The organism is Limosilactobacillus gorillae (assembly GCF_001293735.1).
GTDB classification, from domain to species: Bacteria; Bacillota; Bacilli; order Lactobacillales; family Lactobacillaceae; genus Limosilactobacillus; species Limosilactobacillus gorillae.
This window is the reverse complement of sequence record NZ_BCAH01000035.1, coordinates 1-43,637: the sequence shown is the minus strand read 5'-3', so window position 1 is coordinate 43,637 and position 43,637 is coordinate 1. Positions and strand designations below refer to the sequence as shown.

Annotated in this window: 42 protein-coding genes and 1 tRNA gene; 25 read left to right on the top strand and 18 right to left on the bottom strand. The window is 47.6% G+C overall.

Annotation, left to right across the window (positions count from 1 at the left end; translation table 11 throughout):
• Positions 1-225 precede the first annotated feature (225 nt).
• From rpsN to AOQ57_RS06675, 8 genes are all read left to right on the top strand, one after another.
• Positions 226-495, top strand: a complete 270-nt coding sequence (gene rpsN, locus AOQ57_RS06710) for a 30S ribosomal protein S14 (RefSeq protein WP_093626439.1) — start codon at positions 226-228, stop codon at positions 493-495.
• Positions 496-589: 94 nt separating this feature from the next.
• On the top strand, positions 590-1,900 hold the full coding sequence (locus tag AOQ57_RS06705; protein WP_093626437.1) for a PTS transporter subunit EIIC: 1,311 nt from the start codon (positions 590-592) through the stop codon (positions 1,898-1,900).
• Positions 1,893-2,786 carry an alpha/beta hydrolase gene (locus tag AOQ57_RS06700; protein ID WP_093626435.1) on the top strand — a complete coding sequence of 298 codons (894 nt, stop codon included), beginning with the start codon at positions 1,893-1,895 and terminating at the stop codon, positions 2,784-2,786. Before AOQ57_RS06705 ends, AOQ57_RS06700 begins: the two co-directional genes overlap by 8 nt.
• Before the next feature lie 21 nt (positions 2,787-2,807).
• Entirely contained in the window at positions 2,808-4,220 is a 1,413-nt protein-coding gene (locus tag AOQ57_RS06695; protein ID WP_093626433.1) for a C69 family dipeptidase, read from the top strand.
• A gap of 126 nt (positions 4,221-4,346) precedes the next feature.
• A complete protein-coding gene (locus AOQ57_RS06690; RefSeq protein ID WP_093626431.1) occupies positions 4,347-6,209 on the top strand; it encodes a monovalent cation:proton antiporter family protein in 1,863 nt (620 codons plus the stop codon).
• Positions 6,210-6,274: 65 nt separating this feature from the next.
• The gene (gene thmT / locus AOQ57_RS06685; protein ID WP_093626429.1) at positions 6,275-6,460 is read left to right on the top strand and encodes a 2-hydroxymuconate tautomerase; all 186 of its coding nucleotides are present in this window, start codon (positions 6,275-6,277) and stop codon (positions 6,458-6,460) included.
• 63 nt (positions 6,461-6,523) lie between these two features.
• Complete coding sequence (gene glpK, locus AOQ57_RS06680) at positions 6,524-8,038, top strand: glycerol kinase GlpK (RefSeq protein WP_093626427.1); 1,515 nt, start codon at positions 6,524-6,526, stop codon at positions 8,036-8,038.
• A gap of 8 nt (positions 8,039-8,046) precedes the next feature.
• Positions 8,047-8,484: a hypothetical protein gene (locus AOQ57_RS06675; protein WP_235789025.1), complete on the top strand. Its 438-nt coding sequence runs from the start codon at positions 8,047-8,049 to the stop codon at positions 8,482-8,484.
• Positions 8,485-8,581: 97 nt separating this feature from the next.
• Here the strand turns inward: AOQ57_RS06675 and AOQ57_RS06670 are convergent, their stop codons facing one another.
• Positions 8,582-10,612 carry a KUP/HAK/KT family potassium transporter gene (locus tag AOQ57_RS06670; protein ID WP_093626423.1) on the bottom strand — a complete coding sequence of 677 codons (2,031 nt, stop codon included), beginning with the start codon at positions 10,610-10,612 and terminating at the stop codon, positions 8,582-8,584.
• 235 nt (positions 10,613-10,847) lie between these two features.
• Between AOQ57_RS06670 and AOQ57_RS06665 the strand changes: the two genes are divergently transcribed.
• Positions 10,848-13,745: a YfhO family protein gene (locus AOQ57_RS06665; protein ID WP_093626421.1), complete on the top strand. Its 2,898-nt coding sequence runs from the start codon at positions 10,848-10,850 to the stop codon at positions 13,743-13,745.
• Positions 13,746-13,924: 179 nt separating this feature from the next.
• On the opposite strand, the gene AOQ57_RS06660 is transcribed toward AOQ57_RS06665, so the two are convergent.
• Complete coding sequence (locus tag AOQ57_RS06660) at positions 13,925-15,304, bottom strand: DHA2 family efflux MFS transporter permease subunit (RefSeq protein ID WP_093626443.1); 1,380 nt, start codon at positions 15,302-15,304, stop codon at positions 13,925-13,927.
• Between the two features lie 301 nt (positions 15,305-15,605).
• Here AOQ57_RS06660 and AOQ57_RS06655 point away from each other — a divergent pair, with 301 nt between their 5' ends.
• Positions 15,606-16,463, top strand: coding sequence for an alpha/beta hydrolase (locus AOQ57_RS06655; protein ID WP_093626419.1), 858 nt, complete (start codon positions 15,606-15,608; stop codon positions 16,461-16,463).
• 66 nt (positions 16,464-16,529) lie between these two features.
• Here AOQ57_RS06655 and AOQ57_RS06650 read toward each other — a convergent pair whose 3' ends face one another.
• The 3 genes from AOQ57_RS06650 to AOQ57_RS06640 all read right to left on the bottom strand — a co-directional run bounded on the left by AOQ57_RS06650 (position 16,530) and on the right by AOQ57_RS06640 (position 18,386).
• On the bottom strand, positions 16,530-17,390 hold the full coding sequence (locus AOQ57_RS06650) for an NmrA family NAD(P)-binding protein (protein ID WP_093626417.1): 861 nt from the start codon (positions 17,388-17,390) through the stop codon (positions 16,530-16,532).
• A 53-nt stretch (positions 17,391-17,443) separates the two neighbouring features.
• On the bottom strand, positions 17,444-18,256 hold the full coding sequence (locus tag AOQ57_RS06645; protein ID WP_093626415.1) for a Cof-type HAD-IIB family hydrolase: 813 nt from the start codon (positions 18,254-18,256) through the stop codon (positions 17,444-17,446).
• Between the two features lie 58 nt (positions 18,257-18,314).
• Positions 18,315-18,386 (bottom strand) — tRNA-Gln (locus AOQ57_RS06640).
• Positions 18,387-18,567: 181 nt separating this feature from the next.
• Between AOQ57_RS06640 and AOQ57_RS06635 the strand changes: the two genes are divergently transcribed.
• Complete coding sequence (locus AOQ57_RS06635; RefSeq protein WP_093626414.1) at positions 18,568-20,058, top strand: peptide MFS transporter; 1,491 nt, start codon at positions 18,568-18,570, stop codon at positions 20,056-20,058.
• A 179-nt stretch (positions 20,059-20,237) separates the two neighbouring features.
• Here AOQ57_RS06635 and AOQ57_RS06630 read toward each other — a convergent pair whose 3' ends face one another.
• Entirely contained in the window at positions 20,238-21,221 is a 984-nt protein-coding gene (locus tag AOQ57_RS06630; RefSeq protein ID WP_093626412.1) for a polyprenyl synthetase family protein, read from the bottom strand.
• A gap of 84 nt (positions 21,222-21,305) precedes the next feature.
• Here AOQ57_RS06630 and AOQ57_RS06625 point away from each other — a divergent pair, with 84 nt between their 5' ends.
• The gene (locus tag AOQ57_RS06625; RefSeq protein ID WP_093626410.1) at positions 21,306-22,205 is read left to right on the top strand and encodes a prenyltransferase; all 900 of its coding nucleotides are present in this window, start codon (positions 21,306-21,308) and stop codon (positions 22,203-22,205) included.
• 66 nt (positions 22,206-22,271) lie between these two features.
• On the opposite strand, the gene AOQ57_RS06620 is transcribed toward AOQ57_RS06625, so the two are convergent.
• The 3 genes from AOQ57_RS06620 to AOQ57_RS06610 are packed head-to-tail and all read right to left on the bottom strand — an operon-like array spanning position 22,272 to position 24,650.
• Positions 22,272-22,436 carry a FeoB-associated Cys-rich membrane protein gene (locus AOQ57_RS06620; protein ID WP_093626408.1) on the bottom strand — a complete coding sequence of 55 codons (165 nt, stop codon included), beginning with the start codon at positions 22,434-22,436 and terminating at the stop codon, positions 22,272-22,274.
• 13 nt (positions 22,437-22,449) lie between these two features.
• A complete protein-coding gene (gene feoB, locus AOQ57_RS06615) occupies positions 22,450-24,444 on the bottom strand; it encodes a ferrous iron transport protein B (RefSeq protein WP_093626406.1) in 1,995 nt (664 codons plus the stop codon).
• Positions 24,441-24,650, bottom strand: coding sequence for a FeoA family protein (locus AOQ57_RS06610; protein WP_093626404.1), 210 nt, complete (start codon positions 24,648-24,650; stop codon positions 24,441-24,443). The genes feoB and AOQ57_RS06610 overlap by 4 nt, the downstream gene beginning before the upstream one ends.
• A 234-nt stretch (positions 24,651-24,884) precedes the next feature.
• Here AOQ57_RS06610 and sufC point away from each other — a divergent pair, with 234 nt between their 5' ends.
• The 6 genes from sufC to AOQ57_RS06580 all read left to right on the top strand — a co-directional run bounded on the left by sufC (position 24,885) and on the right by AOQ57_RS06580 (position 31,281).
• Positions 24,885-25,682 (top strand): Fe-S cluster assembly ATPase SufC, encoded by a 798-nt coding sequence (gene sufC, locus AOQ57_RS06605; RefSeq protein WP_093626402.1) that lies wholly within the window; start codon positions 24,885-24,887, stop codon positions 25,680-25,682.
• An 11-nt stretch (positions 25,683-25,693) separates the two neighbouring features.
• Positions 25,694-26,989: a Fe-S cluster assembly protein SufD gene (sufD, locus tag AOQ57_RS06600; protein ID WP_093626400.1), complete on the top strand. Its 1,296-nt coding sequence runs from the start codon at positions 25,694-25,696 to the stop codon at positions 26,987-26,989.
• Complete coding sequence (locus AOQ57_RS06595) at positions 26,973-28,211, top strand: cysteine desulfurase (protein ID WP_093626398.1); 1,239 nt, start codon at positions 26,973-26,975, stop codon at positions 28,209-28,211. Before sufD ends, AOQ57_RS06595 begins: the two co-directional genes overlap by 17 nt.
• On the top strand, positions 28,198-28,668 hold the full coding sequence (sufU, locus tag AOQ57_RS06590) for a Fe-S cluster assembly sulfur transfer protein SufU (protein ID WP_093626396.1): 471 nt from the start codon (positions 28,198-28,200) through the stop codon (positions 28,666-28,668). The genes AOQ57_RS06595 and sufU overlap by 14 nt, the downstream gene beginning before the upstream one ends.
• Entirely contained in the window at positions 28,655-30,061 is a 1,407-nt protein-coding gene (gene sufB / locus AOQ57_RS06585; protein WP_093626394.1) for a Fe-S cluster assembly protein SufB, read from the top strand. The genes sufU and sufB overlap by 14 nt, the downstream gene beginning before the upstream one ends.
• 155 nt (positions 30,062-30,216) lie before the next feature.
• Entirely contained in the window at positions 30,217-31,281 is a 1,065-nt protein-coding gene (locus AOQ57_RS06580) for an ABC transporter substrate-binding protein (RefSeq protein WP_093626392.1), read from the top strand.
• A 151-nt stretch (positions 31,282-31,432) separates the two neighbouring features.
• Here AOQ57_RS06580 and AOQ57_RS06575 read toward each other — a convergent pair whose 3' ends face one another.
• The 8 genes from AOQ57_RS06575 to AOQ57_RS06540 form a co-directional block, all read right to left on the bottom strand.
• Positions 31,433-32,314 (bottom strand): DMT family transporter, encoded by an 882-nt coding sequence (locus AOQ57_RS06575; RefSeq protein WP_093626390.1) that lies wholly within the window; start codon positions 32,312-32,314, stop codon positions 31,433-31,435.
• Between the two features lie 30 nt (positions 32,315-32,344).
• Entirely contained in the window at positions 32,345-33,682 is a 1,338-nt protein-coding gene (locus tag AOQ57_RS06570; RefSeq protein ID WP_093626388.1) for a DUF438 domain-containing protein, read from the bottom strand.
• Positions 33,672-33,911, bottom strand: coding sequence for a DUF1858 domain-containing protein (locus tag AOQ57_RS06565; RefSeq protein WP_093626386.1), 240 nt, complete (start codon positions 33,909-33,911; stop codon positions 33,672-33,674). Before AOQ57_RS06565 ends, AOQ57_RS06570 begins: the two co-directional genes overlap by 11 nt.
• The gene (locus AOQ57_RS06560; RefSeq protein WP_093626384.1) at positions 33,912-34,229 is read right to left on the bottom strand and encodes a metal-sulfur cluster assembly factor; all 318 of its coding nucleotides are present in this window, start codon (positions 34,227-34,229) and stop codon (positions 33,912-33,914) included.
• A 155-nt stretch (positions 34,230-34,384) separates the two neighbouring features.
• A complete protein-coding gene (locus AOQ57_RS06555) occupies positions 34,385-35,608 on the bottom strand; it encodes an NAD(P)/FAD-dependent oxidoreductase (protein ID WP_093626382.1) in 1,224 nt (407 codons plus the stop codon).
• A gap of 227 nt (positions 35,609-35,835) precedes the next feature.
• Positions 35,836-36,609 (bottom strand): ABC transporter ATP-binding protein, encoded by a 774-nt coding sequence (locus tag AOQ57_RS06550; protein WP_093626380.1) that lies wholly within the window; start codon positions 36,607-36,609, stop codon positions 35,836-35,838.
• Complete coding sequence (locus AOQ57_RS06545) at positions 36,606-37,604, bottom strand: FecCD family ABC transporter permease (RefSeq protein WP_093626378.1); 999 nt, start codon at positions 37,602-37,604, stop codon at positions 36,606-36,608. Before AOQ57_RS06545 ends, AOQ57_RS06550 begins: the two co-directional genes overlap by 4 nt.
• On the bottom strand, positions 37,591-38,025 hold the full coding sequence (locus tag AOQ57_RS06540) for a flavodoxin domain-containing protein (RefSeq protein ID WP_235789023.1): 435 nt from the start codon (positions 38,023-38,025) through the stop codon (positions 37,591-37,593). Before AOQ57_RS06540 ends, AOQ57_RS06545 begins: the two co-directional genes overlap by 14 nt.
• A gap of 300 nt (positions 38,026-38,325) precedes the next feature.
• Between AOQ57_RS06540 and AOQ57_RS06535 the strand changes: the two genes are divergently transcribed.
• The 7 genes from AOQ57_RS06535 to ubiE all read left to right on the top strand — a co-directional run bounded on the left by AOQ57_RS06535 (position 38,326) and on the right by ubiE (position 43,305).
• The gene (locus AOQ57_RS06535) at positions 38,326-38,727 is read left to right on the top strand and encodes a molybdenum cofactor biosynthesis protein MoaE (protein WP_093626376.1); all 402 of its coding nucleotides are present in this window, start codon (positions 38,326-38,328) and stop codon (positions 38,725-38,727) included.
• Entirely contained in the window at positions 38,727-38,972 is a 246-nt protein-coding gene (locus AOQ57_RS06530) for a MoaD/ThiS family protein (RefSeq protein ID WP_093626374.1), read from the top strand. The genes AOQ57_RS06535 and AOQ57_RS06530 overlap by 1 nt, the downstream gene beginning before the upstream one ends.
• A 10-nt stretch (positions 38,973-38,982) precedes the next feature.
• The gene (moaA, locus tag AOQ57_RS06525) at positions 38,983-39,981 is read left to right on the top strand and encodes a GTP 3',8-cyclase MoaA (RefSeq protein ID WP_093626372.1); all 999 of its coding nucleotides are present in this window, start codon (positions 38,983-38,985) and stop codon (positions 39,979-39,981) included.
• A gap of 5 nt (positions 39,982-39,986) precedes the next feature.
• On the top strand, positions 39,987-41,183 hold the full coding sequence (locus AOQ57_RS06520) for a nitrate/nitrite transporter (protein ID WP_093626370.1): 1,197 nt from the start codon (positions 39,987-39,989) through the stop codon (positions 41,181-41,183).
• Between the two features lie 14 nt (positions 41,184-41,197).
• On the top strand, positions 41,198-41,536 hold the full coding sequence (locus AOQ57_RS06515; RefSeq protein WP_093626368.1) for a metal-sulfur cluster assembly factor: 339 nt from the start codon (positions 41,198-41,200) through the stop codon (positions 41,534-41,536).
• Positions 41,537-41,550: 14 nt separating this feature from the next.
• Positions 41,551-42,438, top strand: a complete 888-nt coding sequence (locus tag AOQ57_RS06510; protein ID WP_093626366.1) for a helix-turn-helix domain-containing protein — start codon at positions 41,551-41,553, stop codon at positions 42,436-42,438.
• Between the two features lie 153 nt (positions 42,439-42,591).
• Positions 42,592-43,305, top strand: coding sequence for a bifunctional demethylmenaquinone methyltransferase/2-methoxy-6-polyprenyl-1,4-benzoquinol methylase UbiE (ubiE, locus tag AOQ57_RS06505; RefSeq protein WP_093626364.1), 714 nt, complete (start codon positions 42,592-42,594; stop codon positions 43,303-43,305).
• A gap of 60 nt (positions 43,306-43,365) precedes the next feature.
• Here the strand turns inward: ubiE and AOQ57_RS06500 are convergent.
• Positions 43,366-43,637 (bottom strand): hypothetical protein (locus tag AOQ57_RS06500; protein ID WP_235789022.1); only part of this gene is annotated, 272 nt, incomplete at its 5' end.

The window sequence follows — 43,637 nt, the reverse complement described above, 5'->3', positions numbered from 1 at the left end:
TTCGGTGCGTAGTTGACCATAAAAGCAATGTTTGACAGTATCAGACTAATTGCCAATATCCCAAGTAAAAGCGGCTTAGCTAGGGTGAGGGTAGTTCAATAAGAAAAGATTAATGCGAGGGGAAAAACTTGCATTTTCCCAGGTAAACAGTAATAATTACTATTTGAATAGACTCGTAAATGGAAAAGTAAGTGTACAAAAGAACTCTAGCTAAGGAGGAAATGAATGGCTAAAAAATCAAAAATTGCAAAGTTACAACACCAACAAGCAATGGTCGCTAAGTATGCGGCTAAGCGGCAAGCATTAAAGGAAGCAGGGGATTACATTGGTTTGTCTAAGCTCCCGCCAAATTCTAGCCCGGTTCGCCTGCATAATCGGGACCAGTACGATGGGCGTCCGCATGCATACATGCGTAAGTTCGGCATGTCGCGATTGACCTTCCGCGAGTTAGCTCACAAAGGGCAGTTGCCGGGCGTTAAGAAGGCTAGCTGGTAAGTAAGAGGGGGCGTGGCAGTTTTGTCACGCCCCCTCTTATTGCGTTCTGGCAGTGGTATAATTGGATGAATGAGTCTGCTATGGAGGATCAAATATGATTGATACCGTTGTTTCAAAAACGGTTCGTTATCGCCAATTTTCCTTTATTCGAGTTGTGCGACGAACGCTAGCCCTTATTTTCCCGCTTGCTTTGGTGGGAGTGATTGCCCAAGTATTATCTACCGTTCTCTTTTCCGATAATGGTTATCTGTATAATGTTTTTTCTGTTGGTGATTGGATGCCCAAAGTGGTGATGGTAGTGGCACAAAATGCTCTCCTAGCCTTATCACAGGTCACAATTGGGATGCTGACCGTATACGCATCCTACGGGGCTGCCCGTTATACGGCTCAGCTATATCAAATAGACGATCAAATCCCAGGGATCACCGGGTTGGTCACCAGCCTCTTATTATCGGTTCGCTACTCTCAGCGAGGGGTGAGTTTTGATCAAAATATGATGAACTATGGGTCGCTGTTGGGAGGCCTAATTGTGGGGTACCTAATTGGTCAAACCTTTCGTTGGTTAGTAAAAAAAGAGGCACTAAAACCCGGACGGTCCCGTCATACGGTTGACGTGGAAAATCGAGTGGCAGTCTGTGTACGTCCAATTCTAGTGATCTTAATGACGGCGCTCACTTTAAATATCATCTTAAACCTTATTTCATACTATTCATCCTACACTCAAGCAGCGGCTATCTTACAAAGCCTTAGCTCTGGGGAGACACCTTTTTGGCTCAAGATGGTGGTGGTTTGCTTTACGACCCTATTAGAATGGTTAGGGATTGTTGGTTCGTATAATTTTCAGCCAGGAATGGACAGTACGGCGGCAACTGCTAACCTTAACTACGCTTTTGCTCATCACACGGCCTATGGGGTTCCGTATCCCTACCTAGGCTCATCACTGTATAATTCATTCGCTAATTTTGGTGGAACCGGGATCGCCCTTGCTCTTTTGTTGGCATTAGCGATTGTGGCGAGGAGCAATAATAAGCAACGGATGGTACGGGTAAACTTCTTGCCAGTCCTATTTAACGGGAACACGGGCTTGATGATTGGATTGCCAGTCATCTTAAATCCGCTCTATCTCTTGCCAGCGGTTTTTTTACCCCTAATTAATCTGTTGATTGCGGCCTTTGCGATCTTTATCCACTTAATTCCAACTCCGGTTTATTGGATTCCAGATGGGACGCCGGGCCCGCTAGTTGCTTTTGTAGGGACTAACGGGAGCGTGGTGACCCTTTTGTTTACATTGGCCCTTTTAGCTTTTGATGTCTGGGCCTTTTTGCCCTTTGTCCGACTCTCTCTAGCTGTCGAGGAGCGAATTCACAGTTTAGATGCAAAGGGGGAACAGACCGATAATGTTTAAATTGACTAATCGCCAGCAACGGCGGAGCCTATGGGTGCTCTTGGTGGGATTGTTCATCTTGGTGGTCCTGTTGATTCCCACGTCAAATTGGGTTAAAAGTAGTACTAAAGAACAGGCTGCTCAGTACAATTCCCGGTTATCACCAGTCATTATGATCCCGGGATCTTCAGCGACGAAGAACCGTTTTGACACCTTAGTTAAGCTCTTAAATCAAGAAAGTGCTAAAAAACACTCCTTGCTTAAGGTTGAGGTTTATAACTCCGGTAAGGTCAGCTACACGGGGAAAATTCGCCGGGGAGATATGGAACCAATTATCGTAGTTGCCTTTGAAAATAACCATGACGGCTACTCAAACATCAAAAAACAGGCTAAAATGTTTAATGTAGCCTTTGAACAACTGGTTGAGACTTATAAGTTTAATAATTTTAAGGCCTTTGGGCATTCTAACGGGGGACTTATTTGGACACTATGGCTGGAAAAGTATTTCAACCAAGATAACGGGGTGAGAATTAAAACCTTAATGACGTTGGGGACCCCTTATAACTTCTCGGAAAAGTCAGCCACTAATAAGACTCAAATGCTCAGTGACCTAATTGCAGGACGGGATAAAATTCCTAATTATTTGACGGTCCTATCCGTGATGGGGACAAAAACCTATAATTCTGACGGGCTGGTTCCAGAGGGGAGCGTGGAGGCTGGTAAGTACATCTACCAAAAAGTGGTCAAACACTTCACGATGATGACTGTAACGGGAACCGACGCCCAGCACTCTGACCTACCCCAAAATCAGCAGATTGTCAGTCTGATTAGGGCATACCTCCTAAATCAGGACAACAATCAAAGGGGAAACCAGAATAATCGTAAGGTCCAATCAAGTAACAATTAATCATAAAAGAAGGATGATGTGATGATGAAGAAACTTTCCGCTTGTACCAGTATTTTAGTCGGGAAGGGGGCCACAATTGATGGATCGATCATCATAGGGCGGAACGAAGATGCCAAGGCGGCTTGGCCAAAGCGAATTGAAATTCACCCCCGTGACAGTATGGATCACCTATTTATCTCTAAGGAAACTAAGCTAACCCTTCAACTACCCACTCATAGTGCCCAGTACATGGCTACTCCAGAGTGGAACGACAAGGATGGCCTATTTGAAGAAAATGGGATTAACGAATTTGATGTTGCAATGTCGGCGACAGAAAGTGCCTATACTAACGAATTGGTCTTAGGTTACGATCCCCTGGTGAAGAATGGTTTAAATGAAGAAGCCATGGTAACGGTGGTACTCCCTTACGTCAAAACCGCACGGGAAGGTGTGACGCGCCTTGGTCAATTGATCGCCGAACACGGAACCGGCGAAACCAATGGGGTCCTGTTTGCTGATAACGATGAGGCCTGGTACTTTGAAACGGGTGGCGGACACTATTGGGTGGCACAACGGATTCCTGACGATGCCTACGCCGTTGTCGGTAACCAGTTGGCAATTCAAGAGGTTGACTTTGATGATCCGGATAACTTCATGTTTCACCCGGGAATTCAGGATTTTGTAGCAACCAATCACTTAAACCCACACGATTCAGGTTTCAACTTCCGTGAGATTTTTGGGACTCGTGATCGCTCCGATGCGATTTACTCCACGCCCCGGGTTTGGTATGGACACCAGATGTTTTCAAAAACTCAGGCCCAAGATGAACATCCCGAAGATCAGAATCTGCCTTTTATCATCAGACCGGATCGTAAGTTAAGCATCTTGGATGCCCAACGCTACTTGGGGTCACACTACCAGGGAACGCCGTTCGATCCAGTTGGGCGGGGTAGTGATGAGGAAAAACACCGATACCGGCCAGTATCCCTGGCCAAGACCCAGGAGTCGCATCTTTTACAGATGAATCGTGCGGGGGCCAACATTCAATGGATTGCGATGGGGGTTACGGCCCAAAGTGTCTACGTACCATTCTTTGCCGGAATTGATGATGTACCAACCGCCTATAGACGTGGAAAATTACCTGCTCAGCGGAATGCTGCTTATTGGATTTTCAAGGAGGCAGGGGTTCTGGTCGATAGTCATTATCACGATTTCTTGCCCGACTTAGAAGAGGTTCAAAAGGAGCTAAACGTGAACGCCTTAAAGATGGTCGCCCAAGCGGATGCCCATTTAAAGGATTTAAAGACGCAAACGGAGCGGGTTGCTTATTTGACCCTCCAGAGCATGAATTTTGCAACGGACGCCTTAAATGCTTACCGGGATCTATCATTGAGGTTGCTGACAAAGATGACGGATTACAGCCCGTTAAACTTCAAGACCGACGAAAACTTGTAGTAAGTAAAGTAATAACCGGGAAAATATTTAAAGGGGATGGCTGGAGTGCCTGGTCATCTCCTCCTTTTGAGCGCCCGGTTTGATTTATAATGAATTTGGTAAATAGAGAAGGAGAAAAAGAAAGTTATGATATTGGCAACCGGAATGGCGGCGAGTCAGTCACTGTCAATGTTTATTGTGATCCTGGCGGCACTTGTTATTCCAATTATAATGGCCCGTTTTAAAATCACTGGTGTTCCAACAGCAGTCGCCGAAATTATAGTAGGAATAATCTTAGGCCAAAGCGGGCTCCGGTTAGTTAGTCCTACGACAAATTTAAACCTCCTCTCCTCTGTTGGGGTGATTATCCTGATGTTCTTGTCCGGGATGGAGATTGATTTTTCGCTCTTTCGCCCTCAGAGTGGCAAGCAAGCAGAGAAAACGATGTCACCAGTTAAGCTTGCAGTGGAGGCCTTTGTACTCAGTCTCGTGGTATCACTAGTCCTAGCGTGGGGATTAGCAAAGCTGGGACTTTTTAACGATATCTTCTTGGCAACCATCATCTTCACCACGACCGCCCTGGGAGTGGTAATCGCTACGCTCAAGGAAAAGGAGATTTTAAGCAAGCCGATTGGTCAAACGATTCTTTTAACGGCGGTGCTTGGTGAGATCATTCCCATGGTTCTTTTATCCGTCTATGCCTCAGTTATGGGTGGTGATGTAGCCCGAATTTGGTTGATCGTAATTCCGCTGGTTGTGGCAGTAATACTGTTACATCGGTTTCACCGTTACTTTGGTTGGTTCAAACGGATCACTAAGGACACGACCCAGCTGGATATCCGCTTAGCGGTCTTTTTGATCTTTACACTGGTCTTAGTTGCCGAGTCGGTAGGGGCCGAAAATATTTTAGGGGCCTTTTTAGCTGGGATGGTCATGAAATTGCTAGAACCGCATGAATCGACCCAGGATAAGCTAACTTCGATCGGTTATGGTTTCTTTATTCCGGTCTTCTTTATTATGACTGGAGCTAAGTTGAGTCTGCGTGAATTACTGGTTAATCCGCACGCTTTGATGTTGATCCCAATTCTTGTATTAGGCCTAGTGGTAGCCAAATTAGGGACTTTTATGGTTTACCGGCAAAGTTTTGATGGCCGGAATTCGTTTGCGGGAACCTTCTTGACCGTTACCACCATTACATTGGTTCTGCCTTCCCTAGAAGTGGCTAGAAACTTAAAAGCGATTAGCCAAACCCAGTCGGATGCCTTTGTTTTGGCAGCAGTGATCGTTTGTATCATTGCTCCGGTGGTCTTTAACAGTACCTTCCGACTGGCAAAGGAAGATCAGATTAAGCAACGGGTGGTTATCATTGGGGCTAACGTAATGACAGTGCCAATTGCCCAACAGCTAACGAAGGATTGGAACGATGTTCGGGTGGTTACCGATAGCCAAGAAAACTACCACACATACAACTCCGAATTAAAAGATATTTACTTCCTGGAAAAGATTGACCTAGATACCCTTCGTCAAGGAGGCTTTTTAAAAACTGACATCTTGGTGATTGGCCAGCGGCATGACGAACGAAATCGCCACCTCGCAATTGGGGCGAAAGAAGCAGGGGTTGAACGTGTGATCGTCAACCAAAGCTCCTTGCAAGTTGCTAACGAAGCTAAACAGGAACTTGAGCAGCAGGGGATTGAGGTTTTCAACACCTATAATGTTGAATCATCAGTCCTACGAGCCTTAATTGAGTCACCATCAATAATGCATATGCTAACAAGCACGGAAGCGGGGCTATTTGAAGTTAAACTTCAAAACCACCGTTACAGTGGAATTCAATTAATGGACATACCGATGATTGATCAAATTACGATCAGCCGGATCCGACGCAATGGGGCATGGTTAACTCCGCACGGGACAACGGTGATCGAGTACGGAGATCGGATTATCTTTACGGCCAAGGAATCGGCCGTGGTTAATCGGTTACGGGAAGAATTTTCACGAGCTAATTAAGGTCAATTGCCCGGCTAGGTTCGGGTGTGTTAAAATCAAAATAATTAATGAAGGAGGAATCGAGTATGCCATTAGTACACATCGATTTGATTGAGGGCCGGAACGAAGAACAGCTCAAAGGGTTGGTTAAGGACGTGACGGCGGCGATTGCAAAGAACGCCAACGTACCGGAAGAACGGGTGCACATCGTTTTAAACGAAATGCGTCCAGACCGTTACAGCGTTGCCGGCAGGATGGCTAGCGATAAGTAATCAACCGGGGGAGCCGTTTTAACGGCCCCCCTTTTACTTTCAATTAAGAAAGGATGAGCGAGCGTGAACGAACAGCAATACGTGATGGCAGTCGATGAGGGGACGACTTCAGCACGGGCAATCATTTTTGATCACGAGGGAAATGAGGTGGCAATTGCCCAAAAGGAATTCACCCAGTACTTTCCCCAGCCCGGGTGGGTAGAGCACGACGCTGAGGAAATATGGGATAGTGTTCAGTCAGTCATTTCAGAAGTGGTCATTAAGGCTCAGGTGAAACCCTACCGGATTGCGGCGATTGGAATTACTAACCAGCGGGAAACGACGGTCATTTGGGATCGCCATACTGGTAAGCCAATTGCCCACGCAGTTGTATGGCAATCAAAACAAACCGCCCCAATCGCGGAACAGCTGATTGAAGATGGTTACACCGATATGATCCATCAAAAAACAGGGTTGGTGATTGACTCCTACTTCTCGGCCACCAAGATTAAGTGGCTCCTAGATAACGTGCCGGGGGCAAGAAAGCGGGCTCAAAATGGCGACCTCCTTTTTGGGACACTTGATACCTGGCTGTTGTGGAACCTAACCAGTGGGCGGGTTCATGCCACTGACGTTACTAATGCCAGCCGAACCATGCTCTTTAACATTAATACCTTGGATTGGGATCAAGATATCTTGGACCTGTTAGAAATTCCCCGCCAGATGCTCCCGGAGGTTAAGCCCTCCTCGTACGTTTATGGATATACGGCTGATTATCACTTCTTTGGGGTGCAAGTACCTGTGGCTGGAATAGCCGGTGACCAGCAGGCAGCCCTAGTTGGTCAGGGAGCTTTTGAAAAGGGGAACGTCAAGAATACCTATGGGACGGGGGCCTTTACAGTAATGAATACTGGGGCCACCCCAATTCTTTCCCAGAATGGCCTCCTGACGACAATTGCCTACGGGATCGGTGATCAAGTCAATTACGCCTTGGAAGGATCAATTTTTGTGGCTGGGTCAGTCGTTCAGTGGCTAAGGGACGGCTTACAGCTCTTTAAATCGGCAAACGAGTCGGAACAGATGGCCATCGATGCCAAGACAACGGGTGGGGTCTACGTAGTTCCGTCTTTCACGGGCCTTGGGGCACCTTACTGGGACCAAGAGGTTCGTGGAGCAATGTTTGGCCTGACCCGGGGAAGCAAGCGAGAAAATATTGTACGGGCGGCTTTAGAAGCAATTGCTTACCAGACTAAGGATGTTGTCGATACGATGGTTAAAGATACTGGTCTGGCCTTAACGACCCTCGCTGTGGACGGGGGAGCTTCGAAAAATAACTTTATGATGCAGTTTCAAGCAGACCTTCTTCAAACCCCGATTGTTCGGGCGCAGATCAAAGAGACCACGGCGCTGGGAGCCGCCTTTTTAGCGGGTCTAGCGGTAAATTTCTGGGAGGACCAGGATGAGCTTTGTCAGCTAGCTAAAATGGGTGACCGTTTTGATCCGGTAATGAAACCAGCAGTGGCAGCTGCACACTATGCCGGTTGGCAACGGGCTGTTGAGGCCGTACGCTTCTTTAGCCACGGGGCTGGGGAAGATTAATGACTCCCATGACTTTAAAACGAGTTTTGGGCTTAGGTGACCGACTTCAAGCAGTGATCAAACAAAATCACCTTGATGGCCTGTTTGTAAATGAAAACTTCCTTTTGACGGTAGCGGCGAATTGGGAACCACTTTTGGTTAAGATGAAAAATGATAAGCGGGTACCTAAGTCGCAGCTTACTTACTGGCGGGGAGTGAGTTGGTGGATAGAACAGGTAGAAAGTCATCCGGAGTGGATACTGGAAATGGATCCATTCAAGTCCGTTAGGGCCCAGGAAAGGGCTTGTCAACAGATTTATAATCATCAAGCCAAGTTGAAAAATCATTGGCAAGGTGATGATCAAATTCGGTTACTTCAGCAAACTCTTAGTCAATTTAATCTTCAAACACAGTCAGTTGGCGAACTAGCGATGATTCACCAGTACTGGCACGCAACAGCTAACTGAAAAGGCCCTTAACAGCCGGTTTCTGACCGAATCTGCTAAGGGTCTTTTTGTAGATAGTAAGGGCAAGGTTCCTTATAGGGCGGTTGGTGTTTAAATGTTAGAATTCTTTTTGATCTTTGGGAGTAGTAGGGGTGCGGTGGTAGACAGCCCGCTGATTGACCATCGGGGCAGAACGCCGGTTTAAGAGGATTGGTACCTTCTCGACGGTTACTTGGGAAAATTCAAGTCCGAACCACTGAACTGGAGTGGTAGAGTGATTTTGGATGAAAATTCGTGCCCCAATTAGGAGATGTTGCCAGCCACGCAGTTGAATGTTGGCGGAGAGTTGATCCTGGATGATTACGAAGCGAAAATCACCGACTTGTCGGCCAGGGGTGGTAGTGTACTTTTGGGGCTGGGGATCAATGATTCCTTCACGTATCAAGTCATTGACCACTTGCCGCAGGTATAAAGAGACCTGATGGCTCATCTTAAAGCCAAGGTATAACTGGAGATTGACGATGTTACGGGTCCCCATCATATCCACGGTGTAGTAGTTTGTGTAAGGTTCGCCGGTGGTGTTAACCGTAACAAACCAGTACACTTTGGCCCGTTTAGGGGTCTTATCTAGAATTGAATATAAGACCTCGCGCTTGATGGCGCTGTGTTTCTTCACTTTGGTGAGCATGACAAGGTTAGAGATGTAAAGCGGAATGGATTCATCGTTGGTTAATTCTTGAAGGATGTCCTTGTAATCTTGTAAAGAGGTCCAAGCGGTTTCGCCATCCAGGAAGTCACGAAGTTTGTTACCAAAGTACCAGGCAACCATCAGGGCAACAATCACTAAGGTGATGAATAGGGTGACATACCCACCGTGGTCGAACTTGGTCAACGAAGAGATCAAGAAGATAACTTCAATGATCGCATACAGGCTGGCGAAAGAGAGAGCTAGCCAGTGAGAACGGTGGCTAACCAAATACTGGTATAACAGGAGGGTGGTCATTAGCATTGTGATGGTGATGGCCAAGCCATAGGCAGCCTCCATGTGTTCAGAGGTCCGAAAGTAAAATAGGACCAGGGTGGTGCAGGCGCATAAAAGCCAGTTGATGGTCCGAATGTAAATCTGGCCACGGGAAAGGGTCGGGTGGTTAATCGCCATCTTTGGTAATAGTTTTAACCCAATTGCCTCTTCAACCAGGGTAAAGGAGCCGGTGATCAAAGCCTGAGAGGCAATGATGGCTGCGATGGTGGCAATTACGACCCCGAACAAGTAGGCCCAGGATGGAAGCATTTCATAAAAGGGGTTGAAGGTTGTTCCAGTTCCCGTCAGGTGACCTAAGTTGTGGATTAAGTAAGCGCCCTGACCGAAGTAGTTGAGCGTTAGGGTTGAGAAGACAAAGGGCCAGGTTAAATAGATTGCTTGGCGCCCAACGTGGCCCATGTCAGAGTACAAGGCCTCAGCCCCTGTTGTTGCCAAAAAGACTGATCCAAGGATGAAGATACCAACTTTGTTTTCTGGAGAGAACAGGAGCATTAAGCCATAGTGGGGTGAAAGCGCCCGGAGGACCAGTGGTTCTTTAACTAGGTTAATAAGCCCAAAGACACCTAGAAAACTAAACCAGATTAGCATCAGGGGACCAAAGCCCTTTCCAATTAGGGCGGTTCCGAAGCGTTGAATCAAGAAGAGGGCCAATAAAATGGCGAAAGTAACCCAGATAACGGTTGTCTGGGTCTGGATCGGCGTGGTTGGACCAATGGCAACTCCTTTGAGGCCTTCGATAGCAGTAGTCACTGTCACGGCCGGAGTCAGCGTCCCGTCGGCTAGCAAGGCTGCCCCACCCAAGAGAGCGGGGTAGATTAGCCACCGACGTCGCTTGCGGACCAGGGCGTAGAGGGCGAAAATTCCCCCTTCACCATGATTATCAGCGTGCAGGGCGACGAGGACATACTTAATCGTGGTCATTAACATTAGGGTCCAAAAGACTAATGATAGGCAACCAATGACGTAATCCTCGCTGAGCTTATCGAGGCCGCCAGCATCATTGATCAAGGCAGTCATAACGTAGAGAGGTGATGTTCCAATGTCACCGTAAACGATTCCCAGCGTGATTAGACCCATTAGGGCGAGATTTTTCTTTCCTTGTTGCATGGCAGTTCCTTCCATTTCCCGGGAAATACCGGGGCATTTAGATGTTTATATTTTAATCCTTTTTATGATCACTGGTAAATTGAATAATCGTTGACGCGGTATAATAAACCTAAATTGATGCATGACGTTTTGGCACCCTCACTTTACTTATCTAATTTTTATAGAAGATTTACCAGCTGGCGGCGCGGATGCGGTAAAATGAAGGGGTTATAAATTTTTTAAAGTAGGTATTATCATGGATTTCAATTTTTACCGCCGGCCGCTGCGAGCCCTGTATTTTAAATATACCTTGCTCTTTTTAGTGCTTGCTCTGGCGATGTTTGGGGGGGATGCCGTTACCGGCCACACCCTAATTTGGAACACAGACGCTTTAAATCAGCACCTCCCGTTGATGGCTAAGTATCGGGAGCTGGTTATTCAATGGCTGCACCATCCATTTTCAAGTCACCAGTTCTGGTCCTGGCAAATGGGGGTGGGGACAGATACCTTCCAAGTTTATTCTTACTACACGATCGGGGATGTTTTTGCCTACTTGGCCCTACTATTTCCGGCAGCTAAGGTTTCCCTGGCCTACCAGATCATCATCGTTATTCGGATGTATTGTGTTGGATTAGCCTTTGTCTATTTTGCCCAACACTTTTCCTTCTCGGACCGAGTTATCCTGGGTGGGACCGCCGTTTACATGGTGAACTCCTACCTTTTGTACGCCGCCGTTGCCCAACCAATGTTCACAACCACCTTTATGCTATTTCCAATTCTAATCGTTCAGTTGGAACGGGTCTTAAAAGGGGGGAGCGCTTGGCCCTTAACAGGGGCCTTTGTCTGGATGTTAATTGCCAATTACTACCTAGCCTTTGTGGTTGGGGTGGGGACAATTATCTACCTCATCTTACGGGTCGTAACGCGTTACCGAACTAGCCTGGCGTATGGTAAGACCTTGCTAAAATTAGGTTTTGCCACTGTGTCCTCCTTGCTTGTCTCGGCAATTCTATTAATTCCGGAACTACTAGCGGTTCAAAACTCAACCCGGGCTGGAGCTGAATTTGCAAACGGTTTAAAGACCTACCCACTATATTATTACCTTTTTTTACCCAAGCAATTAATCAATGGGGACGATACGACCTTCATGTTCTGGTCGGCGCTAGGGTTGGCAGCGATTACCTTCTTGGCGATTGTCTACCTGTACACGCGCCCTCGAAAATACCCGCTCTTAGCAATTAGCCTTGGTTTGGCCTTGATCATGCTTTTGATCCCGGCCTGTGGGGCCTTTTTCAACGGGATGATGTCAGCCTCCAACCGATGGACGCTTTTGATCTACCTCCCGCTAGCAATGACGGTCTGCCTTTTACTCCAAAATGTTCCAACCCTGAGTCCCCACACCTTTCGCACACTGATGATCGCCACTGGGATCTACCTGATCGTCTTAGTGGCAACCTACTTTTTTAAAAACGATGATAACCTCTTTGTTCCGGTTATTTTCCTGCTGATTTCTCTGATGACTATTTCGTGGGCAATTGGGAAACCTCAGGAAGTAGCTGAGCGGTGGCTCTTTGGCGTTATCTTATTAAATGTCTGCTTCAATGCCCTTTACGCGGCACTTCCTTATAACGGCGGGTTTGCAAACGATATGCTGACTCGTGGCCAATACCAGGCGATTACCAGCCAGCGCTACGGGAACTTAGATCAAAACCTTACTAAGAAGTCCTTTTATCGGGTTAACACGATTTCTAATAACGACATTATTGACTCACTGAAGATGTATAATGATTTAACTAGTGGCCTAAACGCTGTTAAGTCCTATTACTCGCTTCAAAACAAGTATCTTGGGGCGTTTTCGCGTTCTTTAGGCAACGTTCAGTATCAATCTAATATTCCGCTCAACCAACTTGATGACCGGACGGTCTTAAATAACTTCTTCGGTGTTAAGTACCTCTTTGTACAGTCGAATGGTGATAATGCCGAAAAGATTCCTGCCGGCTATACGTTAGATAAGACGTCTGATCCAATTATCAATTACGATCAGGGTCAACCAAGCAACGCCCAGACGACGGATGATTTAACAACCATTCAAACCAGCCGCTACAAAACTAAAAACGCCTTCCCCCTCTTGTACTGGCAGGACACCGCTATTAAGCAGTCGACTTATCAAAACTTAACGGCGACCCAAAAAGAACGTGCCCTGGCGTCCGGGGTAGTGGTTGCTGGTAACCAATCAGCCATTCGCGGATTAAAAACGGCCGATCTAAGCGGCCAGGTAAAGAAGATTACTGCCGTTCTGATGTCTAACCGGTTAACGCCAACGGACAGTAAGAAACTGGTACAAACTGACCCGGCTGAAACCTACCGATTGACCTTTCCGAATCTAACGCAAAAGGCTGTCAAGAAGGCGACTCAGGGAAGTGAATTGCACGTTGATTTTACCTCCATCAAGTTCAGTCCCTTCAGCATGAAGAAAGAATTGGATCTTGAGGCGGCTCACGACCAGTACATGCTAACTAACCCAGGGGCAACGTACAACGCTAAGTTCGCCCGCTACCAGAATTGGCGTAAACTAGTCTTAACAGGGGCGCCAGATAAGTCCTTTACGATTACGTTAACCTCGCCAAAGGGGCAAGAAGAACTTACCCAACCTAAGCAATCAATCTTATCCTTCTTCAAGTTGGTTAATAATGGAACGCTTAACCTAGGCTACTTTAGCGGGAACTTGCCAAAAAGTGTGGGTTTAACCTTAAGTAAGTTGGGAGTCTACCGGTTAAAGTACACGGTTGAGGCCGAACAACTTGGCCGTGATTACGACCAACAGGTCAAAACCATTCAAAAACACGCCTTGAATAATTTGCACTTTAGTACTAACCAAGTTTCCGGAACGATCACAACGACGCGGACCGGGATCTTAACTTCATCAATTCCATACTCCAGCGGCTGGCGCGCCATGGTTGATGGGCACCCAGTTAAACTCTTACGGACCAATCAGGCCTTCTTAGGGCTACGTTTACCCGCTGGTCATCACCGGGTTGTCCTACGTTACCATGTCCCGGGTCTGGCCTTGGGGGCTAAGGTTAGTCTAGTGGGAATCTTATTGACCTTAGTAGCAGCCGTGGGGACGCTGGTTACTAACCGCCGGCGGCGATAAAATAAAGGGAGTTCCCAATTCTGAACGTTTCTGAAAACCCCCATAGTTGGGCAAAAGCTCAACTATGGGGGTTTTATTATGATTATAGGCTATTGGATATGTTATTAACTAGCGTACTAAGTGCTTTTAGCGTAAAAATCAGGTAAGAATACCTAATCCGATTAGCTGTTACTAGTTACCTATTTACCCATTTTATCAAGTTTAATTGCATGGCCTTCTTGGTGTCCCTTAAGCTGAGAAGAGATAATCAGGGCGATGATAATTAAGGCAATCGTGAAGTAAAAGCCGGTGTGAGCCCCTGCCGTAAAGCGGGCAGCCGCCGAACCGGTCGCCGTTGTCCGGCCTAGCTCTAAGAAGGAGGTGGCTAAGGCCGTTGTAAGTGCACCGATAACTTGTTGTATGGTATTTAAGATTGTCGACCCATCACCAGCTTCCCGACCAGCCAAGGAGTTTAAGGCTGCGGTTTGGGAAGGAGACATGGCAAGCGGAGCCCCAATCATCAAGATTACATGAGCAGCAATGATGTAAGCAACACTGGCAGTATCAGAGGCCGTGGCCAGCATGATTGCCCCAATCAGGGCGATGATAAAGCCGATGATTGCCGGGCGCTTTGCACCAATATTATCATAAAGCCGGCCGGCAATTGCAGAGGTTGCGGCGTTGATAATTCCCCCTGGTAGCATAATGATCCCAGTTAGGGCAACGGCGATACCGACCCCATTTTGGATGTATTGCGGCATCAGGTACATGGCTGAAAGGATAATGGCAAAGTCAAGCATTACCAACAGGGTGGCAACAGTGAAATCCTTATTCTTTAAGACACGGAGGTTTAAGATTGGAACTTCCAGAGTAAGCTGACGCCGGATGTATAACCCTAAGACAACAATCCCAACTAGTAGGCTAACGATCACTTGCCAGCTAGCCCAGCCAAAGCGACTTGATAGGCTGGCGCCGGCAACAATTCCAGAAAAACCGATGATTGATTCGATAATTGATAGGACGTCGACCTTGGGCTTGCTGATGCGGCCAACGTTTTCTAGTTCCATAATAGCAAAGATCAGGGCGATTACGAGGACGGGGATGAAGGACCAGAAGATCCACCGCCAAGATGAAAATCCGAGGATCAACCCGGTCAAAGTTGGTCCAATTGCTGGGGCGAACATGATCACAAGGGCCATCACTCCGTTAACGGCCCCTAACTTTTCTGGTGGGAAAATTTGCATGGCAACGGCAAACATTAGCGGTAGGATCAAGCCGGTCCCAATTCCTTGAATAACCCGGCCAGTTAAAAGGAGGGCGAAGTTTGGCGCCATAGCAGACAGGGCGCTACCGACGATAAAGTCAACCAGGGCAAAGATGATGATCTGCCGGGTTGTAAACCACTTGGAGATAATTGAAGACAGTGGCATGATGATCCCGATAATTAGCATGTAACCCGTCACTAACCACTGGAGAGTGGCCGTCGACATATTAAAGGCAACGCCCAGTTTGGGGAGGGCGATATTTAAGGATGTTTCTGAAAACATCCCCACGAAGGCTCCCAATAACATGGAGACCATCGCTAACTTCGGGTGGCGGACCCGGGCGAGTGAGGCATGACGTTCATGACTGGTTCTCGCTTGTGTGTTTTCCATAAGTATTTCAACTCCCTTTCTTAATTCAACAATTGATTACATTACCATAATTTTTTTAGCCTCGTAAGTTAGAATTGTCTCATTTTTGGATAAAAAGTTATGCATTAGTTGAATTAAAGCAAGGTCAAAGAAGGTATTTTACGAAAAAAGAACCAGTATCTATAATGTAAAAAACCATTGGAGATAGTTAAAAGGGAACGCCCTAACCAAAATGGAGGAAAGTGGAATGAAGAAAAAGCAAACGCAAACGCTAAGTTGGGGAGTTGTACTGGGAATCATCATCGTATTTAGTGTTATCTTGGGGGTGGGCAGCTGGGGACATGCCCGGCAGAATCAGGATAAGTATGTTCAGTCGACAACACCGACCTTGTTTTTCCACGGGTATGGATCTAGTGCCAATGCTGAAGACCATATGGCCCAGGCTGCTAAGCAGGCTGGGGTAACCAAAACGATCATTCGGGCCAACGTTACGAAGAATGGGACGGTTAATCTGGTTGGAACGATTAAGAACGGAGCCATTAATCCGATTGTAGAGGTCAATTTTGCCGACAACCGAAACCATGATTATCAAGTGGCCGCCCGCTACGCTAGAAACGTGGTTGTTGCCCTACAAAAGAAGTATGGATTCAAGAAGATGAACCTGGTTGGGCACTCGATGGGAAACATGGCAATTACCTTTTACCTTGTGAACAACGCCGAAGACAAACAGCTGCCTCAGCTCCAAAAACAGGTCGCGATTGCTGGGCATTTTGATGGCATCATCGGCTATGATCAGCCGGCGGGACTTTCGGTGGCCGCTCAAACCGGTCAACCTAACAGGATGACCACTAGCTACAGGGAATTATTAAAGCTACGTAATGTCTACCCTAAACAAGCAGCCGTGTTAAATCTTTATGGCGATACTGGCAAGGGTAGTGATGGTCGGGTCACCAATAAGTCTAGCCAGACCCTAAAATACTTGGTTAAAGACCGGGCCAAGTCTTACCAAGAACATCGCTTCACCGGTAAGCAGGCTCAACACTCCAAGCTACATAGCAACACCCAGGTTGATCGAATATTGATCAACTTCCTGTGGGCTAAATAGTTGAATCAGCAAAGAGCCCCCCTTGAAAGCACTTTAAAGTGTCTCCAAGAGGGGGCGTCTCAATTGTTAAGGGTGGTAGTTATTCATTAGAAAGTCCGCCATGGAAGTTGGGGCGTGGCCGGTGATCTTGACGAAGTCATTGCTAACGCCACTGAGCAGGCCCATTGCCCCAGCCTGGTACATGGAGGCAAGTTCGTTACCATCGCCTTCATCATGGTAAATATGGGCAAATTCAGCTAGGCTGACGGGCTGGTAGCCGATGGTTTTTCGGGTGATCGTCGTCATAATCTTAGCTAATTCAGACATGGATAAAGCTTGGTTCTGGGTTAATAAATAGGTTTGACCGTGATCACGCAAGGCGGGGGTCATTGCCACCTTGGCGATTGCTTCGGCCGAGTTTTCCTGGGAAATAAAAGCTAGTTTCTGATTGCCGACGGGGTAAATAATGTTTTGGCGCTCAATCAGCTCAGGTAGATATGATACTAATGGGTCGGCGTACAGAGCATTCTTAACGATGGCGTAGTTGAGGCCACTACCAGCCAGGCGGGCGGGTAAGTAGGCGTAAAAGGGCGCCATCCGAAAGGGATTATTAGCTTGATCGGCGAAAAAGGAGACTGCTACTAAGTTGGACACGTGAGCCTTTTGCATGGCAGTTAGCAGGTTTTCCAGTTCGGTGACTCGGTCAATTAGATTGTAAGTTAAAGATGGTACGTAGATAACCAGGTCGCTATCACCAAGGGCGGGTACTAAGGTCGGGGGAATCTGGTAATCAAGGTGGGCCACTTGATAGCCTGCTTCCTTGAGACCCCGGGCTTTGGTGACGGTGTGTGCTCCAATTCGGATTTGATTGGGCATCAAAAAACGATTTAACTGATTGATAATCCGCCGGCCAAGGTGGCCAGTGGCACCAGTAACGGTTGCAAGCATAGAAATCCCTCCTTCATGTTACTTTAATTCTAACATAACGGCGGGCGTAGTGTTTAGTTGTTATCTAAGTAACTTTCCAGGACGTCGAGTACCCCGTCGTGATTATTGTCGAGTGGGGTGCGGTGGTTGGCTGCGGCAATCGCAGCTGGTCCGGCGTTCTGCATGGCGTAGCCGAACTTAGCTAGTTTTAGCATCTCCACATCGTTACCTCCGTCACCAAAGGCGATTAGGTTGTCGCCTGTCAGTCCCCAGCTGTTTAAGAGATCGGAAAGGGCGGTCGCTTTGTTAATCCCGGGGACGGTGATATCTACTGATCCGTTACCGCTTGGTGTAATTCGGACCAGGGATCCGAACCGTTCGTTTACAGCTGCCAGTTGTTGGTCAATTTGTTTTGCATCCAGCAGAAAAGAAAGCTGGTAATAGTTATCTTCTGGCAGGTCTTGATAATCAGTCACTAAAACGTGATTGGGAAAGTAAAACTTTTGTCGTGCAAGGATTGTTTTATCAAGTCCGGCGTAGATGTAGCCGTGCTTAGTCCCAGACAGGGAGGGGGTTAAGTTCAGATCCTGGCATAAAAAGGCAATTACGTCTCTTGCAGTATCTGGGTTTACCGTCTTTTCAACCAGGGACTTTCCTTGACTAACAAGATGAGCACCATTTTCAGAAACGAAGGTGAGGTGCTCCATGGTAGCTGGAAAGTAGTTAGCTAGGCATTCGTACTGATTGCCGGATGCAACGATCATCTTGACCCCGCGTTCCTCAAAGGCGGTTAAGAGGCGTTCGAAACGAATTCGATCATAGCTTTTATCATCTCGGACGAAGGTTGCGTCAATGTCAAAGGCGATTGCTTGAAAAGGTAGTGTCATCGAAAATCCTCCTTACTTGGTACAAAAAAGGCGGCCACTCAAGGTGACCGCCATCTCATTGGGCTAGCTGGGTTCGAACCAGCGCATGACGGTACCAAAAACCGTTGCCTTACCACTTGGCTATAGCCCAATCAAAACTGCCTATTAAGTGTACCGATAATTTGAGAAAAAGGCAAGGGAAAATTAGAAAAAAGTTGATGATTATCCTCGGGATTTCGTCCAATTAAGGGCGTTCTCTTGACCCGCCATACAATAGTTGTATAATTGATACTATTGTCGATAATTATACAAGAGATGGGAGAATTTTTTTAATGAATCAACAAACGGATACGGCCTTCTTTGGCCAACCGCGGGGGCTTTCGACCCTCTTCTTCACCGTTATGTGGGAACGCTTTTCCTACTACGGAATGCGGGCAATCCTGTTATTCTACATGTACTACGCTGTTACTAAGGGGGGGCTGGGGATTGACCAGGCCACTGCCGCCTCAATTATGTCCATCTACGGGTCACTGGTTTACATTTCAACGATCGTTGGGGGCTGGTTAGCCGACCGGGTTTGGGGGACGCGGCGGACCGTCTTCATCGGTGGATTCTTGATCATGTTAGGCCACATTTGCCTTTCCCTCCCCTTTGGGGTAAAAGCTTTATATGGTTCCATTTTCTTCATTGTGATTGGATCTGGACTTTTAAACCCAGCATCTTCATCAATGGTTGGGGACCTGTACCAGGAAAACGACCGACGCCGTGATGCCGGCTTTTCAATGTTTGTCTTCGGAATCAACCTGGGAGCGGTTGTGGCACCATGGGCAGTTCCGTGGGCCGCAAATGGCTTTGGTTTTCACCTCTTTGGGGCTGAGCAAAACTTCCATGCCGGCTTTGCCCTGGCTGCGATCGGGATGTTCTTTGGCCTGGTCCAATACATTTGGGACGGTAATAAGTACCTTCCGGAAACGAGTCTTACCCCGGATGATCCACTAACGCCACGAGAAAAGAAGACGGTTAGTTTTTGGGCGGCCATGATTGTGATTGCCCTGGCCATTGTCTTGGGGATTATGGCGCTGTTGCACGGCTTAAATATTGATAACATCATTAACTTAATTACTGTGGTTGCTATCGCTATGCCAGTTGTGTACTTTGTGATGATGCTCCGCTCTAATAAGGTAACTAAGTTAGAACGTAAGCGGGTTGTGGCCTACATTCCGCTCTTTATTGCGGCGGCTATTTTCTGGGGAATTGAAGAATCGGGTTCAGTTGTCTTAGCTCTTTTTGCTGAGCAGCGGACCATCCTTCATATTGGGGGCTGGCACTTTGCCGCCGCTAACTTTCAGACACTTAACCCGCTCTTCATCATGCTGTTGACGCCGGTCTTCGTCTTCTTGTGGGATAACTGGAAGAAGCAACCTAGCTCACCAGGGAAGTTTGCCTGGGCCCTTATTTTTGCCGGTTTTTCCTACGTTTGGATGGCAATTCCAGGGATGCTGTTTGGAACGGCGGGCCGAGTATCACCGCTATGGTTGGTTGGCTCCTGGTTCCTAGTAGAGATCGGTGAAATGCTAAACTCACCAATTGGACTTTCTGTAACGACTAAGTTGGCTCCTAAGGCCTTTAAGTCCCAGATGATGAGTCTGTGGTACATGGCTGATTCAGTGGGACAGGCGGTTAATGCTCAGATTGTTAAGTACTATTCTTCCGCAACCGAAGTCCCGTACTTCATTGTTATCGGGTTAGTTTCGATTATCTTTGGAATTATTTTGATGTTCTTTGTTAAACGGATCCACGCTTTAATGAGTGGTATCGACTAATACAATTAACTTAGGGCTGTGACTTACGCGTCACAGCCCTTTTTTATCTAAAATATTGTGGAAATGGGTTTAGATGACATTGTTCGAATTGCGGAAGGGAAGCGTCCCTTATACCCAGAACGTGTATTGTAAAAAATTCCCCCTCACTTGCGGTATTTTCGCAGGTAAGGGGGATCTGGTTAGGAGTTTCGTTTCAAAAGGTGCTTACATAATTTATTAAGGGCCTGTTGCGAGGAACCGGCTGGAAGGCGGTTAATTTTTTCTTCAGCCTTCTTAGTAAAGGCGGTGGCCAGTTGTCGAGCCTGATCTACTCCACCAATATTAACAACTAGTTCTCGGACTCGTTCCATGTCGGAAAGGGTCATCTGCCGCCCCTTGTTGAGTAGGGGCGTTAGTTCGGTAGGGTCTGTTTTTAAGGCTAGTAGCAGCGGTAAGGAGTAAACGCCAGTGGCAAGGTCCTCTAAGACCGGCTTGTTCAGCCGGTCCCCACTTGAGTAGTCGAGGATATCGTCCAAAATTTGAAAGGCAATCCCGACGTTTTGGCCAATTTGCTTGGCCAGGGTGACGGTTCTTTGATCAGCACCACCAAAATGGGCGCCTTCACTGGCAGCTAGTGAAAACAGAGCGGCTGTTTTACCGTTGACGTTGCGTAAGTAGGCGAGGAGGGACTGGTTTTGCTTAAAACGGTCAGCCATTTGACCGAGCTCTCCGCGTAGAATCCGATGCATCACCTTGGCGTTGATGGTTAAAAAGGGAGTTCCCTCGGTGGTAGTGGTGATTAGGTCAAAGAAGATCGTAAAGAGGTAGTCACCTGAATAGACAGCAACGTCCTTGCCAAATTTAGCCTGGATGCTGACCCGTCCCCGGCGCTTGGGAGAATCATCAATGATATCATCGTGGATCAGGGTGGCCATGTGGAGGACTTCAATTGAGGTGGCCAATTTAATTAATGGCGGACGCTTTTCTTCAGTGGGTTGACCGTTCAAAGAGGCAAAGAGCCAGAAGAAAGCGGGGCGTAAAAATTTTCCCCCGTTGGTTGCCATCTGTTGAAGGGCGCCTTCCAATTGACCATCGCGGGTTTTAATTTTAGCTTCCATTAAATTACTAACGCTAAGGAGCGCCTGCTTTAAAGCGGGATTGTATGGAAAGTATGTTTGTTTCATCGTTAAATTTCCTTTAAGGTTTATACTATCTATTGTACCCTAAACTAGGGATTGAATAAATAAGGGAAAGGGTGGACTTATTTAATGTCTATCAAAGTATTTTTGGAACTAGTTGAGATCAAGGCTAAGACCGCCAGTGTCTTGCCATTCTTGTTGGGACTTTGTTTGGCGGCCTACCACTATCATACCGTTCAACCGGGATTGGCAATCCTATTTTTTGTTGCGATGCTTTTATTTAACATGTCGGTTGATATGTTAGATAACTATCACGACTATGTGCATGCCGTTGATACGGAGGACTACCAGCAAAATACCAACATTATTGGTCGAGAGAACTTATCACCAAAACTGATCTTGGGGATGCTAGTGGCCTTAGTGGTGGTAGCTGCCTTAATCGGGGTTTACCTGGTCACCCAACTAGGATTACCCCTCCTATGGTTAGGGGTCTTTTGCTTTGCAATTGGTTTTTTGTACTCGTCAGGGCCCTTCCCACTGTCGGGACTACCGGTTGGCGAGTTCTTCTCGGGTTTCACGATGGGCTTTATGATCACCCTAATTTCGGTATATGTCAACACGGGAGCCAGCTTTACTTTGTCCTGGACTAACCTGGGGATTGTCTTTTTAGTTGCTCTCCCCGATGAGCTGTGGATTTCAAACCTCTTATTAGCTAATAACATCTGTGATGAACAAGAAGATGAGGATAATCACCGCCACACGATTGTACACTTTATCGGCAAGAAGTGGGCCTTGGTAGCCTACGCTGTAAAAAACACCATTGCTTTCTTAGCCATTATCTTAGCAGCAATTTGGCACCTGACGCCGTGGACGGTCTTGCTGACCCTTCTAATTATTCCGTTTGTGGTCAAACAGACCAAGATACTATTTGAAAAGCAAATTAAAAAAGAAACCTTCCCATCTGCCATACGGATCCTATTGATCGGCTCCCTGGTTCAGGTGGTCACTTTTGCGATTGGTCTAATCTAAATTGGTTAACGCCAATTAAAAGCCGGGGTGGAAAATCCATCCCGGCTTTTAAAGTTAGCAAGGTGTTTAGTGAAGGCTTTTTTGCTTGAGGACTTGTTTTTTGACCGCACAGTCATAATCGCAAGCTGCACACTTTCCCTTTTTGGCCCGCTTGAAGACCTTGACTAGCTGCCAGAAGGCGAGTGCGACGATGAGCAAGATAATAACGGTGTTGGTGATTAAGCTAATCATAAGGGACTCCTTTCTAGACTAGGAAGCTTCCGATTGTAAAGATCAGCCAGGATAGGCCGTAGGCAATAATCAGGCTAGAAACCAGCGACCAAATGGTCCACTTAGTTGAACCGGTCTCCTGCTTGATTGTTCCCAGGGTGGCAAAGCAGGGGGCGTACAGGAGAATGAAAACCAAGAGGGCGTAAGCAGCTACTGGGTTGATGAATTGCCCTAGTGCGCTAATTAGGACTGCTTGACTGCTGGTATGAAACATAACCATCATGCTAGAGGTGATCGCTTCCTTAGCCAAGATTCCGGTAAATAGGGCGGCAATGGTTTGCCACTGGGTAATCCCAATTGGGGCTAGGAAGGGAACCAACTGGCGGCCTAGGCTGGCGGCAAAGGACTGGCTGGAATTAGTTACGTAGCCATGGGTTGAAAAAGATGACAGGAGCCAGATCAAAACGGTACCGGCAAAAATAACGGTACCAGCCTTTTTGACAAACCCCTTTCCCTTATCCCAGGTTCCGTGCCAGATAACATCGAAGCGGGGGAGATGATACTGGGGGAGTTCAACAATGAAGACCGATGAATCACTGACTCCAAATAAGAGTTGGTACCCCTTCGCTACGAGGAGGGCCACCACGATGCCCAAAAAGTAGACCGACAAAACGATCAGAGCTTGGTGCTTTGGAAAGAAGGCTGCTACTACTAGTGAGTATACTGGTAGACGGGCAGAACAGGACATAAACGGGGAAATTAGGGTAGTGATAAGTCGTTCCTTGGGTTGCTCGATCGTACGGGCAGCCATAATCCCGGTTACGTTACAGCCGAAGCCAATGATGAGGGGAATAAAGGATTTACCGTTCAACCCGATTAATTGCATGATCCGGTCGGTCACTAGGGCTGCCCGAGCCATGTAGCCGGAATCTTCCAGTAATGAGATGCAGGCAAAGAGAACGAAAATCTGGGGGATGAAGACTAAGATCCCACCAACTCCGGCGATCAGGCCGTTAACAATTAAAGACCTTAGAACCGGCAGGGCACCGGCGGCCGTTAGAAATTGCTCGGCCCACGTTGATAAGGGACCGGAAATGAAACTGTCTAGTAGGTCGGAAAGCGGAGTCCCTACCCAGTCAAAGGAAAGTTTGAAGATTAAAAAGAAAATCCCAGCAAAGATTGGAAGACCCAAGACGGGGTTGGTAACCACGCGGTCGATCTTGGAGGTTAATTCAACTTGATTGGCGGAACTGATTGTCTGGCTGGCCGCTGCCAATAGCCGTTCGATGAAGGAAAAGCGGGTGTTGAAGATTTGGCCTTCAAAATCCTGAGCATCGTAATACTTCTCTTGGCTCCGTAAGGGAGTTAAATCGTGAAAGAGGGCGTAACGGCGGACCGCCTTATTTTTGTTAATGTATTGAATTGAAAGCCATTGGGCAAAATCGTGATTCATGTCATAGTCTTGAACCAGGGCTTCGGTTGCTTGGCGAATCGCCTGCTTGACCATCGGTGGGTAATCGAGTAGTAGTGGTGAAGAAGATGTTTGATCAGCTGTTAGATTTGCCAGGTCGGCCTTTAAAGTGGCCACCCCCTCATGGGTACGGGCGTTGGTGGTTTTGACTTTGCATCCCAGCCAGTCTTCTAAAATGCTGGGATCATAGTACTTACCTTGCCGCTTTAAATCGTCAATCATGTTGAGGTTTAAAATAACCGGCGCTCCTAGTTCCAAGACCTCAATGGTCAACAAGAGGTTACGCTTGAGCTGACCAGCATTGGTAACATTCAAGATTAGGTCGGGATGGTTATTTAAAAGGTAGGAAGTAACGACGGCCTCATCTTTTGTGAGCGGGTTCAAGGAATACACCCCGGGTAAGTCGACAAGGGTAACCGAGCTGTTTTTGATTTGACCAAGCTTTTTTTCTACCGTTACCCCGGTCCAGTTACCGACGTAGGCGTACTTGTCAGTTAAGGAATTAAAGATCGTGGTTTTCCCGGTATTGGGATTTCCTAATAATGCCACGGTAGTCATTGGTTGCTTCCTCCCGTTAGTTGTGTAAAGACACGGTAACGTAGGCCGATTCGTTGGTGCTCGTTTTCAATGATGACGGGGCCATGGAAGGGGTAGCGTTGAATCAAGGCAACGGTGATTCCTTCATAAAGGCCGAGGTTATGTAGGCGCTCTTGGGTGGCTTCGTTGAGCCGGTCAAAGTGGCTGAGGGTATAGGTAGCTGCCATTTGACCCCCTCCTTTGTAAAATATTCCAAAAATATATAATTAATTGTTTGATATTTTCATTATACAACTTGGTGATATTATTGCACAGAATTCCAAAAACATATATGGGGGAATTACCTAGTTTTATTTTACCTTGGAACGACTATAATGTAAGACAAGAAAACAAATTTGGCCCCGCCTTCCTTATCGTTAATATAAATTTGGAATAATTGGGCTAACTGGAGGAAAGTTGACATGGCAACATTAGAAGTTAAGAACCTACACGTTTCAGTGACTGATGAAGAAACCAAACAGACCAAGGAGATCCTAAAAGGGGTCAACTTGGAAATGAAGACAGGTGAGATCCACGCAATCATGGGCCCCAACGGAACGGGGAAGTCGACCTTGTCCCAAACGATCATGGGCCAGCCTGGGTACACGGTGACCGAAGGAGAAATCCTTTTAAACGGTGAAAATATCCTTAATATGCCCGTTGACGAACGCGCCCGTAAGGGACTGTTTTTAGCTATGCAGTACCCGGCCGAAATTCAGGGAGTCACCAACGCAGAATTTTTACGGGCGGCGATTAATGCCCGGCGTGATAAGGATGATCAAATTTCGGTGATGGACTTCATCAAGAAGCTAGACCGTAACTTAGCTCTGTTGGACATGGATGAATCAATGACCGAACGCTACTTAAACGAAGGTTTTTCTGGGGGAGAGAAAAAGCGAAATGAAATCTTGCAGCTTCTGATGATCGAACCTTCCTTTGCCATTCTCGATGAAATTGACTCCGGTCTAGATATTGACGCCTTAAAGGTGGTTTCAAAGGGGGTTAACTCAATGCGAGGCGCTAACTTCGGTTCCCTGATCATCACCCACTACCAGCGCCTTTTGAACTATATTGTTCCTGATACCGTTCACGTAATGATGGGCGGTAAGATTGTTAAGACCGGTGATGCCGAATTAGCCAAGAAGCTTGAGGCAGAGGGGTACGCTGGCCTACGTGATGAATTGGGCTTAGACGTTCAACTGGTTGATGATAACCACTAAGGAGGCTGACGATGACACAAGACGTTCAAGCGATCGCAGACCAACTAGAGGAGGCCTCACACCAACACGGCGAACCATACAGCCTGCTTGACCGGCGGTTGGAAGCGCTAGAAATGATGAAGAAACTGCCGATGCCTCGGATGACACGCTACCGTTTTAACGACTGGCCCCTACTCAGCGACCAGCCGTTGACTTTTGAAGACTCTGATCCTAAGCTAGCGACGGGATTGATTGATCAAGACCCTGACGTTATTCGGATCGTCCAGGTTGGTCAAACAACCACTACGGTGCAGCTTCCGGAGGAGCTACGCAAGAAAGGGGTCATCTTGACCGATATCTTCTCAGCAGCTCGGATTCATCCCCGCTTGATTGAGCGCTTCTTCATGAACCGGGTGGTTAAACCCGATGAGAATAAATTGACGGCTGCTCACCTAGCTTACCTAAACGCCGGCATCTTTCTCTACGTTCCTAAGGGCGTTGAGATAGACACGCCAATTGAAGCCGAAATCATTCAAGATGCCACTAAGGACCAACCGCTTAACTCTCACCTCCTGATTGTGGCGGAGGCTCAATCAAAACTTCACTTCTTACAACATCTACAGACGGTGGGTGATAAAACGGTACCGGCTAATATGATGGTTGAAATTGTCGCTCAAGAAGGCAGTACGGTCGCCTTCTCATCTTTAGATGAGCTGGGGGAAAATACTCACGTTTACTTCAAACGTCGGGCTAACATTGGTCGAGATGCCCATGTTGACTGGGCGGTGGGTTTAATGAATGATGGTGATACCTTAGGCGATATGGATTCCGAACTGATTAGCCAGGGAGGCTATGCCGATGCCAAGGCAATTGCTGTAACAACTGGGGCCCAAAAGATGGCGGTCACCAATCGGGTTACCAATCGTGGTAAGCAAACGACCGGGTTGATCAATCAGCGTGGGGTATTACTTGAACAATCAGAGCTAATTTTTAATGGAATTGGCCAGATCGTTCACGGTGCCCATGGCGCTAAGGCTGATCAGCAAAACCGAGTTTTAATGATGTCTGGGGATGCTCATGGCGACGCCAACCCAATTCTCTTAATCGATGAAAATGACGTTGTGGCTGGTCACGCTGCCTCGGTTGGCCCCGTTGACCCTGAGCAGATGTATTACCTAATGAGTCGGGGAATTGATCGGGCCACCGCCGAGCGGATGGTCATTCGGGGCTTTTTAGGGTCAGTTTTAACCGTTATCCCAGCTAAAAACGTTCGCGATAAGATGGTTGCAATCCTGGAAAGGAAGCTTGCTGATGGTCAAAAGTATTAATCAAATTCGAGACGACTTTCCGATTCTTTCCCAACGGGTTAATGATGAGCGGCTGGTTTACCTTGATAACGCCGCCACAACCCAGCGGCCGACCTCGGTTTTAAACCAGGTCCTTAGTTTTTACCAAACGGATAACGCTAATGTTCACCGTGGTGTTCATACGCTGGCAGAACGGGCGACCAGCGATTACGAAGCAGCCAGAGAAAAAGTGCGAAAATTTATTCACGCTACTGATACGGCTGAAGTGATCTTCACTAAGGGGTGCACTGATTCATTAAACCTGGTGGCGGCTACCTATGGGGAACAAAATGTTAGTGCCGGTGATGAAATTGTGATCTCAATTATGGAACACCATTCTAACTTGATTCCGTGGCAGCAACTCGCTAAGAAAAAGGGCGCCACCCTTAAATATATTGGGCTCACTCCTGACGGCCAGTTAGACATGGCCGATGCGGCCAATAAGATCACCGACCGGACCAAGATCGTTGCCTTAACCCACGCCTCCAATGTGATGGGGACGGTGACGCCACTTAAAGAAGTGGCCAAGCTTGCCCACCAACACGGGGCGGTGCTTGTCGGTGACGGGGCCCAGGCGGTTCCTCACATGCAGGTTAACATGCAGGAATTAGACGTTGACTTCTATGCCTTCTCTGGTCACAAAATGCTGGCCCCAACCGGAATTGGGGTCCTGTACGGTAAACGGGAGTTGCTTGATCGGATGCCACCGTATCAATACGGGGGTGAGATGATCGGAACGGTTACTGAACAGGATAGTACCTGGGCACCATTACCGTATAAGTTTGAAGCAGGGACCCAAAACATAGCTGGGGCGATTGGTTTGGGAGCTGCGATCGACTACTTGAATACAATTGGGATCAAACAGGTTGCCACCCGCGAACAAGAATTGGTCAAGCTAGTCCTTCCAGAATTACTGGCAATTGATGGCTTGACGGTTTATGGCCCCCAGGAACCAGAACGTCATACCGGGGTGATTTCGTTTAACCTTGGTAATCTGCATCCTCATGACCTGGCGACCGCTCTGGATATGGAGGGAGTTGCAGTTCGGGCGGGGCATCACTGTGCTCAGCCCCTGATGAACTACCTTGGCTTAGAGGCGACGGCCCGGGCTAGTTTCTACTTTTATAACACGAACGAAGATGCAAAACGGTTAGTTGATGCTTTAAAGGAAGCAAAGGAGTTCTTTAGAATTGGGACTATCTAAGTTAAACAATTTATACCGAGAGGTCATCTTGGATCACGCGGATCACCCACATAATAAGGGGGCTTTAGCGGAGTCAACTAACGCCATCACCTTAAATAACCCAACCTGTGGCGATGAAATTGACTTACAGGTCAAGGTTGGTGATGACGGCCTGATTGATGAAATTGGCTACACTGGCCACGGGTGTACAATTTCTCAGGCCTCAGCGTCAATGATGACTGAAGCCGTTAAGGGGAAGCATCCGTCTGAAGCGCTAAAGATGGCCAAGACTTTTTCGGACATGGCGATTGGTAAGGAACACAGCAAGGAGGATCTTGAGGAACTCGGGGACGCTCAGGTGCTGACTAGCATCATGGAATTTCCAGCCCGGATCAAGTGTGCCACCCTTGCCTGGTGGGCGTTACAACGGGCACTGTTAAAGGATACAAATGAGGAGGATACTGATGACCAAGGCTAGCGAAATCCTGCATGATGACCAGGACTATGAGTACGGCTTTCACGACGACATTCAACCGGTCTTTTCAACGGGACGTGGGCTCACCGAAGACGTCGTTTTAGCTATCTCAAGGGAGAAAAATGAACCAGAGTGGATGCGGGACTACCGACTGAAGGCGTACCGGATTTATAAATCGATGCCGATGCCAAAGTTTGGTCCGGATCTGTCAGAGTTAGACCTCGAACACATGTTGTATTACCAAAAGATGACCGACAAGAAGTTTCGCGACTGGGAAGAGGTTCCAGACGACCTAAAGAAGACTTTTGATCGGCTAGGGGTTCCGGAGGCAGAACGTAAGTACTTAGCGGGATCTTCAGCTCAGTACGAGTCCGAAGTGGTCTATCACAACATGCGCGAGGAGTTTGAGAAGTTAGGAATTATCTTCACTGACACAGATACCGCCCTTCGTGAGTACCCAGAGCTGTTTAAGAAATGGTTTGGTAAGCTGGTCCACCCGGATGACAATAAGTTCGCCGCTTTAAACGCGGCCGTATGGTCCGGGGGTTCCTTTATCTATGTTCCCAAGGGTGTTCAAACTAAGACGCCGATCCAGTCTTACTTCCGCTTGAATGCCGAAAATACAGGACAGTTTGAACGGACCCTGATTATTGTTGATGAGGGTGCTTCAGTCGATTACGTTGAAGGATGTACGGCGCCAAACTATTCTTCCGACTCCCTGCATGCCGCTGTGGTTGAGGTAAACGTCTTAAAGGATGCCTATTGCCGCTATACTACAATTCAAAACTGGTCTGACAACGTCTACTCACTGGAAACTAAGCGGGCAGCTGCAATGGATCATGCTACCATGGAATGGGTTGATGGTAATCTAGGATCTAAGGTTACGATGAAGTATCCATCCGTCTACCTAGACGGGGAGGGAGCTAAAGGGACGATGCTTTCAATTGCTGTTGCCTCTAACGGAATTCATCAGGATTCAGGAGCACGGATGATTCACAATGCCAAGAACACCTCTAGCTCAATTGTTTCCAAGTCCATTGCCCGGACTGGGGGATCTACTGATTACCGTGGAACCGTCCGTTTTACTGAGAATGCACAGGGATCTAAGGCCCACGTCGAGTGTGACACGATCATTATGGATGACCAGTCTAAGTCCGACACGATTCCGTATAACGAAATTAACTGTAATAACGTGGCGATGGAGCACGAGGCCAAGGTTTCCAAGATTTCTGAAGAGCAGCTCTACTACCTGATGAGCCGGGGGATTCCCGAGGAAAAGGCAACTGAGATGATTATCATGGGCTTTGTGGAGCCGTTCACTAAGCAGTTACCGATGGAATACGCGGTTGAGTTAAACCGTCTAATCTCCTTTGAAATGGAGGGATCAATCGGCTGACAGAGGAGTGTAAGGGGAAACCCTATTTTTCATCTAAAGCGCCTTCGATCCCGCCACAATCCTATCTATAGGGGTATAATTATTAGGAAAAGTTTGATTGCGATTATATACGAATGAAATAATTTGATGAAGGATCATTGAGGAGGAACTGATACATGAAGTTTAAGTGGAAACGATTTGTGGGTCTGGTGCTTGCAGGGGGGCTCTTAGCCGGGGTTGGGGCCCCGATGGTGGGAATTACTACGGCAACGCCAGTTCAAGCGGCTGAAAAGACCAAGACCGTCACGGACATGACTGGGACCAAGGTTAAGATCCCAACTAAGGTTACCCGGGTGGCCGACCTTTGGCACGCGAATAACCAAGTGGTGCTTTTGTTAGGGGGGCAAAAGAAGCTCGTTGCTACCACGCCGATGATTAAACAGGAAGGCTGGTTTAAAACCGTTTATCCGGGTATCACTAAGGTAACGTCACCGTTTTCTGGTCAAGACATCCAGATTGAAGCACTAGTTAAAACCAAGCCCGACGTCGTAATTTCATCAAATGCCGACCAAATAAAGCAGGCTAAGCAGGCGAACCTGCCCGCTATTAACGCAATGTTTCAGGACTTTGCCGGGATGAAGAAATCCATCACCTTAACAGCTGATGTTCTCGGCGGGGGAGCGCCAAAAGTTGCCAAGAAGTACATCAAGTACTTGGATGGCAATATTGCATACGTAAAGAAGCAATTAAAGGGGGTTAAATCCACCCCTTCCGTTCTCCACATTACCAGCCCAGCTGATCTAACGAAGGTGGACGGGACGAAGACGATTGTCGATGAATGGATTAAGATGGCCGGGGGTAAGAATGCCATCACCACGTCTGGGAACATGATCACGGTTAACGCCGAGGACATTGTTAAGGCAAATCCAGATGTGATTATTGTGGGGCAAACGACGACTGCTAACGCTCGGAAGATTTTAAAGGCTGATGCCACTCTTTCCCAGCTTAAGGCGGTTAAAAATAATAAAGTATACGGAAACCCACAAGGGACGTTCCCGTGGGATCGTTACAGTGCAGAAGAGGCACTCCAAATTCTCTGGGCAGCTCAAAAACTTCACCCAGACCAGTTCAAGGGCTTGGACATGGTTAAAAAGACTAAGTCCTTCTACAAGACTTATTACAACTATGACTTAACAACTAAGCAGGCTAAGCAGATTTTGGCTGGTGAAATGCCAAAGTAAGATCTAGCCGTCCGTATCAAACTTTTTTGAGGCTCCCCAACAGGGGGCCTTTTTTTGTACCCTTATAATCAAAAATCCTATCAACGAATTACCCTACATGGTGGTTCGTTAATAGGATTTAGAGGATTGTTACGGTTGGGCGTTGCTTAGCTTAAATAGCGTCCTTTTGCTTAATGGTGACAATCGCGGTGGCGGTGATTAAGAGAAGAGCCCCAACGATAATTTGAAGGTTGATAGTAATCGGGAAAAAGAAGTAGGAATAGATAATTACGACTAACGGCCCGAGCGCCCTGACGATATTGGCTTTTCCAGCGGTAATGTACTTCAAACTTGTGTAGAAAAGAAGTAAGGATAAGAAGCCGTTGAAAAAGGCCCCACCAAAGTTAAAGGCAACCCCGCTCAGTGGAACCGAGCTGTAGGTATGAGGGATAAAGAAGCCAGCAGACAGTAATAAAAGTGCGGAGATCAAGTGATTAAAAAATAAGACATCAGCAGGGTGATCATCATGAACCAGGTACTTAGCAATCACATTGTTAGCAGCGTACATAAAGGGGTAAATAAAGGCACACAAGATCCCTAAGGCTGAGTCAAACTGGGCACGCCCAGATGAAACTAGAATGGATCCCGCAATGCAGATGACAATGGCGACGTAGTCCCAGCCATGGATACGTTCCTTTAAGAAAAGTCCCCCCAATAAGAAAACGTAAACCAGGTAGATCCGGGCGATCAGAGTCACCGTGACCGGGCTAAGCATCGAAAGGGCAATGTATTGTAATAAAACCCCGACTGTGTTGGTGATCCCCAATAAGAGCACCATTTTATCCTTGACGATGGCGACCTTGCGGTAGGTAACCATGATTAAAATCAGGTTGAATAAAGCAGCAAACGTGGAAGTTAAAACCCCACCGACTACTGCATTCAAGCTGACAAGGGAAAACTTATTTAAGACCGGGGAAATGGAGGAAAAGAGCAGTGAGATTAAGTTTAACTCGATTCCAAGGTAGGTCCCCCGGCGTTTACTTACAGTGTTGATAAAAAATACCTCCCAGTAGTAATCAATAATTTATAGGCGTCGTTCTCCAGTTAGGGAACGGACATGATTGAGGTCCTGGCTGACTTCAAGGCATCCCAGATAGTTATTTTCTTGATCGTGGAGTGCGTAATATTCAATGTGGATGAAGCGCTGACCGTGTAGGTTAATCCAAAACTCGGCGTGATCCTCTGTACCATCATGGAAATCGGCGAGGATTTTTTGCACTTTGTCGACACTCTTTGGTGGGTGACAGTTAACCACGGCCCGTCCGAGAACGGAATTAGTCCGCGGGAAGATCCGGTTAGCATTATCGGAGAACCAGCGGACATGGTCTGTGTGATCTACGAAGGTTAGATCAACCGGTAGGGTCTTAAAGATAGCAATTAGTTGCTTAAGGTTAAGGCTACCGCTCCCGAGGTCGAAGAGTTCCCCATCGTTGCCCGCGTTTGTCTTAAGTGGCTGCTTGATATGTTGCTTTAAGTCGCTTGAGGTCGTAGCTGCTACCTGTTCATCTTGATCGGCCAGGTTTTGGGCCATTCGGTTTAGCTCGGCTGCAATTGTCGAGTTAACCGGCTTGTCCTTGGCCTCCTCTAGCTCAGCTTTAGTTGGCTTCCATGGTAATGGCGGTGAGATTAGGGTATAGCCAATTTCGTCCTCGTCGTCGCGGACGGTTTTCCAATCGGTTGGGGTGGCGACTTCGTCTAACATTGGTAACATGATGTCTTCTTCTTTGAAGATCATCTCTAGGACCTCTTTGGCAACCTTTTCGATGGCGGCTTCGATTTCGTACTTATCAGGTAGGGGATCGGCGGTGACCATTTGATAGGCCTTGTTGATCCAGTTGCGAATGTTATCGTCAACGCCCCACATGACCTTTGGCGGGGCGCTGATACCGTACTTGTCCATCAAGGGGAAAATGGTGTTTTCCTTGCGAGCGTAGTGTTTGTCGATTGTTTTCAGGTCAGCCAAGGCCTGTTGCATCCGCTTGAGGTAGGCAGGGTTAGCACCATCTTGTTGCCACTTTTTTTCAACTGGCAAAAGCTCGTCGTTAATTAAAGAGGTCAAAATTTTATTTTCCAGCTTGATCGTGTTAACGGGGTGCCCCGGTTTTTGAAAAGCTGGCGTCTCGTCATTGTTGGTAATTGAGCCCTTGAAGACGGCTGCGTGCACATTGCAGAGGTTTTGGATTTCCATTGGGTTAAGTCCATTGGCAATCAGCTGCCGCTCCGCAGAAGTAATCTCGGAGACATCAACACTACCGAATTGGGCGTCAAACATCTCCTTTGCTTGATCAAAGTCACCGCCCTCATGGAGGAAGGTGAGAATCTTGACAATGGCTTTTTGCCGTTCGATGGAACTAGTTGTCATAGTTGATCACCTCGTATCCATGGCTGATGAAGCTCGCGATGACCTTTTGCTTGTCAATCCCCATGGCTCGACAGCCCTTATTCAGATTGACGATCCGGCCAACGGATTCCAACATCCCCGGAATCTGAATCTTGGTAAAACCAAGTTCAACCATTAGGGGAACGAAGTTAGGGTCGTTATCGGCGATCTGCTTAATTGGCAGGTTGAAGTCAATTACTTTTGAGTTCATTTAGAGTCCCCCAATTCCAAGGGCAATCTTAGCGTAACGTGACATTTTATCCATTGTCCAAACGGGGTACCAAACTAGGTTAATATCAACTTGCTTGATCCCGTCAATGTTCCCCGCTTTTTCTTTGATGTCTCGGTCTAAGACATCGGAAAGTGGGCAGCCCGGGGTGGTTAGGGTCATGTTGATCTTGCAGGTCCCGTTGTCATCAACGTCGACATCGTAAATTAGTCCTAAGTTGACAATATCGATGCCTAGTTCCGGGTCGATGACGTTTTCTAGGGCGTCCAAAACCTGGTTAGCCAGTGCTTCTTTATCCATTAGACACTCCTCCTTAGTTTAATTAATTTTATTTTAACATGAATATTCCATTTTTATATCAGGAGAATTACCTAATTATATATAGCAAACAAAAAAGACCGAAATCAAACTGACTTCGGTCTTCTGGTTACCAGCATTTCGCTAGTGAGATTATTTTAGTGGTAAAGGTCAAATCGGCCATTCCGAAGAACTTGACCAGCCCCCCCAACCCGGAAGAGGGATTCGTTAGCAATCATCTTCTTGAGGGCTGAAGCGAGGTAGCCACGGTATTCATGCCCCATTGCTTCCCCAAAGGCTCGGGTATTACCAACGGAGGCAACGGTCCCGAGGGACTTGTAAACGAATGGTTTAGCCAGTTGGCTGTCGTTCTTGATCCGACTAGTTAGATCTTCAGCAACGTACTTACCCATCCCGAGGGCGATTTGGGCCGTAGTTGGGTATGGGCGGCCGCCCTCTGGTGGCATTACGGCGGCAACGTCACCGATGATGTAGGCGTCATCGTGACCTTCAACGGTCAAGTGGTCGGTTGGGATAACACGACCGCGACGGGCCTTAAGGGCTTCTTCTGCTTGAACAACTGGGCTTCCAGACACCCCGGTTGTCCAAATGATCGTCTTAGCAGTGGCGGTACCAGTGCTTTCTTCTTCATCGGTTTTTATCGTGTAGGTAACCTTACCAGGTTCAACCTTCTGGATCCGAGCTCCAGTCACCAGGTCAACCCCAAGTCCCTTGACAAGGTTAACCCCGTACGTAGCTAGTTTTTCAGAAAACATTGGCAATAAACGCGTGGAGGCTTCCACCACTTCAATCTTGATGGCTGATGGGTTAACTCCGGCCCGTTCGGCATATTCTTCGCGCCCGTCAGCAAGGGCGCCAGCTAGTTCGATCCCGGTGAACCCGGCCCCACAAACGAGTAGCTTGAGGTAGTCAGGGTCTTGGGTCTTCTTGTATTCATCCATCATGTTCAGGATGTGGGTGTGGATGGTCTCAGCTTGTTCCAGGTTAGCCATTGGCAAGGCGTATTCTTCGGCGCCTTCCACCCCAAAGGTTTCGGAAACAAAGCCCAGGGCAATAACCAGGTAATCGTAGTTCAAAGCGTTATGGTTCTTCAGGTTAACGGTCCGCGTGTCTAGGTCAAAGCCAGTGACTTCGTCTTGGATAAAGGTCGTAACGGCTGGCTTGATGATGTCGGCAACTGGATAGCTAATCTTGCTTGGTGATAAGGTTCCAGCGGCAACCTCATGAAGCGCCGTAGCTTCGTAGTGGTAGTTATTCTTATCGACAAGGGTGATTTCAACTTGACCGTTCGCGCGCTTTTGTAATTCGTGAACAACCTTCAGGCCGGCATATCCGGCCCCTAAAATAACAACTTTCTTCATTTTATATTCCTCCCGTCTTTATGCGTTAAGCCGGCCAGTAAACGACATAGTCATTACTGAACAGCTCTAAGAATTGGCGTATGCTTTGATCATGGTTAGCTCTCTCGCAGGCATGGAAACAGTGTAAATTTTTAAGCCGTGATGGTGGATCTTAGAAGGGGTTGCAAGGCCGCTCCATCTAAAATTCATTATATCAGGGCAACCACGCCTTTTTAAGCAAAACCAACTTATTGACTTATTTCACAAATTGATCTTCCTAATTCCGGAACATAAACGACCTTAAGTGGGCATTGATAGAGTTTTTCTAGACGATCATGGTTAAGGATCTCTTGACACTGACCCGCCAGAAATTGGCCATCGGCAAAGAGGAGGCCAACCTGGTCGTTTAAGAGTAGGGCCTGATTGGGGACGTGGGTCGTTAAAATAACGGCAACGCCCCTTTTGGCAAGGTTTTGAACGATTTTTAAAACTTGCCGTTGCCGCCCCAGGTCTAAGGCGGCCATTGGTTCATCTAATATCAGAAGTTCGGGCTCCTGAACTAGGGCCCGGGCAATGGCAACTAGTTGCATTTGGCCACCGGAAAGGGTCTGGACTCGCTGGGGAGCTAGGTGTTGAATGCCAAGCTCGGTAAGGATGTCATTGGCCAGGTGTTCTTCATGTGCGCGGGGAACCTGGCCAAGGCCGAGGTAAGGGGCCCGGGCGGTCGTTAGATAGTCAATCACGGTTAGATGGGCCCCGGTTCGGTAATCCTGGGGGACAAGGGCCATATGCTTAGCTAGGTTGGTTGGGGACCATTCGTTTAGTGGCCGGTTCTTAAGGGTGATTTGTCCCGTTATATTGCGGTGTTGGTTGGTTAAACAAGCTAGCAAGGTCGACTTACCAACCCCATTTGGCCCTAGGATGGTGAGGATCTGGCCGGGCTCCAGTGTAAAAGATACCTGGTCAAAGATTGTTCGTGACCCATAGGAAAAGCGGAGCTGGTTAACGGATAAAAGGCTCATTGAATCAGATCCCTTCTGTGGGCGAGAATGTAAATGAAGACCGGTGTTCCAATGAACCCCGTCAGGATCGAGAGTGGAATTTCACCAGCCGAAAGGGTCCGGGCTAGGGTGTCAATTACCAAAAGGAAGGCGGCTCCAAAAATAGCAGCCAGTGGAAGGGCAAACCGGGCGTTATCGCCAATGATCCGCCTTGCAATGTGGGGAACAACTAAACCAATCCAGCCGATTGTTCCCGCTAGGCAAACCGCTCCGGACGTTAAGAGGGTGGCGGCAAAGATGATAATTAGGCGCTCTTTTTCAACGTTAATTCCCTGCGAAGCTGCTGTCTGTGTCCCCAAGGAGATGATGGTTAAGTGCCAACGCAAGAATAGTAAGATGAGCATTCCAATTACCATCATCGGCAGGGCCGCCAGGAGGCTTTTAACATCAAGTTTAGCAATGCTACCCAGTTGCCAGTAAACAATGCTTTGGAGTTGCGAGTCCGGGTCGGCAAGATACTTAAGCAAGCCCAAGGCCGCCTGCATGAAGCCCGAGATGATGATCCCAGATAAAACAAGGATCAAGGTTCCTTCCTGACCGACGAGGCGGGGAAGGAGGACGGTGATTGAGACCGCCAGAATTCCTCCGGCCAGAGCAAAGAGTTGAATTTCCCAAAGGTGGCTATTCAAGAGGATTGCTAATGCCGCCCCAACCGCCGCCCCGTTAGAAACCCCCAAGAGATCTGGGGAGACCAGGGGATTATTAAAGAGGTTTTGAAAGGCAATCCCCGAGGAGGCCAGGGCTGCTCCAATGACGAGGGCCCCAAGTACGCGGGGGAGTCGAATATCGTACAAAATATTGGCGTACAAGGCGTTGTGCTTAGGATCAATAAGCCCCGCCCACGTCTGGCCAAGCGTTAGCTGCATGCGGCCGATTGACAGTGCAATTAGCGTTAACGGGACCAAAAGGATCAGGGCAATGATGATCGTTAAATAGGTTGATTTACGATTGATCAAGGATGGACTCCTTCAGATGTTCAAGGGTGACATTAAGCTGTTCTTTTACCTCAGCGCTTAGCTCGTAATCGATACAAAGCGGTGGAGCTAGTCTGGTTCCGCCGGCAGCCGCTAATGTTTGGTCAGCAAATGAAACGGCACCGCAAAAGTCATCGCCGTAACACTGGTCACCAATTCCGACGACCCAATAGGGATGGGGAAATTGGCGGCTAGATAGTTCGGTTAAAAAGTCGGCGCCCTCGTCACTAAGCTCGCCCTCACCGTAAGTTGCCGGGCAAAAGAAGAGCGGTCCGGTTGGCACTCCGGCAGCTGCGGCGTCTTCAACCGTTACTTGGATGGGCCAGGAGGCGACTTGTGATTTGAGGTAGTAGGCTAATTCCAGGTTATGGCCGGAAAGCGTGGCATAGATGATGGATAACAAAAGTAACGTCCCTTTCTTTTGGGGTGCGCTTTAAGTATAGCATTGACCAAGGTAACTAATTATTAGGGAATAACCTTAAAGACAAATTTGGAATAGCGGTTCTATCATGGACTTACAAGCCAGGGGACCAAACTAGCTGGTGTGGCTCAAAAAGTGGGTCAATTATTTTTAATTAATTTTGGAATAGTTGTTAATTAAAGAGTAGGTAACCGTTTGTAAGCTTGGTTTATTAGGGTTTTGACTGATTCTAATTTCCTAAGTGAATTGTAATAATAAAAACCGATAAGGTAAGGTGATAGCATGTATTATCTCAGGATTTCGGACGATCCAATCGATGTCAAAAAACTCTACGCCAAGCTGGTGGCTCCCCAGTACGGGGGAATTGATATGTTCGTTGGAACCATTCGCCAGTGGACCGGAGATATTGAAACCGAACGGATTGTCTACTCGGCCTACCATCCCATGGCTGAACGACAGTTAGAGAAACTTGCGGCACCGATTGAACAGCAAGGGGCCCGGGTGGTGATTGCTCACCGGACGGGGGAACTCCAATTGACGGAAGCGGCCGTTTTTGTTGGAGTGGCTGCTGCCCACCGGGCCCAGGCCTTTGAATGGTGTCAGTATCTAATTGACACCTTGAAGAAGGAAGTTCCAATCTGGAAGCAAGAATTTGACACTGATAAGGTGAGGTGGGGAGAGTAATGAAGGTAACTGTCAAACTATTTGCCGTGTTAAAAGAGCACCTGGGCCCCAGCGTTACGATTGATTTACCAGCAACGTTAAGTCAGGGGCAGCTCAAGGAGGCCGTCGTAAAGCTAGATCCAACCTTAGAAGCCACCCTGGTGAATTGCCGAGTGGCCGTTGATCAAGAGTTTGTGAACGAAGATGTCTTAAACCTTAGTGATGATAGCGAAGTGGCGCTGATTCCACCGGTAAGTGGTGGTTAGGAGGGAAATCATGGAAAAATTGTACGACCAATACGATCGGTTACATGATTACGTACGGATTTCAATCACTGACCGTTGCAACTTACGGTGTGTTTATTGTATGCCAAAGGAAGGACTTCCCTTTTTTCCAACCGACCGGGTGCTATCCCAAGATGAAATTGTTCAGTTAATTACTAATTTTGCACGGTTGGGCGTCCACAAGGTCCGAATTACTGGGGGCGAACCCCTCTTACGGACCGATGTAGTTGACGTTGTCCGCCGAGTCAAGGCGGTTGATGGGATTGAGGATGTTTCCATTACCACCAACGGTTTATTCCTGGCAAAAAAGGCGGCCGCCTTGAAGGACGCCGGCCTGGACCGGTTAAATATTTCGTTGGATACCTTTAAACCGGATGTTTACAAGAAAATCACCCGGGGAGGAAACATTAATCAGGTTCTGGATGGAATCGCCACGGCGGCCAAACTCCACTTTAAAAAGATCAAGCTCAACATTGTCCTAATTCGAGGTCAGAATGACGATGAAGTACTTGATTTTATTCGTTACACCAAGGATAACGATGTCAACGTTCGCTTTATTGAATTCATGCCCATTGGGAACTCCTTAGAGGACTGGAAAGAAGAGTACGTGGCCCTCGACAGCGTATTTGATCTATGCCAGCAGGCAGGACTAAAGTATCATCCAATTGATCTGGCTGGTAATGGACCGTCTGATAACTACCAGGTGGAGGGATATACTGGTAGTTTTGGCTTGATCCACCCTATCTCTTCCAAGTTTTGTGAAAACTGTAATCGCCTGCGGATCACCGCCGACGGCTATATTAAGGCGTGCCTATATTGGAATGAAGAGATCAACGTTCGCAAATTGATTTATGATTTCGATGCCTTTAAGGCCGGGGTTAAACGGGCGTTAGATAATAAACCCCTTAACCATGAGATGGCCATGAAGACCACCGATCGAATCATTGATAAGGCGCCAACTTGGCGTCACATGAGTCAAATTGGAGGATGATGATAATGGCAACTAAACAACAAGATGTGGCCCACGGAAGCCGGCTTAACGCATATACGGCTCTCGTCTTAGCCACGCTAGCGATGATCGTTTGTTTCATGTCCTGGTCAAATTTTGCTCCCTTAGCCACTCAGGTTGGGAACATGTTTCACTTAAGTGTATCCGCAAAGACCCTTTTGCTGGCCACCCCAGTTCTCTTAGGGTCCATTGCCCGGGTTCCGGTGGGGATCTTGTCAGATAAGTATGGTGGGAAGAAGGTTTACATCATTTTGATGATTTTCATCTTGATCCCATTGTTCATGATCCCGCGGGTGCATTCCTTTGGGATGCTGCTCTTCGCGGCCTTGCTTGTCGGGATGGCCGGGACCTCATTTGCCGTGGGGGTCTCGTACGCCTCCGTCTGGTTTCCAAAGGAACAGCAGGGGTTAGCTCTGGGGATTGTTTCAATGGGGAACATGGGGAACGCCGTAGCAGCCATGACCCTGCCCTACATTTCAAAGACGAGTGGCTTCACGGCCGTTTACAACTTCTTGATAATTTTAACGGTTGTGATTGGGGTAATCTTTGCTATCTTTTGTAAGGAAATGCCGACTAACCCAAGTAAGACAATGAAAGAAGCCCTTTCGGTTGCCAAGGAAAGCTCAACCTGGTACCTATCACTGTTTTACTTTTTAACCTTCGGGTTGTTTGTCGCTTTAACGAACCTAACACCGCTATTCTTAACCGGGATATTCAATTATTCGCAGGTAACAGCTGGCCTTTACGCCGCCCTCTTTGCTGCGGTATGTACCCTGATTCGTCCGGTCGGCGGGTATATGGCCGACAAAATGCGGCCGATGATGCTTTTGCAGTGGGTTTTTGTAGCGATTATTGCCTTTGCAATCTTAATTATGGTAAGCTTTAAGTCACAAACGCTTTTTATAGCCGGAATCGTTCTTGTCGGTTTAGCCGCCGGTGTTGGTAACGGGGTCATCTTTAAGATGGTTCCGTACGTTTCCCAAGGGAACACGGGAGCCGTAACTGGTTTTGTCGGCGCCATGGGGGGCCTGGGCGGGTTCTTCCCGCCACTTGTCATTGGCTGGATTAAGGAGTGGACCGGTTCATATGAACTAGGGATCGGCTTGTTAGTCCTGACTGGGATTGTTTGTCTGTATGCATTATGGCACCACTTTATTCGCGGTGATGCTCGAATTGTTAAGTAATTTGGAGGAAGCTTATGTCTGCTGATCAAAATGAGGGCGCCCCGTTTTCACCAATCGAAAACAAGGTCATGGCAGCCCTAGAGAATGTTATTGATCCGGAACTGGGAATTGATCTCGTTAACCTGGGGCTGATTTACGACGTCCAGGTTGACCAAGCGGGAAAATGCTTGGTCACGATGACGCTGACCACGATGGGGTGCCCCCTTGGTGATCTGCTAAACAGCGAAATCACTAAGGCTGTTAAATCAGTGGATGGAGTTAATGAATGTGACATTAACTTGGTGTGGGAACCGGCTTGGGATATGACCAAGATGAGCCGGTTTGCTAAAATCGCCCTGGGAATCCATGGGTAGAAAGGAGGGTCACCATGGACGTTGAATTATTCATTAAGCGACGCAAGCAGTTGGGTTACTCCCAGGTGGCCCTCAGCAAGGGAATTTGTACCCAGTCAACCCTGAGTAAGTTTGAAAAGGATAATCAGGTTCCCTCACTATCGATCCTTACCCAGCTGTGTAACCGCCTAGGGTTGATGATCGATGACTTAACGCGGAAGGATGTTTCATCAGCGCGCTACGTTCGCGACGCCTTGGACCAGGTTGAAGAGGGGTTAATGGTTGAAAACTTCCCGCAGGTGACGACGGGACTGGCTAAGCTTCAGATTAGCCAGATTATGGCCACGAAGGAAAAGATGCGTTACTACTATCTGGAAGGGTTTAACTACGTCTTAACCAATCAGGAGAGTGGGGAAATCTTATTTTCTTTCACCCAGATTTTAGACGAGTTAGATGAACGTCACCAGACGATCTATTCGTACTTAGCTTACCTTGGCTTGGGGATTTATTACACCCGCCATGATTCAATGGAACGGGCCTCCTTTTTCTTCACTAAGGTTACTAACTACCTCCAGGCCCAGCTTGATCAAATGGATGATAACGGTCCGCATGAGGATGATTTACGAATTTTGGCCCTTACTTACTACTTAGCGGAATACCAAGCCCTGATTAGTAATTATAAAGAGAGCAACCATCTGATTCACCAGGGGGTTGAGATCTGTGCTCGTAAGCACGTAACTTACTTCTTACCCCGCTTAAAAGTTTTAGAAGCCCAAAATGCCCTCGATCAGGGTGGCGACCCGGCTGAGATTGCAAACCTCTTGAACGATGCCCTAGCCTTTGCCCGCTTAAACCGCAACAATGTGGTTCAGGTACAGGTAGCTGCTTTGAAGAAAAATTATCGTAAAGTGCTTATTAACTGACACGGGACGCCTTAATAGATTGCGTCCCACAAAAATAAAACGCAAGAAAGGGCCCTAGTACGCTTGGTTTACCAACGGCTAGGGCCCGTTGCCGTATTTTGTATGAAGTAATAGCCTTTGCCAATGTCAACTGAATTTTAGAAAGGATTTATCATGCCCCTTACCAATCACCACTCCGAAGAAGAAGTCAACCAACTTTTTTCCCGGGTTGCCGGGAAGTACGACCTGATGAATAACGTGATCAGCTTAGGAACCCAAAGAGCCTGGCGAAAAGCCCTGTTCAATCAGCTTCAGGTGGGGCCGGGAGCGGATTGTTTAGACCTTTGCTGCGGAACTGGTGACCTCACGATTGCCTTAGCTGAGCAAGTTGGTCGGACGGGACGTGTGATTGGCCTAGATTTTAATCAGGAGATGTTAAAGCTGGCCGAAAAGAAGGCCCGGGCGAGGGAGCTACAAAAAGACATTGAGCTGGTCCAAGCCGACGCCATGCATTTACCGTTTAAGGACAACTCCTTTGATGTAGTAACGATTGGTTTTGGCCTTCGTAACGTTCCCGACGCAAATCAGGTCCTCAGGGAGGTCCAGCGCGTCTTGCGCCCTGGCGGAGTCTTTGGCTGCCTTGAAATGTCGCAGCCGACTAATCCGATTGTCCGACTGGGGTGGAAAGGTTACTTCACCCTCTTTCCAGTTTTTGCCAAGGTCTTTGGGGGGAACTACCAAGACTACCGCTATCTGAAAAAGACTTCGCAGGCTTTTGTTTCGGCTACTGAGTTAAAACATATGATGGAGGAGGCCAAACTGACGGCAGTTACCGTTACCAAGTTAAACTTGGGGGCGGGGGCGGTTCATACCGGCTATAAGGCTTGATATTACGCTTAGTTAAAAGGGCCTGGTGCTGCAATTTGCAGCATCAGGCCCTTTTAATATTTAGCGGGTAACGGTTGTGGTTGGGTGGTAGAAGATTGGAACACCGTTACCATTCATTTCGTGGAGAATCAAAAATTCTTCAAGGGTGTGCTCCTTCGTCCAGGATAAGATATCGTGTTCAGGAGCAGCGAAGGCCTGCTGAGCACAGTGATCGCAAAGGTATCCCCGCTTAATAAGGAAACCAAAACGAAAGCGCGGGTATGAACAGCGATGGTGACACAGTGCGCAACAGTGATTCATTGATATATTATGGGCTGGATACCCGTCACTTT

Coding starts and splice junctions, on each gene's coding strand:
- rpsN (WP_093626439.1), top strand. CDS start 226: ATGGCTAAAAAATCAAAAATTGCAAAGTTACAACACCAACAAGCAATG.
- AOQ57_RS06705 (WP_093626437.1), top strand. CDS start 590: ATGATTGATACCGTTGTTTCAAAAACGGTTCGTTATCGCCAATTTTCC.
- AOQ57_RS06700 (WP_093626435.1), top strand. CDS start 1,893: ATGTTTAAATTGACTAATCGCCAGCAACGGCGGAGCCTATGGGTGCTC.
- AOQ57_RS06695 (WP_093626433.1), top strand. CDS start 2,808: ATGATGAAGAAACTTTCCGCTTGTACCAGTATTTTAGTCGGGAAGGGG.
- AOQ57_RS06690 (WP_093626431.1), top strand. CDS start 4,347: ATGATATTGGCAACCGGAATGGCGGCGAGTCAGTCACTGTCAATGTTT.
- thmT (WP_093626429.1), top strand. CDS start 6,275: ATGCCATTAGTACACATCGATTTGATTGAGGGCCGGAACGAAGAACAG.
- AOQ57_RS06675 (WP_235789025.1), top strand. CDS start 8,047: ATGACTTTAAAACGAGTTTTGGGCTTAGGTGACCGACTTCAAGCAGTG.
- AOQ57_RS06670 (WP_093626423.1), bottom strand. CDS start 10,612: ATGCAACAAGGAAAGAAAAATCTCGCCCTAATGGGTCTAATCACGCTG.
- AOQ57_RS06665 (WP_093626421.1), top strand. CDS start 10,848: ATGGATTTCAATTTTTACCGCCGGCCGCTGCGAGCCCTGTATTTTAAA.
- AOQ57_RS06660 (WP_093626443.1), bottom strand. CDS start 15,304: ATGGTCTCCATGTTATTGGGAGCCTTCGTGGGGATGTTTTCAGAAACA.
- AOQ57_RS06655 (WP_093626419.1), top strand. CDS start 15,606: ATGAAGAAAAAGCAAACGCAAACGCTAAGTTGGGGAGTTGTACTGGGA.
- AOQ57_RS06650 (WP_093626417.1), bottom strand. CDS start 17,390: ATGCTTGCAACCGTTACTGGTGCCACTGGCCACCTTGGCCGGCGGATT.
- AOQ57_RS06645 (WP_093626415.1), bottom strand. CDS start 18,256: ATGACACTACCTTTTCAAGCAATCGCCTTTGACATTGACGCAACCTTC.
- AOQ57_RS06635 (WP_093626414.1), top strand. CDS start 18,568: ATGAATCAACAAACGGATACGGCCTTCTTTGGCCAACCGCGGGGGCTT.
- AOQ57_RS06630 (WP_093626412.1), bottom strand. CDS start 21,221: ATGAAACAAACATACTTTCCATACAATCCCGCTTTAAAGCAGGCGCTC.
- AOQ57_RS06625 (WP_093626410.1), top strand. CDS start 21,306: ATGTCTATCAAAGTATTTTTGGAACTAGTTGAGATCAAGGCTAAGACC.
- AOQ57_RS06620 (WP_093626408.1), bottom strand. CDS start 22,436: ATGATTAGCTTAATCACCAACACCGTTATTATCTTGCTCATCGTCGCA.
- feoB (WP_093626406.1), bottom strand. CDS start 24,444: ATGACTACCGTGGCATTATTAGGAAATCCCAATACCGGGAAAACCACG.
- AOQ57_RS06610 (WP_093626404.1), bottom strand. CDS start 24,650: ATGGCAGCTACCTATACCCTCAGCCACTTTGACCGGCTCAACGAAGCC.
- sufC (WP_093626402.1), top strand. CDS start 24,885: ATGGCAACATTAGAAGTTAAGAACCTACACGTTTCAGTGACTGATGAA.
- sufD (WP_093626400.1), top strand. CDS start 25,694: ATGACACAAGACGTTCAAGCGATCGCAGACCAACTAGAGGAGGCCTCA.
- AOQ57_RS06595 (WP_093626398.1), top strand. CDS start 26,973: ATGGTCAAAAGTATTAATCAAATTCGAGACGACTTTCCGATTCTTTCC.
- sufB (WP_093626394.1), top strand. CDS start 28,655: ATGACCAAGGCTAGCGAAATCCTGCATGATGACCAGGACTATGAGTAC.
- AOQ57_RS06580 (WP_093626392.1), top strand. CDS start 30,217: ATGAAGTTTAAGTGGAAACGATTTGTGGGTCTGGTGCTTGCAGGGGGG.
- AOQ57_RS06570 (WP_093626388.1), bottom strand. CDS start 33,682: ATGACAACTAGTTCCATCGAACGGCAAAAAGCCATTGTCAAGATTCTC.
- AOQ57_RS06565 (WP_093626386.1), bottom strand. CDS start 33,911: ATGAACTCAAAAGTAATTGACTTCAACCTGCCAATTAAGCAGATCGCC.
- AOQ57_RS06560 (WP_093626384.1), bottom strand. CDS start 34,229: ATGGATAAAGAAGCACTGGCTAACCAGGTTTTGGACGCCCTAGAAAAC.
- AOQ57_RS06555 (WP_093626382.1), bottom strand. CDS start 35,608: ATGAAGAAAGTTGTTATTTTAGGGGCCGGATATGCCGGCCTGAAGGTT.
- AOQ57_RS06550 (WP_093626380.1), bottom strand. CDS start 36,609: ATGAGCCTTTTATCCGTTAACCAGCTCCGCTTTTCCTATGGGTCACGA.
- AOQ57_RS06535 (WP_093626376.1), top strand. CDS start 38,326: ATGTATTATCTCAGGATTTCGGACGATCCAATCGATGTCAAAAAACTC.
- AOQ57_RS06530 (WP_093626374.1), top strand. CDS start 38,727: ATGAAGGTAACTGTCAAACTATTTGCCGTGTTAAAAGAGCACCTGGGC.
- moaA (WP_093626372.1), top strand. CDS start 38,983: ATGGAAAAATTGTACGACCAATACGATCGGTTACATGATTACGTACGG.
- AOQ57_RS06520 (WP_093626370.1), top strand. CDS start 39,987: ATGGCAACTAAACAACAAGATGTGGCCCACGGAAGCCGGCTTAACGCA.
- AOQ57_RS06515 (WP_093626368.1), top strand. CDS start 41,198: ATGTCTGCTGATCAAAATGAGGGCGCCCCGTTTTCACCAATCGAAAAC.
- AOQ57_RS06510 (WP_093626366.1), top strand. CDS start 41,551: ATGGACGTTGAATTATTCATTAAGCGACGCAAGCAGTTGGGTTACTCC.
- ubiE (WP_093626364.1), top strand. CDS start 42,592: ATGCCCCTTACCAATCACCACTCCGAAGAAGAAGTCAACCAACTTTTT.